At 44.9% G+C, this 57671-nt stretch carries 33 protein-coding genes, 1 tRNA gene and 5 pseudogenes (1 of these 39 cut by a window edge); 16 read left to right on the top strand and 23 right to left on the bottom strand.

Annotated features, from left to right (window positions below):
* Nucleotides 1-568: 568 nt before the first annotated feature.
* Nucleotides 569-1807, bottom strand: coding sequence for a THUMP domain-containing class I SAM-dependent RNA methyltransferase (locus KW136_RS01750; RefSeq protein ID WP_216796719.1), 1239 nt, complete (start codon nucleotides 1805-1807; stop codon nucleotides 569-571).
* Between the two features lie 149 nt (nucleotides 1808-1956).
* Here KW136_RS01750 and yajC point away from each other — a divergent pair, with 149 nt between their 5' ends.
* The 4 genes and pseudogenes from yajC (at nucleotide 1957) to purB (ending at nucleotide 7229) form a co-directional block, all read left to right on the top strand.
* The gene (gene yajC / locus KW136_RS01745; protein WP_216796717.1) at nucleotides 1957-2286 is read left to right on the top strand and encodes a preprotein translocase subunit YajC; all 330 of its coding nucleotides are present in this window, start codon (nucleotides 1957-1959) and stop codon (nucleotides 2284-2286) included.
* 109 nt (nucleotides 2287-2395) lie between these two features.
* Nucleotides 2396-4255 (top strand): annotated as a pseudogene (gene secD / locus KW136_RS01740) (protein translocase subunit SecD); the annotation flags it as partial.
* Between the two features lie 193 nt (nucleotides 4256-4448).
* The gene (gene secF / locus KW136_RS01735; protein ID WP_216796713.1) at nucleotides 4449-5357 is read left to right on the top strand and encodes a protein translocase subunit SecF; all 909 of its coding nucleotides are present in this window, start codon (nucleotides 4449-4451) and stop codon (nucleotides 5355-5357) included.
* 483 nt (nucleotides 5358-5840) lie between these two features.
* Entirely contained in the window at nucleotides 5841-7229 is a 1389-nt protein-coding gene (gene purB, locus KW136_RS01730) for an adenylosuccinate lyase (RefSeq protein WP_216796711.1), read from the top strand.
* A 125-nt stretch (nucleotides 7230-7354) separates the two neighbouring features.
* Here purB and eda read toward each other — a convergent pair whose 3' ends face one another.
* From eda to KW136_RS01690, 8 genes are all read right to left on the bottom strand, one after another.
* Nucleotides 7355-7990, bottom strand: a complete 636-nt coding sequence (eda, locus tag KW136_RS01725; RefSeq protein ID WP_216796709.1) for a bifunctional 4-hydroxy-2-oxoglutarate aldolase/2-dehydro-3-deoxy-phosphogluconate aldolase — start codon at nucleotides 7988-7990, stop codon at nucleotides 7355-7357.
* Nucleotides 7991-8014: 24 nt separating this feature from the next.
* On the bottom strand, nucleotides 8015-9859 hold the full coding sequence (edd, locus tag KW136_RS01720) for a phosphogluconate dehydratase (RefSeq protein WP_216796707.1): 1845 nt from the start codon (nucleotides 9857-9859) through the stop codon (nucleotides 8015-8017).
* Between the two features lie 850 nt (nucleotides 9860-10709).
* Nucleotides 10710-11981 (bottom strand): glutamate-5-semialdehyde dehydrogenase, encoded by a 1272-nt coding sequence (locus KW136_RS01715; protein WP_216796706.1) that lies wholly within the window; start codon nucleotides 11979-11981, stop codon nucleotides 10710-10712.
* A 114-nt stretch (nucleotides 11982-12095) separates the two neighbouring features.
* On the bottom strand, nucleotides 12096-13205 hold the full coding sequence (gene holA, locus KW136_RS01710; RefSeq protein WP_216796705.1) for a DNA polymerase III subunit delta: 1110 nt from the start codon (nucleotides 13203-13205) through the stop codon (nucleotides 12096-12098).
* A gap of 15 nt (nucleotides 13206-13220) precedes the next feature.
* The gene (locus KW136_RS01705; protein WP_246583194.1) at nucleotides 13221-13736 is read right to left on the bottom strand and encodes an LPS-assembly lipoprotein LptE; all 516 of its coding nucleotides are present in this window, start codon (nucleotides 13734-13736) and stop codon (nucleotides 13221-13223) included.
* 44 nt (nucleotides 13737-13780) lie between these two features.
* A complete protein-coding gene (leuS, locus tag KW136_RS01700; RefSeq protein WP_216796704.1) occupies nucleotides 13781-16369 on the bottom strand; it encodes a leucine--tRNA ligase in 2589 nt (862 codons plus the stop codon).
* A gap of 352 nt (nucleotides 16370-16721) precedes the next feature.
* Nucleotides 16722-17519 (bottom strand): 4-hydroxy-tetrahydrodipicolinate reductase, encoded by a 798-nt coding sequence (dapB, locus tag KW136_RS01695; protein ID WP_216796703.1) that lies wholly within the window; start codon nucleotides 17517-17519, stop codon nucleotides 16722-16724.
* Between the two features lie 96 nt (nucleotides 17520-17615).
* A complete protein-coding gene (locus KW136_RS01690; RefSeq protein ID WP_420885625.1) occupies nucleotides 17616-18092 on the bottom strand; it encodes an outer membrane protein assembly factor BamE in 477 nt (158 codons plus the stop codon).
* Between the two features lie 117 nt (nucleotides 18093-18209).
* Here KW136_RS01690 and fur point away from each other — a divergent pair, with 117 nt between their 5' ends.
* Nucleotides 18210-18710 (top strand): ferric iron uptake transcriptional regulator, encoded by a 501-nt coding sequence (gene fur, locus KW136_RS01685; protein ID WP_216796702.1) that lies wholly within the window; start codon nucleotides 18210-18212, stop codon nucleotides 18708-18710.
* A 684-nt stretch (nucleotides 18711-19394) separates the two neighbouring features.
* On the opposite strand, the gene gap is transcribed toward fur, so the two are convergent.
* From gap to KW136_RS01665, 4 genes and pseudogenes are all read right to left on the bottom strand, one after another.
* On the bottom strand, nucleotides 19395-20405 hold the full coding sequence (gap, locus tag KW136_RS01680; protein ID WP_216796700.1) for a type I glyceraldehyde-3-phosphate dehydrogenase: 1011 nt from the start codon (nucleotides 20403-20405) through the stop codon (nucleotides 19395-19397).
* 55 nt (nucleotides 20406-20460) lie between these two features.
* Nucleotides 20461-22542, bottom strand: coding sequence for a transketolase (gene tkt / locus KW136_RS01675; protein WP_216797412.1), 2082 nt, complete (start codon nucleotides 22540-22542; stop codon nucleotides 20461-20463).
* A 620-nt stretch (nucleotides 22543-23162) separates the two neighbouring features.
* Nucleotides 23163-23582 (bottom strand): annotated as a pseudogene (locus KW136_RS01670) (barstar family protein); the annotation flags it as partial.
* A gap of 907 nt (nucleotides 23583-24489) precedes the next feature.
* On the bottom strand, nucleotides 24490-26814 hold the full coding sequence (locus tag KW136_RS01665; protein ID WP_216797410.1) for an NADP-dependent malic enzyme: 2325 nt from the start codon (nucleotides 26812-26814) through the stop codon (nucleotides 24490-24492).
* A 165-nt stretch (nucleotides 26815-26979) separates the two neighbouring features.
* Between KW136_RS01665 and thiL the strand changes: the two genes are divergently transcribed.
* The gene (gene thiL, locus KW136_RS01660) at nucleotides 26980-28005 is read left to right on the top strand and encodes a thiamine-phosphate kinase (protein ID WP_216797409.1); all 1026 of its coding nucleotides are present in this window, start codon (nucleotides 26980-26982) and stop codon (nucleotides 28003-28005) included.
* A complete protein-coding gene (locus KW136_RS01655) occupies nucleotides 27995-28573 on the top strand; it encodes a phosphatidylglycerophosphatase A family protein (RefSeq protein ID WP_216796696.1) in 579 nt (192 codons plus the stop codon). The genes thiL and KW136_RS01655 overlap by 11 nt, the downstream gene beginning before the upstream one ends.
* Nucleotides 28574-28828: 255 nt before the next feature.
* Here the strand turns inward: KW136_RS01655 and pyrF are convergent, their stop codons facing one another.
* Nucleotides 28829-29641: an orotidine-5'-phosphate decarboxylase gene (pyrF, locus tag KW136_RS01650; RefSeq protein WP_420885624.1), complete on the bottom strand. Its 813-nt coding sequence runs from the start codon at nucleotides 29639-29641 to the stop codon at nucleotides 28829-28831.
* Between the two features lie 944 nt (nucleotides 29642-30585).
* Nucleotides 30586-32523 carry a ribonuclease catalytic domain-containing protein gene (locus tag KW136_RS01645; protein WP_216796694.1) on the bottom strand — a complete coding sequence of 646 codons (1938 nt, stop codon included), beginning with the start codon at nucleotides 32521-32523 and terminating at the stop codon, nucleotides 30586-30588.
* A gap of 2562 nt (nucleotides 32524-35085) precedes the next feature.
* Here KW136_RS01645 and accB point away from each other — a divergent pair.
* The 4 genes from accB to KW136_RS01625 all read left to right on the top strand — a co-directional run bounded on the left by accB (nucleotide 35086) and on the right by KW136_RS01625 (nucleotide 39654).
* A complete protein-coding gene (accB, locus tag KW136_RS01640) occupies nucleotides 35086-35553 on the top strand; it encodes an acetyl-CoA carboxylase biotin carboxyl carrier protein (RefSeq protein ID WP_216796692.1) in 468 nt (155 codons plus the stop codon).
* Nucleotides 35554-35568: 15 nt separating this feature from the next.
* Nucleotides 35569-36915 (top strand): acetyl-CoA carboxylase biotin carboxylase subunit, encoded by a 1347-nt coding sequence (accC, locus tag KW136_RS01635; RefSeq protein WP_216796691.1) that lies wholly within the window; start codon nucleotides 35569-35571, stop codon nucleotides 36913-36915.
* A 24-nt stretch (nucleotides 36916-36939) separates the two neighbouring features.
* Nucleotides 36940-37842 (top strand): 50S ribosomal protein L11 methyltransferase, encoded by a 903-nt coding sequence (gene prmA, locus KW136_RS01630; protein ID WP_216796690.1) that lies wholly within the window; start codon nucleotides 36940-36942, stop codon nucleotides 37840-37842.
* A gap of 873 nt (nucleotides 37843-38715) precedes the next feature.
* A complete protein-coding gene (locus tag KW136_RS01625) occupies nucleotides 38716-39654 on the top strand; it encodes a carbohydrate kinase family protein (protein WP_216796688.1) in 939 nt (312 codons plus the stop codon).
* Between the two features lie 1008 nt (nucleotides 39655-40662).
* Here KW136_RS01625 and KW136_RS01620 read toward each other — a convergent pair.
* Together KW136_RS01620 and KW136_RS01615 are read right to left on the bottom strand one after the other, a co-directional pair.
* Complete coding sequence (locus KW136_RS01620; RefSeq protein ID WP_320412901.1) at nucleotides 40663-41826, bottom strand: ribonucleotide-diphosphate reductase subunit beta; 1164 nt, start codon at nucleotides 41824-41826, stop codon at nucleotides 40663-40665.
* A 376-nt stretch (nucleotides 41827-42202) separates the two neighbouring features.
* Nucleotides 42203-45025, bottom strand: a pseudogene (locus tag KW136_RS01615) (ribonucleoside-diphosphate reductase subunit alpha); the annotation flags it as partial.
* Nucleotides 45026-46696: 1671 nt separating this feature from the next.
* On the opposite strand from KW136_RS01615, the gene ffh reads away from it, so the two are divergent.
* Entirely contained in the window at nucleotides 46697-48061 is a 1365-nt protein-coding gene (gene ffh, locus KW136_RS01610; RefSeq protein WP_216796684.1) for a signal recognition particle protein, read from the top strand.
* A 345-nt stretch (nucleotides 48062-48406) separates the two neighbouring features.
* On the opposite strand, the gene KW136_RS01605 is transcribed toward ffh, so the two are convergent.
* Both KW136_RS01605 and KW136_RS01600 read right to left on the bottom strand, forming a co-directional pair.
* The gene (locus tag KW136_RS01605; protein ID WP_216796683.1) at nucleotides 48407-49003 is read right to left on the bottom strand and encodes a MarC family protein; all 597 of its coding nucleotides are present in this window, start codon (nucleotides 49001-49003) and stop codon (nucleotides 48407-48409) included.
* An 11-nt stretch (nucleotides 49004-49014) separates the two neighbouring features.
* Nucleotides 49015-50751: a proline--tRNA ligase gene (locus KW136_RS01600; RefSeq protein ID WP_216797406.1), complete on the bottom strand. Its 1737-nt coding sequence runs from the start codon at nucleotides 50749-50751 to the stop codon at nucleotides 49015-49017.
* A 114-nt stretch (nucleotides 50752-50865) separates the two neighbouring features.
* Between KW136_RS01600 and KW136_RS01595 the strand changes: the two are divergent.
* Nucleotides 50866-51396: pseudogene (locus KW136_RS01595) on the top strand (RNA pyrophosphohydrolase); the annotation flags it as partial.
* 865 nt (nucleotides 51397-52261) lie between these two features.
* Here KW136_RS01595 and proB read toward each other — a convergent pair.
* From proB to rplU, 4 genes are all read right to left on the bottom strand, one after another.
* On the bottom strand, nucleotides 52262-53380 hold the full coding sequence (gene proB / locus KW136_RS01590; protein ID WP_216796679.1) for a glutamate 5-kinase: 1119 nt from the start codon (nucleotides 53378-53380) through the stop codon (nucleotides 52262-52264).
* A gap of 112 nt (nucleotides 53381-53492) precedes the next feature.
* Nucleotides 53493-54554, bottom strand: a complete 1062-nt coding sequence (gene cgtA, locus KW136_RS01585) for an Obg family GTPase CgtA (protein WP_216796677.1) — start codon at nucleotides 54552-54554, stop codon at nucleotides 53493-53495.
* 179 nt (nucleotides 54555-54733) lie between these two features.
* Nucleotides 54734-54994 carry a 50S ribosomal protein L27 gene (rpmA, locus tag KW136_RS01580; RefSeq protein WP_216796675.1) on the bottom strand — a complete coding sequence of 87 codons (261 nt, stop codon included), beginning with the start codon at nucleotides 54992-54994 and terminating at the stop codon, nucleotides 54734-54736.
* 18 nt (nucleotides 54995-55012) lie between these two features.
* Nucleotides 55013-55324 carry a 50S ribosomal protein L21 gene (rplU, locus tag KW136_RS01575; protein WP_216796673.1) on the bottom strand — a complete coding sequence of 104 codons (312 nt, stop codon included), beginning with the start codon at nucleotides 55322-55324 and terminating at the stop codon, nucleotides 55013-55015.
* 330 nt (nucleotides 55325-55654) lie between these two features.
* On the opposite strand from rplU, the pseudogene KW136_RS04230 reads away from it, so the two are divergent.
* The 3 genes and pseudogenes from KW136_RS04230 to KW136_RS01565 form a co-directional block, all read left to right on the top strand.
* A pseudogene (locus KW136_RS04230) lies at nucleotides 55655-56617 on the top strand (polyprenyl synthetase family protein).
* Nucleotides 56618-56640: 23 nt separating this feature from the next.
* Nucleotides 56641-56717, top strand: a tRNA-Pro gene (locus tag KW136_RS01570).
* A 710-nt stretch (nucleotides 56718-57427) separates the two neighbouring features.
* Nucleotides 57428-57671, top strand: the 5' end (the start) of a protein-coding gene (locus KW136_RS01565; protein WP_216796672.1) for an HlyC/CorC family transporter. It continues 1055 nt past the right edge of the window; the window shows 244 of its 1299 coding nt (coding positions 1-244); it begins with the start codon at nucleotides 57428-57430; its stop codon lies off the right edge, out of view.

The following is a 57671-nucleotide window of genomic DNA, read 5'->3' as shown; positions in this document are numbered from 1 at the left end:
CTACGTCAACTTATTATGTAAGGATGTCTTGAGCCATATATATCTTAATATGGTACTTAGAGTCTGGAGTATGCTTCGTTTAAGATCAGAGAAGACATGCTAGTCATATAGAAAAATTCTAGCCTGAGCTGTGCGACATGCATACTCTAATTGTACTTAATTGTAGCTATTATGGCGGTATTCACGAATATAGTTATGTATACGTGATTGGCATGGTACTAATATCTACCCTGATTATTTATCTCTATCCAAATCTCCTAATTAGGGTAGCTTCTCTGGTAGACAGACACCAATCCGTGACTGCGCGAGCTGCGATTCGGGTTTATATTACGCCGTTTCCAAGAACGAAAGCGGACCGCAGTATAAGCAATAGTGATAGGAAATTAATGCAGTGAAGTTATTCAACGTAGATTACGTATGTCTGTCGAAGAATGGAAAGCTGTAATACACACTTCAGCATGCTGTCCAGACATATAAAACCCGGGTAGGCGTGCGCGCATGTGTTGCCAGCACCGTGTATTTCAATCGAGTCAGCTGATCTACATCCATGTAAACGAGCGTTGGCATATCAGGACAGTGCTAAGTTAAAGCAGAATAGCCGACATTCGAGCGCTCCATTATACAGCACTGTCTTCGTCGACTCGCGCAGTCGTATCTGACCTGGCAGCCCTCGATTGGGGCTGAGTGCGAATACTTGCCAGCCAGAAAACCGCTGCTTGAGCACGTCGCCGAAAACACGGAAAAATATGCTGCTCGCATCGTTTGAGTGAACATCTTTAAATGCTGCGATGTTATTCCCGCAGCAGCGAGTTCTCCTGTGGTGTACCGAGAGTCTCTCGCCATAAGGTGGATTTATAACTAGCACGCCTGGATGATTACATGGCGCTACAATATCACGCGCATCGCATCGTTGCAGCGGTATCATTGGCAAGCCTGCTCGCCGTAGGTTTGCCGTAGCCTTGGCTAACATTTTATTGGATATATCACCACCATAGATCAATAAAGTGCTGCTTAGCGCAGAGTAAGAGCTATGCTGAGCATCCAGCGCCTGGGCTTTCATGTGTTTCCATGCGGAAAGATCGTAGTGCAGGAGCTTTTCGAAACCAAAATGTCGGTTGAGACCAGGCGCGATGCCTAGAGCGATCTGGGCGGCCTCGGCAATGAATGTGCCGCTCCCGCACATCGGATCAAATAATGGCTGTCCAGATGTCCAGCCGGACAGCCTAAGAATCCCCGCGGCCAGATTCTCGCGCAATGGCGCGATGCCCTTATCCAGACGCCAGCCGCGCTTAAATAAGGGCCTGCCAGACGTATCCAGGTACAGCGTGCAGGCTGTAGCAGTTATAAATGCCTTAAGACGTACGTCTGGTTCGATCGTATCGATACTGGGTCTTGAGCCGGTGCGCTCGCGAAGCCGGTCGCAGATCGCATCCTTAATGCGAAGCATCGTAAATTCTAGACTGCGAAGAGGAGATTTTATCGCAGTTACATCTACCCGCAACGTTCGACTAGCGTTAAACCATTGTTCCCAGGGCTGTTCGTGTGTTAGCGCGTAAATATCGTGCTCGTCACAGTAGGATTGCGTTACAACTTTCAAGAGGATTCTATTAGCGATCCGAGAGTATAGATTGGCAACAAAAACGGTAGTCCATGTACCGCTAAACGGTACGCCACCAGCCGTCGGCGCTTGCACAGCGAATGCTGGATCGGATGCGAGTATGGATAACTCGCGGAGTTCGGTTGCGAGCGCGCCCTCCAAACCACGTGGGCAGGGAGCAAAGAATTCAAGTCGGGTTAGAAAAGACATAAAGGGAAGCGGAAATATGACAGGCACAAGATTATTATGTGTAGTTATGCGACAGATGAGCCGCCACTGAGCTGGATTGTCTAAGGTAGCAGGGTACAGAATGATAGAATGTAGGGTTATTTATTACTTTCTACTACGGAGAGACCAACGTGTTCATTCTTAATGCGTACGCACAAGGCGTATCCACTATAGATAGTGCTGCTAGTTTTATTCAGACATACGGCTTGTTTATACTCATGATTGCGGTGCTATATTTTTCCATGATCCGCCCTCAGATGAAAAGGCAGAAGGAGCACCGAAAAATGCTAGCTACTATGATCAGGGGAGATGAAGTGCTGACATCCAGCGGTATGATAGGTAAGATTTCTAGGATCGGTGAGGTTTATGTTGGGATAGAGTTGTATGAGGGTGTTGAAGTTACCATCCAAAAGAGCTCGGTCTCTACAATTCTCCCTAAAGGCACGATAAAGTCTCTCTAATCCTGACTTATATCTGGTATCTATGTGTGGCTTAGCGTCTAATAAGTCAATATCGCATTGAAGTAGAGCGACTCTGGAAGCGCCTTACTAGAACTCTTATAGTTATTCCATGAATCGCTATCCCCTTTGGAAATACGTTGTAATGCTGTTAGTACTTGCTATCGGCTTGCTATATACATTGCCAAACTTCTTTGGTGAGGTTCCAGGGGTACAGATATCTAGCGGTAAAGCGACGGTTAAGCTGGATGCATCGGTCTTCAATATTGTTAAGTCGACTCTTAACAAGTATGACGTGCATAAAGATGACATAGTCTTCGACAGCATGAGTCAGAATGCGGCTATCTACGTGCGACTGAAAGATACCGATATGCAATTACGTATAAAAGACGTTCTTCAAAAATCACTAAATACTCGTCCAAAGGATCCTACCTATATCGTTACACTGAACCTACAATCGGCTTCGCCGCACTGGCTATCCGCCCTACACGCTTTACCAATGTATCTAGGCCTAGATCTCCGTGGTGGCGTGCACTTTCTATTGCAGGTAGACTTAGATGGCGTATTGAATAAGAGGCTTGATTCAGATGCAACCGATGGACGTGCACTACTGCTACATAACAAGTTAGTAGGCGATAGCCGTGTAAATCGCGTTGGCAAGACGGTGGTAGTTAACTGTAATAATCAGGATAATGCACGCCGCGCTCGCCAGATACTAGAGGACAATCTTTCTGAGTTAACCTGGCAATTATTTCCAGCGTTACATGGCGATAGGGTAATAGGTACACTTACACCTAGTGTACAAAAAATAGTGTTAGACAGTGTGCTAAAACAAAACATTATAACCCTGAGAAATAGAATTAATGAACTTGGTGTGGCAGAACCAATTGTGCAGCAGCAAGGAACAGACCGCATTGTTGTTGAGCTTCCTGGCATTCAGGATACTGCAAAAGCTAAAGATATCATCGGGCGGACCGCCACGCTTGAGGCGCGCATGGTTGATTACCAAAATCCAGTGCTTAATCCCGAGGATCCGATACCGGCTGGTGATGACCTGTTCACGCAAGGAAATAGCGTGCCGATGTACTTAAAGAAACAGGTGATTTTTACTGGTCATAGAATCACCGATGCGTTAGTTGACTTTGATGAGTATCAACGTCCAGCAGTAAAAATTCACCTTGATTCCAGTGGTGGACGGGTGTTGCGTGACATATCGCGCAACAACATTAATAAGACTATGGCGATCGTATTATTTGAAAAGAACAGGGGTGAGATTTTAACTGCGGCGACAATCCAGTCTGAGCTTGGTGAAAACTTTCGGATTACTGGAGAGCTAACGCTACAGGCAGCAACTGATCTCGCGTTATTGTTGCGAGCTGGTTCGCTAGCCGCTCCGATGGAAATCGTTGAGGAACGTACGCTAGGCCCAAGCGTGGGTCTGGACAACATTAAAAAAGGCTTTAACTCGGTACAGTACGGATTCCTCGCAATCGCGGTGTTTATTATTGCATACTATATGCTGTTCGGACTGATTTCAGTCATTGCATTATCAGTGAACTTGTTTTTACTCGTCGCATCCCTATCAATGATGCACGCAACCCTTACGCTGCCTGGTATTGCTGCGATTGCACTGACATTAGGCATGGCAATTGACTCGAATGTTCTCATTAATGAGCGCGTCCGAGAAGAACTACGTTACGGCGCATCTGCGCAACTAGCTATCCAAAATGGCTTCTTACATGCATGGGTAACGATCCTGGATTCGAGTATCACAATGCTAATCGCTGGTCTGTCATTACTTACGTTCGGCTCGGGGCCAGTACGTGGCTTTGCTGTTGTATACTGTGTCGGAATCCTGACTTCCATGTTTTCTGCGGTATTTTTCGCGCGTGGTCTGGTAAATCTATGGTACGGAAATAAGAAGAGGCTGAAGTCTCTAGCTATTGGGCAAATATGGAGCCCAGAAGACGCGCTAGTCCAGCATACCCCGAATCTACCCAAGAGAGAGCGCTAGTTATCGCGAAAGAATCATCTCGAGTATTAGGGAAAATCGAAGAGGATCTAAACGCTCGACCTAATAATCTACTTTTATCAAAATATGGATCACGATGTAATGTACCGACTAAGCTGAGCTAATCTTACTAAGCGCGCTCAGGGAGAACCTTATGGAATTTTTTCGGATTCGCAAAGATATTCCTTTTATGAAGTGGGCGTTAGTCTTTAATATAATCTCACTCATAACATTCCTTCTAGCTGTATTCTTTTTAATGTATCGCGGTCTATATTTATCTGCTGAATTTACTGGTGGAACCGTGCTAGAAATACATGTGCCACAAGCTGAAAAAATTGATGTAATTCGTAATGCTTTAAATAGGATTCGCTACACAAATGCGCAGGTACAGACCTTTGGCACATCACATGATGTTCTAATCCGGCTTCCATTAAAGGAGGGGCTCTCCTCGGCACAGCAAAGTGACCAGATAATGGCTGCGCTGAAAGCGCTTGATAACCAGATCAAGTTGCAATGTATAGAATTTGTTGGGCCCCAGGTAGGAAAAGAGCTGATGACGGATGGATTACTTGCACTCATTTTTGTAGTTATGGGAATTTTAATCTATCTTGCATGCCGATTTAAGTGGAAACTTGCAATTGCTGGGGTCATTGCAAATGTGCATGACTTAGTGATCATTCTAGGTTTCTTCGCTTTTTTCCGGTGGGAGTTTTCGCTATCAGTATTAGCGGCAGTGCTCGCAGTACTCGGCTATTCGGTTAATGAATCTGTCGTTATTTTTGATCGGATTCGAGAAACATTCCGCCAAGAGCACAATATGACGGTTACTAAGGTCATCAATCGTGCTATTACAAGGACAATATCGCGCACAATTATCACGCATGGCGCAACGCAGATGATGGTGCTAGCAATACTCTTGTTTGGCGGTATTATGCTGCATAATTTTGCATTAGCACTGACCATTGGTATTTTATCTAGTATCTACTCGTCAGTATTCGTCTCAGCTGCTCTAGCGATATGTCTAGGGATTAAGCGCAGAGATTTTATCACAGAAAAAAATTGAAGGAATAACCCAGAATCATCGTAATGCCAGCGCACTGGTGTAGCTAAACCTTTGCTCTTGGAGCGCTGGCATGATAATAATAGTCTTCACCGACTATAGCGTTCTCCCCTAGTAGGTTTTCAAGTTTAGCGCTCCTCGATTCGCATGCTTACCTATCGCGACACTAACTCTACAAGTTCAGAGGGTACGATCCTATTCTATGAGCAACCCCTAAAATTATATAAAGGTACTATATAACGGCAATCGGCTAGTCTTGTCTGAGGCATGCGGCTGAGAAAAGGCGGGTCCCATAGGCGGAGCGTGTTAACGTTCTCACAATAATCTTAGAATGGGTTTTCGGCTATTGCCAAACAAGACACTTTTCTTAAATTAGTATGTTAACTGCTCTGCGCTCTCTCGATTACTCTATTTCTAGGCTCTATAGAATGCATATAAGCGATTGCTGTATCTTGTTGGGCCTGCTGCCATACCTGGGCCTATACTATGTCTGATATTTCTATCGATACGCTTTTTCAACTAACTGTTCTATCACCACTAGATGGCCGCTATGCGACTCAAACTAAACCCCTGCGTTACTGGCTATCTGAAGCCGCCTTTATGCGGCATCGCGTCACTGTTGAGGTTTATTGGCTAATTGCGCTATCACATGCTGGGTTGCCTGGAATCCCAGACTTCTCTATACCATCTGAACAATTTCTACTTCAGCTAGTGGAGAAGTTCTCCCTGCACGATGCCGCTCGTATCAAGGAGATTGAGCGCGTGACGAACCATGACGTGAAAGCGGTTGAGTACTGGCTAAAAGAGTCGATTAAGGGCCAGCCAGAACTAGAGCATACTAATGAGTTTATCCATTTCGCCTGCACATCCGAAGATATTAATAATACAGCATATGCGCTTATGCTTCAGGGTGCGAGAGAACATGTGATACAGCCAGCACTGCGCGCCGTACATCAGCGACTAATCGTACTTGCGCACGTACATGCAAAGCAATCAATGCTTTCACGCACGCACGGACAGCCAGCTAGTCCAACGACACTAGGCAAGGAAATTGCTAACGTAGCTAATCGCATATCGTATGCTATTGATCGAATTTCCTCTGTTTCGTTACTGGGAAAAATGAATGGCGCAGTAGGAAATTTTAATGCTCATTTGTCTGCCTATCCAAATTTCGACTGGGAAGGTTTCGCTCGGGATTTCGTACAGACCCGGCTTGGACTAACATTTAATTCTTATACAACTCAGATTGAACCGCATGACTATATAGCAGAGCTATTTGACGCGCTTGCACGGGCAAACACGATCTTGTTGGATCTAGATCGTGACCTATGGGGCTATATATCTCTAGGATATTTTAGGCAAAAAATAAATTCGGAAGAGATTGGATCGTCGACAATGCCACATAAAGTGAATCCAATTGATTTTGAGAACTCCGAAGGCAACCTTGGGTTAGCTAACGCAATGCTTCGGCATCTGGCAGATAAGCTTCCAGTGTCGCGCTGGCAGCGAGACCTAAGCGACTCAACGGTTCTGCGTAGCATTGGGCTTGTATTTGGCTATTCTCTACTTGCATATGATTCGCTACTCCGAGGACTCAATAAATTAGAAGTGAATCCAAATAGAATTAATGAGGACCTAAATAGCTGCTGGGAGGTACTGGCCGAACCAGTCCAGACAGTCATGCGTCGCTATAAAGTAGAAAACTCATATGAGCAATTAAAAAATCTTACTCGTGGCAAGGGTATTACCCGCGATAGATTAGACGCTTTTATTAGCGCACTAGAAATTCCAATCGAGGCCAAAGTGCAACTGCTATCAATGACACCGGCATCTTATGTTGGTAAAGCAGTTGAGCTCGCACAACGTATCGATTAATATAAGGACGATATCTTACCCGACCTATGCAATAAGTATTTACTCGCTGTATATATATTGAGCTAATGAAAAGATAATATCGCCCGAACGATCTTAGTCGTGTGGTATCTATTCGACTCTAGTAGTTAGGTTTTATGCTGTGCCAGTTGACTTGCCGCACATGCTAAACGTGTTACTTCGCCCCAATTTTGGGCGGTCATTGCTTCCTTTGGTGTAAGCCAAGAGCCGCCAATGCAAGCCACGTTAGGTAACGATAGGAAACTTCCTGCTAACTCTTGCGTGATACCTCCGGTCGGACAAAACCGCAACATCGGGAATGGGTCGCTAAACGCCCGTAACATGTCTAATCCGCCAGCTAGCTGTGCCGGGAAAAATTTTACTATATCATAGCCCAGTGAGAGTGCAATTAGGATATCAGAGGGCGTCATCACGCCGGGAAGCAATGGTAAGCCAATATCCTTTGCAGCCCAATGAAGATCTCGCGTAAGTCCGGGCGAAACGCCGAATGTCGCGCCAGCGCGCTTAGCCTCCTCAACCTGAACAGCGGTAGTCAGCGTGCCGACGCCTACGACTATATCCGAGGAAAACTGCGACGCACACTTAATTGCCTGCAGGCCTGCAGAAGTGCGCAGAGTAATCTCTAAAACTTTTACTCCGCCTTTATATAAGGCATTCACGACTTTCTCACCCTGCTCTACTGATTCAAGTGTTAGAACTGGGATAACTGGCCCAATCTGTACAATTTCGCTTATAGATTTCATCTGTAGTTTTCCGATAGTTCAAAATTAAACGATACCCTCATTCGGTATAGCGCCAAAAACCGATGCCCCAAGCTCAGCCGGAAGCGCTGCTGCACGGAAAACACTGAATAGCTCTCGTCCAAAACCTAGCCCATTCTGGTTGGGATGTATAATAGGCTTTTCGTCTACGCGACACGCCCATTCAGCCTCATTTACGTCTAGTCTCCCAGCCTCTGCATCAAGCGTAATTATATCGCCGCTACGCACTTTACTAATCGGGCCATCTAGAAGTGCTTCAGGCGATAGATGAATAACTGCTGGAACTTTTCCTGAAGCACCAGACATTCTACCGTCGGTTACTAGTGCCACGCTGAAACCTTTATCTTGCAGGACTCCAAGCAGTGGAGTGAGCTGGTGCAGCTCTGGCATGCCATTTGCTCTTGCCCCCTGGAATCGTACTACAACGACGCAGTCGCGCTCTAGATCACCACGATTGAAAGCGGCTTGTACGCCTTCTTGCGAATCAAAGACAATTGCTGGTGCGGTAATATTGCGATGTTTCGGTGCCACCGCAGAAATCTTAATGACACCCCGTCCTAACGGGCCTTGAACCAGTCTCAGCCCGCCATCCAACTGAAATGGTTCTGCAGTACTACGCAAAACAGCCTTGTTATGGCTCTCTCTCGCACCATCGATCCAGAGTAATTGATTATTAACTAATGCTGGTTCATGCGTGTAATGAGAGGATAATCGAGTCCCAGCAACGGTCGTCACATCATCGTTCAGCAAGCCTGCCTCGAGTAGAGTACGTGTTAGGAAAGCCATACCGCCAGCTGCGTGATAGTGATTAATATCCGATTTACCATTTGGGTATATCTTTGCTAGCAGTGGCACTGAACGAGATAGGTCATCAAAGTCGTTCCAGTCGATTACAATACCCGCGGCTCGGGCAATTGCCACTAAGTGTAGAGTATGGTTAGTCGAGCCGCCAGTGGCTAGTAGTGCAACAATACCATTAACAATTGTTTTTTCGTTAATTAATCGACCGATCGGCGTGTAGTTCGAACCTTGCGCCGTGAGCTGTAACACGCGCCGTGCTGCCTCGGCAGTGAGTGCATCACGCAGTGGCGTATATGGATGAACAAATGCAGCACCCGGCAAGTGCAAGCCCATAATTTCCATGAGCAGCTGGTTTGAGTTTGCTGTTCCATAAAATGTACAGGTTCCGTGGCCATGGTACGCACGAGCCTCACTGTCCAGTAATACCTCTCGCCCTATAGCGCCGATAGCGAACTGCTGACGGATCTTAGATTTTTCATCATTAGGTAAGCCACTAGTCATAGGCCCTGCGGGCACAAAGATTGTTGGTAAATGGCCGAATTGCAACGCACCAATTAATAAACCCGGTACGATCTTGTCGCAAATGCCCAAGCACAGTGCCGCATCAAACATATTATGAGTCAATGCAATCGCTGTCGACATTGCAACTATCTCGCGGGAGAAGAGTGACAGCTCCATTCCAGCATTACCCTGCGTGATACCATCGCACATCGCCGGCACTCCACCGGCAAATTGTGCAATACCCCCCGCCTCTCGGGCAGCTTGCTTAATAATGTCGGAAAAGTTCCGGTACGGCGCATGTGCTGAGAGCATCTCATTATAAGCTGACACAATGCCGATATTTGGCTGCTGCGTCGCACGGATCGAAATCTTATCCTGCCCCTCAAATCCGGCAGAGCCATGAGCTAAATTAGCGCAAGATAGTGCACTACGTGCAGGAAACTGTCCTTGCGCATCCTCAATTCGAGTAAGATAAGCATGCCGCGTTACCTTACTGCGCTCGATAATGCGATCGGTCACAGCTACTAGTCGAGGATGTAACGAAGTCATGAAAATCGTTCCTGGAAACGGTTGGCATATACAACTTAGTTATAAAGTTTGAATCGCCGGATAGATTAAAAGCTTAGGTATTATTGACGAGTTTAATGGAAATTAAAACTAGACTCAATCAAAGTTGATTAAAGCTTTCTCGTAGTAATACAGCTCAGGATGGATTACAGTAAAGCTGGTGCTGTCACCGTATAAGTTTGCTTGATAAGATGGATATACTGAGATAATTTTCGAGATCCTCGGGCCTCCTATATAGCCTCTACTAAGGTAAGAAAACGAAATTATAATTTCGTACTTCAGCCGCAGACTCTGCTTTAAAATATTTTAAGACTTTAAATCTAGAAAAAGTTTGTAGCGTACGCATTCTTAGAATAGAAGAGTACACACTTACCCCCATTCCAATATCATTAGGTAGTTATGTAGCTTCTCTATGCGGGACATGATAATAGTAGCGCGTTAATACGCCACCGGTGGCATGCTGGCTGGATAGCCTTGTAAAGCAAGCCTATGACTTCGGATCATATTTCGAATATTGCCGGTCTCACGACCGGTTACAATCAACTTTTCTATAAAACTGCTGAGACAAAACCATATATTCTAGCGCTTATAGTCTTGGCGAGAGTCTTATAACTGCTATCGCGCCTCATCGGTGCAAGATGCTAGTTACTCAGTTAAGTAACGCTAAAAGTCTTTGCGTAAATCTATAATCGCTAGACTTATTCAGAGAACCTGAAGATTATTAAAACGTTTGATCTGGCAGCTTAAAAAGCAAACAGAATAGTCCTAAAAACTATAAAGTTGCTCAATACGATGCATATTATTTAATGTTTAAAGCACGCGTAACGCTTATTTATTGTCGTACTTCCCCGTGGCCCAGAACAATATATTTTAATGAGGTCAGCCCCTCAAGTCCGACCGGACCGCGAGCATGCAATTTGTCATTAGAGATGCCAATTTCAGCACCCAGCCCGTATTCGAAACCATCGGCGATGCGTGTAGATGCATTAACTATTACACTAGATGAATCGACTTCACTTAAGAACTGCATAGCACGAGTATAGTGCTCAGTCACGATAGCGTCTGTATGCGCAGATCCATACGTATTAATGTGCTCGATCGCCGAATCGATGCCGTCCACGATTTTGATCGCAAGCACTGGCGCTAGGTATTCCGTGCGCCAATCAGCCTCAGTCGCATCTATAATCGGCTTAACACCAGCATTAGTAAGAATTGTGCGAGCAGCCGGATCTACCCGTAGTTCAATGGCTTTATCCTGATATAACTTACCCAGTAGCGGTAAGACGGTTGGTGCGATCCCTAATGCGACAAGTAGTGTTTCCATAGTATTACAAGTGCCGTACCGATTCGTCTTTGCGTTATCGCATATTTTTAGCGCTTTATTAATATCAGCACTCTCATCTACATAGATATGGCATACGCCATCTAGATGCTTAATTATCGGTACCCGCGCTTCATTCATCAATTTTTGAATCAAGCGCTTTCCACCGCGCGGTACGATTACGTCAACGTATTCAGTCATCGTAATTAGCTTGCTTACCACTGCCCGATCTGGCGTACAGATCACTTGTACTACATCCCTAGGTAGGCCACTTGTATATAGTACTTTAGATATTAGCGCAGCGAATGCTGTATTAGATTCAATGGCCTCCGAGCCGCCGCGAAGAATCGCTGCATTACCCGATTTTAGACATAGCGCAGCAGCGTCAATCGTAACATTCGGCCGAGACTCATAAATTATGCCAACTACACCCAGCGGCACTCGCATCTGACCAACCTGTATGCCTGTAGGACGCGTCCTCATACCAGTAATTTCGCCAATCGGGTCAGGCAGGGCCGCGACCTGCCGCACGCTTTCGACCATTGTTATTATTACCTGATCCGATAGCGTGAGTCTGTCGATGAAAGCCGCATCGCGCCCATGAGCCCGTGCTCGAGCAACATCACGCGAATTTGCTTGCTGCAGTGAGTCGGCTTCTCTCTGGATTGCTAATGCAATCTGTTCAAGCGTTACGTTCTTAGTAGCCCCCGACACCCGAGCAATCTTCCTTGAAGCTGCACGTGCTCGCCGACCCAAATCGGCCATATAGCAGTTAATATTCATCTTTTGTTTTCGTAATACGCACATGCAGCTGGCATTATTATAGATTCCTATCTATACAAATTTAAACCGTTGTTTATAGATTTGCCGTGCTACGTAGCAACTTAATGACTCAAACTACAGGCGTATTACCTGCATAGCAGTAGTCGTAGCGCCGGGCTGTGTAATCATCATTGCTAGATCGAATAAGCCATCCCACGGATCAGCCGGTGGGAGTAACGTGTAACTAGGTTCGACACCTAGATACACTACGCCTACCCCGCTATATACCCCTTTGATCTGCCGGTCTAGACGCGATGCTAACCACAGTGCCTGTTCAAGTAAAGATTTATTAACACGTTGTAGAGCGGAAGGCATAAGCTGTGCACGTAGCCCACACACGCGATTCTCACGTATTAAGATTGCTAACTCTTTTCCATCAGCCAGTCCTTGCTTAATGCGCATTAGCGCACGGATTTCTTCTGCGATAGCCCAGAGAACCAATACCGAAGCCTCACCTTCGCCGCGTAATCCATCGAACATCCGAGCTAGGCGTTCAATATCACCGGCAAGCATTGCCTCGTTGAGCTTAAACACATTGTAGCGTGCGACGTTAAGCACCGAATCCCGCACTTGTTCGAGTGTCAATTTGCCGGCAGGATACAGTAGACCAAGTTTTTGAATTTCCTGATGAGCAGCCAGTAAGTTACCCTCAACCCGCTCGGTGATAAGGTGCAATGTCTGTCGTCCTTCATCGCCAGGAAGGACGCCTTGTTTCTGCGCCGCAAGCCGTTTATCAATCCAATTCGGTAGCTGCATACGTTTAATCGTGTCGATACGTATCATTACGCCAGTCTGAAGCAATGCAGCAAACCATGCCGTCTTCTGCATTACGACGTCTAGCCGCGGCAATGAAATTAATATGAGCACGTCAGGATTGACCGATGCTGCCAACGCTTTTAATGCCTCACCACCATTTTTGTCTAGCCTCCGAGTTGGAATACGTAATTCAATAACCTGACGCTCATCAAATAAAGACATGGATTGTACTGTGCCAAGAAGTAGGCTCCAATCAAAATTACGATCGACGTAGAACATGTTGCGCTTAGTAAAAACTGACGCCCGCTCTGCGCATCGGATGCGTGCTATAGCTTCCTGCACAAGCAGGGGCTCATCGCCACACACGATGTATAAACAACCTAACGTCTTCGCAAGATGGGACTCTAGAGCGTCTATATGAAGTTGCATCAGCCTATATCCGCCTTACCGTGGTAAGGCATGTGTCGTCCTTACCCGAACCCCATCATTACTTAAGTTCGTCTTATACACTGTGCCTATTCGCCATAATAATTGTCTAAGCGCATCGCTGCTCATATCGCGATACAGTAAATCGCACTCTTGAGACTTAGCTAGGATATACTGATCTGAATAGCTCATTAAGCGATTAAGGTGCAGGGTGCTAGGTGGAAGCAATACTGCGCCATCCGAGTTAAGTAGTTGGTAGGACATTGTATAGTTAAGTTTATACTGATCGACATGCCCGTCTACGTTACGTGAAACCGCGATCGCACTACGTTCCTCTGAAATTGATAAGATTGCATCTGCACTATCTACACCCCTGACAATGCGCGTCTGGCTGCCACTCTCGACCATTCTTTGAATTTTAGTACTAAGCTCTATACCCAGGCCGATAAGCGCAAGCCTCTTGAACGGGAAACTATAGTTACCACGCAGCTGGAAACCACATCCGGACAGCAATAACACTACTGTAGTAAACACGCCTAAGCAGAGCGTGAGTTTTGATTTAGTTATATAACCACTCCTTAAAAGACCACATTTACAAGCCGTCCCGGTACGATCACTACTTTCTTTGGAATTTTACCTTTAGAGAACTTGGTAAGTATTTCATGCTCAAGCGCCGCTTTCTCTATCGACTCGCGTGGCGCATTATGCGCTACCTGTAGCGTGCTACGAGCTTTACCGTTAATCTGCAGAACTAGTGCTACTTCGCTTTGTTCCAGCGCCTGCTGGTTTACTTTCGGCCATACTGCGTCTAGTAGGGTACCAAATTGCGTCGTATAACCAAGTTCACGCCACAATGTGAATGTGATATGTGGTGCCACCGGATACAGTATGCGCAGCAAGATACCATATCCTTCATAGAGGACTGCAGCACTAACTGCTTTAGCTAATTCTAGCGCATTAAGCATTTTCATCGCTGCAGATACAATGGTGTTATATTGAAGCCGCTGATAATCAAAGTCAGCCTGCTTGAGCATTGAGTGAATCTCTCGCCTCAATATCTTGCTCTCGTCTTCTAGAATTGCGGTGTCTAATACAGGACATGTCGAAAACATTGCCTGATTCATATAACCGAATGTCCAAAGTCGTCGTAGAAAACGGCGCGCACCTTCAAGACCAGCACTAGACCATTCAAGCGACTGCTCTGGCGACGCTGCGAATATTGTAAATAATCGCACAGTATCGGCACCATGCAAATTGATTAGATGCTGTGGATCAACGCCATTATTTTTCGACTTCGACATTTTTTCAAGGCCACCTATCTGGACCGCTTGGCCATCGCTATGTAGCGATGCACTAATCGGACGACCTTTGTCGTTATATGACAGCGTTATATTTGAGGAATTGAACCACGTCTTCTTACCGGTCGAATCCTCACGGTAGTACGTCTGATCGAGTACCATACCCTGCGTGACTAAATTAGTTGCCGGCTCAGAAAAATTAGTTAACCCAAGATCTTGCATTACTTTAGCCCAGAAGCGCGAATATAGCAGATGCAAAATCGCGTGCTCAATTCCGCCGATATATTGATCCATGGGCATCCAATAGTCGGTACGGGCATCCACTATTGTTGACGCATTTGAACATGTATAGCGCGAGAAATACCAGGCAGAATCGACAAACGTGTCCATTGTATCAGTCTCACGTTTTGCCTCGGCGCCACAGCGCGGGCATATACAGTACATAAACGCCTCGGACTTAGCTAGCGGATTTCCACTGCCATTTGGAACCAAGTCTTCAGGTAGCAGCACAGGCAGGTCTTGCTCTGGCACTGGCACATCGCCACAGATCGAACAATAGATCATTGGAATGGGCGTACCCCAATAGCGCTGACGCGAAATACCCCAATCATGCAGCCGGTACGTGACCTGCTTTCTGCCAAGCCCCTTAACAGCAAGGTCTGCCTCGATAGCTTCCGCTACTTGATTATCATCTATCCCATCATACCTGTCGCTATGCGCGCAGACACCAATACACCGCTCACTGCAGCAGTCTTTTGACGAATACATTCCCTTATCTCGTGGTGCGTCGATTCGCTTAATGGGAAGGCGGTACTTCGTTGCGAACTCAAAATCACGCTCATCATGCATCGGCACGCCTATTGCCGTTCCTTCGCCATGGTTTATCAGTACATAGTTGCTAATCCAGACTTCAATATCAGCGCCTGTCAGCGGATGTGCAACATAGAAACCGGTGGAAACGCCTTTCCTCTCCATTGCAGACATATCATACTTAGCTGCTCTAGCGTTTTTACACTCGTCAATAAACGCCTGCAATGCGCATTGTTTTTTTGCTAGTCTTGTGGCAAGTGGATGCTCGATAGAAATAGCCACAAAGGTGATGTCTATAATCGTATTTGCACGGGTGGTAAATACCCGCAGAAATTGTTGTCGCCCATCAATTTCATACGGGAAACTAAAATTTATGCCATAGCTTTTGCCAATCCAGTTATGCTGCATCATTTTCACACGCTCGGGCCACCCTAGCGCATCTAGATCCTGAAGCAATAGCTCTGCGTATTCCGTGATTCGTAGGTAGTACATCGGGATTTCACGCTTTTGAACTATCGCCCCGGAACGCCAGCCACGTCCGTCAATGACCTGCTCGTTAGCTAGTACAGTTTGCTCTACTGGATCCCAGTTTACTATTCCTTCCCTTTTATATGCGATACCCTTTGCAAGCATCTTTAAAAATAACCACTGGTTCCATTTATAGTATTCTGGCTTACATGTTGTAATCTCACGTGACCAATCGATTGCTAATCCTATTGCTTGCATCTGTTTCTTCATACAAGCGATATTCTCATATGTCCATTTAGCTGGTGGAACACCATTAGAAATAGCCGCGTTTTCTGCTGGCATTCCAAATGCATCCCACCCCATAGGCATGAGCACGTTATAGCCCCGCATACGCTGGTAACGATACATCACATCATTAATTGTATAGTTACGCACATGTCCCATATGCAGCTTTCCAGACGGGTACGGCAGCATCGAAACACAATAGAATTTCTTTTTATCGGTGCGCTCGAAACTACGATAGACATCATTATCACGCCAGGCTTTCTGCACAGCGGATTCGACATTGGCAGGAACGTATTTATCTTGCATAATAGTCGTGAGTGACAAGCAACCTAACCCCCCTGATGTAAGACGTAGGTTTATATCGGGAGATGTAATAAATTTCTAGTGTGCGAATAGAATAGATAATCTATCCCGTTACGCAAAACCTACTAATTAATAGGAACGCGGGTTTTCCGCACAATCTAGAATAAATTTTCTACAACGTTACAGATGTTGTATGTAAAAAAATTTGAGACAGTTATTGTAATGCGGACTATAAAACTAGCTTAGACCTTACGCGTTACGATATTGTTCACTCAAGATACTCAATAATACTTTGATACCCAATAATACCTTAAGTTAATAAAAAAATAGCTCTGCGCTTTTACTAGCATAAAAGCTAGTGTAAATCTAAAACGTCCCACATATCATACAGCCCCACCGGTCGATCGGATAGGAAACAAGCAGCTCGTACTGCGCCTTGTGCGTATGCGAGCCGACTAGCCGATTTATGAGAAATCTCGATTCGCTCTCCCGTGCCGGCGAACATTACTGTATGATCACCACCGATATCGCCACCTCGGATGACTGAGAACCCAATGGTCGATGGATCGCGCTCACCGACTGTGCCATGACGTCCATACATGGCACAGGTAGCTAAGTTACGACCTAGTGCAGTCGCAAGCACTTCGCCCATTTGCAAAGCTGTACCGGACGGCGCATCAACTTTGTTCCGGTGATGAGCTTCAATAATTTCTACATCATAGCCGGTAGAGAAATAGGAACCGGCTACCTGTAATAACTTTAACGTCACGTTCACACCCACACTCATATTCGGAGCAAATACAACGCCGAGCGTCTGCGCAGCGGCAACGATCTCAGCTTTCTGGGATTCTGTAAAACCCGTTGTTCCTATTACTACGCGAGTGCAGTGCTGACTGGCTACTTTGAGATACTCAAGAGTACCCTCGGGCCGCGTAAAATCAATCAGCACGTCCGCATGCGCAAGTATACGATCCACATCGTCAGTAATCTCGATACCGGTCCGCCGTCCAGTGAGGATGCCAGCATCTTGACCTAGTGATGCTGCACCCGAGCGCTCTAGTGCGCCAGATAATATAACCCCCGATGTATTCATCACTGTTTCAACTAGCATCTGCCCCATGCGTCCTGATGCCCCTGTAATAGCAATTTTCATTATTTAAGTCCATTAAATTCCATGATATTCTAGAACTAGCTAGCCCTAGAGTGCAGTGGCACTACTACACATACGCTAACCTTAACTGACGAGGTCTCAACCTCTACTTTTTTTAGACTTCCTACCGCTGTCATCAATTTCAGCGATTAACTCACGCTCAGATAGTAAATCTTTAGCACCCGTCCAGCTTACTACGCGATTACTAATAAAATTTATGACTAGGTCTCTCTGCTGAACAACAGAAGTCCAGCCGCGCTTAAAATAAAATAAATAGTCCCATCGATTAACATGAAACATATCGGTAAGGAGGGGTGTTCCAACAAGGCTACGCACCTCGTCGCCAGACATACCGACATGGAGCCTTGATGCGGATTCGGCTGATACAAAGTTGCCCTGCACAATCGTAGTTCGGTATGGGGCAATTGAGCATACTACGGACTGAGTAAAGCCATCACATGTCTTGCATGCACCTAGCGAAGTGATGCCCATAAAAATAAGAATACGTACCATTACAGATAAGGCTATCGTACGCATTCGTAATACATAGGAGAATGTTGAACTCTTTTTGTCCATAAAACGCAGCCCAACACTGCTTGATCTATTTTAGCTTAAAGATATACTAGCCTGACCTGAAATACCCCAAAACAGATTACTATTGGGACCTCGTATTATACCCTATGGTGCCTAGAAATGACTGATCCAGCTGACCTCAAGAATATGGGGCTCAAGGCAACCTTGCCACGCTTGAAGATTCTAGAGATTTTCCAACACGGCGCTATACGCCATTTAACCGCAGAAGACATTTATCGCAGCTTACTTAATGAAGATTTGGATATTGGTCTGGCGACTATTTATCGTGTGTTAGCGCAGTTCGAACAGGCCGGCCTGCTTAGACGTAGTAATTTCGAATCTAGCAAAGCAATGTTTGAACTTAATGAAGGTACTCACCATGACCATCTAGTATGCCTAGACTGCGGCCGAGTGGAGGAATTTAACGATCCACAGATAGAATATCGTCAGCAGTTGATTGCTAAAGAACGTGGCTTTAAACTGCAGGAGCACGCACTCGCGATGTACGGTTTCTGCACAAAAGGCTGTAGAAGTAGAAGCCCGTATTCAAGGGATTGCGAAGAAAAGCGTATAAAACCAGGCTACTATACAGCCTTCTTAAGGCGCTCTCAAAAGATATAAAATCCTTTGTGAGACTATATATTAGATATTTGTTGATCAACATAAACTATATAAACTTTATATAGTCCTATTAATTATCAATTAGTATAGTAAAATACTAGTATTTTACTATTAAGTTTTTTAGAAAAGTTCAGCAGATAGTGGTATATAAAATATTAGGTTTAAAAAATGCTCTATTTAAAAAATAATCTTTATACTATAGAGTATTAATTATGCTTAAGCTTAATTAAAGTTATTAAATAGTATTTCCTAAATATAGGATATTATCACTAAATGACTTAGTCACTTTTTAGATTATTACTAACCCCTCTAAGGGGTTAGTATATTAAATATTTATATGCTATTTTAATAAGTTATTTATAATAGACCCGTAAATTGAAGTATAGTTCAATTTACACTGATAAGCTTATAAAGCTGTCAGATGTTCGCTATAATTTCATCGAAATAATTAACGATTTAATTAAAATAGATTAACTGGTAGTTAAGATATATAAAATATTTTATTTTCAAGAGTTTCACTAAAAATAGCTCACCCTAACCAAAGAATTCTTTGAAATATAACCTCGAATACCGACTCTTTTGCTACTCTCCCGTGCCTGTTGTTTTTAAATTTAATAGAGAACTCATTTTATGAGAAAAAGTAAAGAGACTCGGAAAAATAGCTAACTGTACTTTACATGTATATTATTTCGCATGAGCTAGTGCCACTGTCGTATCGAGCATTCGATTAGAGAATCCCCATTCATTATCGTACCAGCTTGAAACCTTTACGAGACGGCCTGATACTTTAGTGAGGGTCGAATCAAATATCGAGGATGCTGAGTTGTTATTAAAGTCAATTGATACTAACGGTTCAGCGTTATAAGAGAGAATGCTATTAAGCGGCCCTTCCGACGCCTCCTTTAGAATCCTATTTACTTCATCTACGCACGTATCGCGCGATGCAATAAACGATAAGTCGACTATCGACACGTTGATTGTTGGTACACGCACAGCGTAGCCATCTAGCTTACCGTTAAGCTCCGGCAGTACTAGTCCGACAGCTGCCGCTGCACCAGTTTTCGTCGGTATCATGCTATGGGTAGCTGAGCGAGCGCGACGCAGATCCTCGTGGTATACGTCAGTTAGCACCTGGTCATTTGTATACGAATGAATCGTTGTCATTAAGCCATTCTCGACTCCAATCTTGTCCTGCAGTGGCTTGATCATTGGAGCAATACAATTCGTTGTGCACGAAGCATTTGAGATGACCGTATCCGTTGCTTTTAGCACCTGATGATTGATACCATAAACGATCGTCGCATCGATATCTTTTCCACCCGGCGCTGAAATGACAACTTTTTTCGCGCCACTTTTTAAGTGCGCGGTGGCTTTCTCTTTCGACGTAAAAAAACCAGTACATTCTAGCACTACATCTACGGCGAGATCGCTCCACGGTAGCTTAGCTATATCGCGATCCATAAGCACACGGATTTTATCATCGTTGACAATCATGTAGTTGCCATCAACTGAGATATTTCCCGTGAATTTACCATGCGCAGTGTCGTACTGTGTTAAATGCGCGTTGGTTTTAACATTGCCGAGATCGTTAATCGCTACGATCTCGATATCATGTTTTTTACCACCCTCATAATGGGCTCGCAATGTATTTCGGCCAATTCGGCCATAACCGTTAATTGCAACACGAATTGTCATATTTGTCTCCTTACAGGTGCGTGTAACACTTACTCTGTACCTTATATTTCATAGATTAATCTAATACTAGCTTTACAGTATTAATAATATTGTCTATCGTAAAGCCAAAATTTTTAAATAGAGCGCTAGCAGGAGCCGATTCGCCGAACGCATTAATCCCAATAATACCACCCTCGATTCCTACGTATTTATGCCAAAACACTGTCACGCCAGCTTCGATCGCTACCCGCGCCACGCCTCGTGGTAGCACGCTCTCGCGCCACTCAGTATCCTGTCGATCAAATACTGTAGCTGATGGCATCGATACAACACGAGCGCTAATACCCAAGCGCGCAAGTGGCTCCACAGCATTCATTGCAAGCCCTACTTCGGAGCCAGTCGAGATTAGAAGCACTTTGCGAGCAAAGATAGCGTTATTCCAGTCGTGTAGTATGTATCCACCTCGGGCGACTGCTGTAATCTGCTGATCGGTCCGCGCGAAAAATTCTAGATTCTGCCGACTGAATATCAACGAGGATGGCCCACAATGCTCGATAGCTTGCGTCCAGGCCACGGCAGTCTCAACCGAGTCAGCTGGGCGCCATACCTCCATATTCGGAATCAGGCGCAGGCTCGATACATGCTCGATAGACTGGTGCGTCGGGCCATCCTCTCCGAGTCCGATTGAATCGTGTGTAAATACAAAAATAGATCGAGTCTTCATCAGTGCAGCCATCCGCAATGCATTACGGCTGTAATCCGAGAAGATTAAGAACGTGCTGCCAAAAGGCAAATAGCCTCCATGTAGCGCAATACCGTTAAGCGCAGCGCTCATGCCAAACTCGCGCACACCATAATTGATATGATTACCCCACTCTAACAGCTTTATGTCTCTTTCGTATCTAGCGCGTACCGACTTGCTAGCTTTCCAGTAGGTTAAAGTCGAACTAGCAAGATCAGCTGAACCGCCGAGTAGCTCCGGCAGATCCGCAGCTAGCAGCTCGATCACCTGCTGCGACGCTTTACGAGTCGCGATTGCCTCAGCACGCTTATTAACGTCAGCGATCAGCCGCTGTACGACATCGGCCCAATGCGCCGGTAGCTGACCGGCGATACGGCGCTTAAACTCGGCTGCTTTCTGCGGATACTTTATGCGATATGCATCGAAATTCTTACGCCAATCACACTCAGCCTGAATGCCCGTTTTCTTCGCACTCCATAATGCATAAACGTCAGGTGGAATTACGAAGGATTCAGGGTCCCAACCGATCTCTAGGCGTGTCGCGGCGATCTCGACCTCACCTAGTGGTGCGCCATGTACGTTGTGGCTGCCAGCTTTGTTTGGCGCTCCTCTACCAATAATAGTTCGGCAGCAAATTAGTGTAGGTTTATTCGATTTTTTTGCGATGCGGATAACTGCATCAACTTCGTCTACATTATGGCCATCGACCGCACGGATTACGTTCCATCCATAAGCTTCGAAACGCTTTGGCGTATCATCGGCAAACCAATGCTTTACATCCCCATCTATCGAAATACCATTATCGTCATACAAAACGATCAGCTTCGATAGACCAAGTGTACCTGCTAGAGAGCAGGCCTCATGCGATACTCCCTCCATCATGCATCCATCTCCGACGAACACATACGTATAATGATCAACAATCTTTGCATCAGGCTGATTGAATTCGGCCGCTAATAATGCCTCCGCCAGCGCCATACCTACTGCATTAGCTAACCCCTGACCTAATGGCCCAGTAGTCGTCTCTACACCCGGTGTAATCCCTACCTCTGGATGTCCCGGCGTCCTCGAATGTAATTGCCGGAAACGCTTTAATTCGTCCATTGGCAAATCATAGCCGCTTAGGTGTAGCAACGCATATAGCAGCATCGACCCATGCCCATTGGATAGAATAAATCGATCTCGGTCCACCCAATACGGGTTAACAGGATTATGTCGCAGATGGCGCTGCCATAGTGCTACAGCGATTTCTGCCATACCCATGGGCATGCCCGGATGGCCAGAATTTGCTTGCTGAATAGCATCCATAGCTAATGCACGGATTGCATTGGCCATTCTGCTAGTCTGTGTAGAGGGCTGGGTTTTCATATCAGGTCCAGACTCAGAAAGAACAAGGCCTCGCGGGGCTGAAGGAATAAAACGGCGGGTACACACCCGCGTGAGAAGCTTCGCAAAACACTGGAGTTTAACAGACAGGCCTATCAGGGATACTGACGACACCCGGACCATATAGACATAAACAATGCGGCACACTGATAGTATCTGCACTCATATAGATACCCACTAACCAAAAAAGCATGAGCTACCACCCTATATGCTTATCCAGCGCATCCTGATATAACGTGCTCCAATTATTCTCTTTGCGGAGACAAATCACAAGACGGCCATAGTGCATATGCAGGGCATGGATAGTACGCATTATTTCGGAGCTTGCTCTATCGATATGCGGGCTACTACCTACGGGTGCCTTTGTATCTTCACAGACAAGACGTTCCAGCAATTCCTAATACATATATTGTAGTAGCATAAAGCATTATTTTAGTGGCCAACATAGACAACTTATAGCGGATAGTTCAGCCGAAAGATGGGCTTGCAAGCGCCCGAGGGGTTTTCTAGTGACCAAGCAACGTAATACTACACTCTATATGGGTCAGTGTAGGCTAATCGTGCTGCGAAATAAGCAGATCAGCATCATCTTCGCTCTTATACTAACTCCACTACTTGATAAGAAAGCGATAAGCTTCAGCTAAATGTAATCAAGTAAACGAATAGAACACACGGAAATTGACTTTCCGTTCCCCCCAAAATTCAGCGGCCTCGCGAAACACATCAAGTAGAGTTTCTCGCGCTTCTTTGTCGAATTTCTGCGTTGCAGGTAAACCTTCGAGCACAATTACGAAACCGGGTTGCACTCCCGCTTGGTGCACGATACTTGTCAGACAGTCATAGAGCCCATCGTAGTTCTTTCTAAACTGCTTTGGGAAAAGAAACGATATTGAAATCGACTCAAGTACCTCCGATTTTGTTTGCGCAGCTGAACAATTTGCATATAGGAAATGGTGGCCCAACCGGGCTGCTTCGTCGACCAACTCCGGTACACGGAACGCACGGATCGATTGCACTATATTCGTGCGTACCGTCTTGAAAAGACTCATATTCCCTCCATTGGACAGAAGAGCGTCGACAACACGGCGCTGCTCACGTTCGGCGTTTTTATGCGCCGCCTAAGCAATCTATAATTGCTCGGCACGAAGACATCCGCTCGAGACCCCATCTTATCGGGAATACATGTTATTGCTTATCACCGCAATCATTCTTAAATTTGTTTAAAAAAATTGTAATGGTCACTAGTAAAATAATATTTACTCGGTATAACGCAGCGCATCTTCAAAGATAATTTTTTTGCTTTGCTACACGCCGAACGGCGTTTTCGTTGCGAACTATAAGTTCAATGGTGTGAACACCGGGAGGTGTTCACACGACTCGAAATTACCGAACCGCTCACCGAGCCTTATGCCTATAAGGAGGTCCGAGGGTGAATAGTATCGCGCCATACGCCATGGAAACCAGATTGGTATCTAGTAAGTAGCGGACATAGTTACTGAAAGTATGTTATAATAACGCCACTTCCCGATTCTGTCTCCTATTTTGGGAAGCATGCACATATACATATATTAAAAATATTAGGTTATCCCGAATCACATTAATAATCAATGGTATTAGAAAATGCCAAGGTGCTTTAGCACTACTAGTATGTGAGCTAGAATTCTATTAGACCAAAATATTTATAACGACATATAAATTTAGGTAATTGGCGCCCTCAATTAGCTGACATCCGGAATATTGCTCGAATAATATCCGGATGCTTAAATGCTAGAAATCAAACATACCAGGGCGCATGTTGTTTTCGATGTCGCGGATAGAACAGACGGCAGATTAAGCTGAAACGATAGAAACGCTTACCCCCTCTAACCTTAGACTAATATACCCCACCTACTAGGTCATACTTTTGATTTATTTAGATTTGGTGCATATATTCCCTGGTATGTTAAGCGCTATGCTGTAATAACAGAATAATTCCCGCTAACTACCGTTTAATATCTTCTCAAACTGCTTAGTAGCTGCGGCTGCATCAGCGACTAGTAGTGCTGTCATATTCACGATACGTCGTACAGTCGCGGACTCGGTTAGTACGTGCACAGGTTTTGCTGCGCCCAGTAAAATAGGTCCGATTGTAATATCGTTTCCTGCCGCGGTTTTAAGCAAGTTATATGAAATATTAGCTGCATCTATGTTAGGCAGTATCAATAGGTTTGCCTCGCCGTTAAGCATTTCCTCCGGCGGCGCGCACTTTCGCTGGCTTGCGTTGAGCGCGACATCACCATGCATTTCTCCGTCGATATGTAATTGTGGTGCATACTTTTTCAGTAACGCAAGTGTGTTGCGCATCTTCCTAGCGCTTGGCGCGTTGCTTGAACCAAAATTAGAATGGGACAATAGGGCAATTTTTGGTTCAATGCCAAAACGACGTACTTCATCAGCGGCCATTAACGTGATCTCAACTAGTTCCTCCGGAGTAGGGTCAACGTTGACGTGGGTATCAACTAAGAAAATCTGTCTACTTGGTAACACTAGGCAATTCATTGCTGCGTAGACTGAGCAGCCTGCTCGCTTGCCAATAACCTGGTCTATAAAATGCAGGTGTCTGTGCGTAGTTGAAATCGTACCGCAGATCATCCCGTCAGCTTCACCCTTAAGCACCAGCATAGAGCCAATTAACGTAGTGCGCCGCCGCATTTCAACCTTCGCAAGCTGCTGCGTAATGCCTTTGCGCGCCATTATATTAAAATATGTCTGCCAGAAATCTTGATAGCGCTTATCATGGTCAGTATTGACAATCGTAAAATCCTCTCCCGCCATGAGGCGTAGCCCGTAGCGCGCGACGCGTTGCTCGATTATAGCTGGTCGCCCGATCAAGATAGGCTTGGCCAGTCGCTCGTCGACTATAATTTGCGCTGCCCGCAGAATTCGCTCCTCCTCCCCCTCAGCGAATACGATGCGCTTCTTATCTGCACTAACCCCCCGCGCGATGTGGAAAACTGGCTTCATCGCCGTGCCGCTGTGATATACAAATTGCTCAAGATGTTGCTTGTAAGCTTCCATATCTTCGATTGGCCGCGTCGCGACATGGCAATCCATTGCGGCCTGCACTACCGCTGGTGCAATTTTTATAATTAGGCGCGGATCGAATGGTTTCGGAATGAGATACTCTCGCCCAAACGTTATACCCTGGATCCCATATGCCGTTGTCACGATGTCGCTTTGCTCTTGGCGTGTTAGTTCGGCAATCGCGTTGACCGCAGCTATTTCCATCTCCTTAGTAATCGTAGTCGCGCCAGAGTCGAGTGCGCCGCGAAAAATAAAAGGAAAACATAGAACATTGTTAACTTGGTTCGGATAATCTGCACGTCCAGTCGCTAGAATTGCGTCTGGACGTACTTGGAGCGCAACCTCCGGCAATATTTCAGGCGTTGGATTAGCTAGCGCTAGAATTAGCGGTCGAGCCGCCATCTTCTTAACCATATCCGGCTTGAGCACGCCGGCAGCAGACAAACCAAGAAATACGTCAGCATCACCAATTATATCGGATAACGTCCGAGCGTCGGTAACCTGCTTGAACAGCGCTTTATCTGCATCCATTAGCTCCGTACGGCCTTCGTATACAACACCTGCTAGATCTGTAACAAATACGTTCTCACGCTTCAGCCCGAGATCAATCAGTAGATTCAGGCATGCTAATGCTGCAGCACCAGCACCAGAAGCAACAACTTTTACTTCGCCGATTAATTTTTCGACGATCTTCAGCCCGTTAGTCACTGCTGCGGCAACTACAATTGCAGTACCATGCTGGTCGTCATGAAATACTGGTATCTTCATCCGCTTGCGACACTCGCGCTCGATTGTAAAGCAATCGGGCGCTTTAATATCCTCCAGATTAATGCCCCCGAAGGTAGGTTCCAAAGAGGTAATGACCTCGATCAGCTTTTGTGGGTCTTTCTCATTTAGTTCAATATCAAACACATCAATGCCCGCAAACTTCTTAAAAAGCACAGCTTTACCTTCCATGACCGGCTTAGCCGCAAGCGGTCCGATATCCCCTAGACCGAGAACGGCTGTACCGTTTGACACTACGCCCACCAAATTGCTGCGCGCAGTGAAACGCGCTGCATTGAGAGGATTGGCGACGATTTCCTCGCACGCAGCCGCGACGCCGGGCGAATAGGCTAGGGCAAGATCGCACTGATTAATAATCTGCTTAGTTGGTACGATGGAGATCTTCCCTGGTGTTGGGAATTCGTGATAATCAAGCGCAGCTTCGCGCAACTTACTATTGATCGATGTCGACATAATGGCCTGCCAGTGCGGATTAGAATGCATGTTTGAGCCGCATTGTAACGTTACTAGCCAACCACAAACGGGTACTTTACAGTAGCCGCAGGGGTGACCGTACTATATGACCACAGCGCACACAACGTAGTGCGTATTCTTGTCATGCAAGCTTCGTCTCGCATCATGCCGACATTTTTATCCGAATTCAGCCTTATTAACCGCTATTCTGCTCAGCGCAAGCAACCACGACACGCAGCCGTGCTGGGAATTGGAGACGATTGCGCTTTACTTGCTGGGCGACCAGATCACGAATTAGCTGTATCTACCGATATGCTGATCGAGGGATGCCACTTTTTCGCTGACGTCCCGCCTGTGACACTGGGGCATAAGGCATTAGCTGTTAACTTATCAGATCTAGCGGCAATGGGCGCTGAACCACGGGCGTTCACACTCGCACTAGCTCTGCCGGACGCCGGCGCGTCACGACAGGACTGGTTGAGCGCATTTGAGCGCGGATTATTCGCGCTAGCGGATTACCATGGCTGCGAGTTAGTTGGCGGCGATACTACTGCGGGACCACTGAATATCTGTATCACCGTATTTGGCGATGTGCCCTGCGGTCAAGCACTGCGCCGCGATGCTGCCCAGCCTGGCGATGATATCTGGGTGTCCGGCGCACTGGGTGATGCGCGCCTAGCACTAGGCGCTCTGCGTGGCGAATGGCCACTCGCTACAGATGAATTACCTGCACTACGTTATGCGTTACAAATGCCTGAGCCGCGTATCGCGCTCGGCATAGCGCTAAGAGGCATCGCGCATGCGGCACTCGATCTGTCTGATGGACTAGCCGGAGATTTAGCGCATATTCTTAAGCGCTCTAACGTAGCAGCGCGCGTAGACGTCGACGCGCTACCCCGCTCGGCCGCTCTACGCGCGCAACCCCTCTCTATTCAATACCGGTGCGCAGTTGAAGGCGGTGATGACTACGAGCTATGTTTTACCGCGCCGCCCAGTCGTCGTGACATGCTGCTTGCGCTTATCCCACGTATCGGCGTGCCGCTTACGCGGATAGGCACAATAGATGCCCCTGCAGATTTAGCTGAGGGCAGCACTAGTATTATTAACACAAACACAGTACATTGGTACGATAGATTCGGCTCTCCGATTAGCACAACCTGGCGTAGCTTTGATCATTTCTATGAAGAATGATTCCTCCCGCTCTGATCCGTATAAAACGCGTGCCGCTTTATTAGTAACTAAGCCTAGCCCCGCCACGAAACCACGATCAAGCGCCACTATACAATTTATGTTATCCCATCCTCTGCACGTGTTATCATTTGGGTTTGGTAGTGGTTTGTCGCCGGTAATCCCAGGAACACTTGGAACTTTGTTCGGCTGGATGTCGTTCACCGTATTAAATACATACTTAAACAGCATGCAATGGTGGGTACTAATTGCATCTAGCTTAGCTGCTGGGTGTGGATTTACCGGCTTCACGGCACGACAGATGAGCGAGAAGGATCCAGGTGCAGTAGTTTGGGATGAAATCGTCGCAATTTGGGTGGTAATGCTGTTTATCACGCCAGCAAACTTTACCTACCAACTCAGCGCGTTTCTAATATTCCGATTTTTCGACATAGCTAAACCACCGCCTATCCGCTATTTCAATAGACGGCTATCAGGGGGATTCGACATTATGCTAGACGATATGATTGCGGCATTACTCACGTTAATTGTTATTATGATGGCATCACTATCTCTGATAGTTAAGCGATAGCCACGTAGCATTTTAATGCTAAATAATGCTAGAAAGTTTTATTTACTGGCTATTAACAACTAATAACTATTTAAATGATACCTAGCGGATAATCACTACTTTGGCTGTTAAATATCGGCATCATGGTTATGATGTCCGTAACTGATACCGAAAATATTGGTGGTCTACTTTTAGCTGGTTAATATACCAACCTACTTTTGAAAGACTAAAGCATTATATAATAAAAATACTGGGTAATCCGTCGGGGGAGCGCTGTTAACGGTAAGTATTAATCGCGTCGCGCGTATCACGCGCAGCGCTAGCCGCAAAGCATGCAAAGTCCTCACCGCTACCCGCATATAAAATCGAGCGTGATGAGTTGATAATCATACCTGTGCCGTTAGCTGTACGACCTGCATTAACTGTTGCCTTAATATCGCCGCCTTGCGCACCAATTCCCGGGATCAGTAAAGGCATAGTAGAAACAAGCCGGCGGACCGCATAGATTTCATTTGTAAAAGTCGCGCCCACTACGAGACCGAGCTGTCCAGTTATATTCCATTCCTCGGCAGCAAGCACCGCTACATGCTGATATAGCGGCCGCCCGCTAATGTTAAGAAATTGTAAATCCGATCCACCTTGATTAGAAGTCCGGCATAAAATAATTACACCCTTGTCCTGATATGTGAGATATGGTTTAATCGAGTCGAATCCTAGATAAGGATTAATCGTTACCGCATCAGCTTGATATCGCTCAAATGCCTCACGTGCATACTGCTCAGCAGTGCTACCGATATCTCCACGCTTAGCGTCTAGTACGACTGGAAGCCCTGGGTAACAGGAGTGAATGTGATCAATTAATGCCTCAAGTTGATCCTCCGCCCGATGTGCGGAGAAATAAGCAATTTGTGGCTTAAATGAGCAGGCATACGGCATAGTAGCATCAACAATATCTCGGCAGAACGTAAAGATAGCATCATCGCGCCCAGCTAGATGTGGTGGAAAGCGCGATGGCTCAGGGTCTAGTCCGATGCATAGTAATGATTGCGTGTTTTTCCAAGCATCCTCAAGGGCAGTAATAAAAGACATGATTAGACTTTTAAAAATAATCGTTAATAACGTAACGAATGGTTAGTTTAGCTCTGCTTATGCATAGGACCCTCTTGGGATTTCTCGCCTGGTTTTATTCCAGGGAACTACAGTGCATAGTATTCATTAAAGTCTCTTCTCCGCGTAGAAAGAGTGTTGTAGCTCGAGCTACTATCCTTCGATAAAAACACGCAATCTCATGGCAATCCGGTCAAGATAATATAGTGCCCATCATCGTTTAGATAATATGTGCGTCGTTGCTTCACTTCTCCTAGTACCCCTCTATATTCACTTACACTCATGTCATATAAATTGAGCTCTTCATAGAGATATGTTGCGCTGTCATCCACATAAAAAAACTCCACCGCCCCCACTCCACCGTAGTTAACTACAGTAATGAGGAAATTCTGACTTTGTCGATCGACACTCCTTTTTAATCTGCGTGATAGCTAACCCTGGGTTTAGTAGATGGGGCGGCTATTATCTCGATACACAAATAAGTCATGCACCACCTGCTAGGTAATTAGCAAGCTCACAGTGAATATACCACTAGGTTTATTATCCCCTTAAACCTGTGTAGCACTTCGTCGGATTATAATTACTAGGAAAATGCGCATCCATAGATGCACGGATAGCACGCTTGAGGTTTTAAGTAACTTTCTTGTAGAGTCAAGGTAGCACTAAATAACGGTTCTCGCTATGACGTATAAACGAAATGTATGTGCCTATATTTATATGTAGAGGCATTGTAAGCGCTAAAGCTCAGTCGAGAACACCACGCCGAATCTCATGCTACAAAAAAGAAATACTACGGGTACTTGTAGTGGTAGAGGTAGCCCTCACTGATAGTGTACGTGCTGCCTGAGACGCCTCAGTCCTAGCTGAGCGCGCCACTTCTCGTTAATCTACCTCACTGCTGGGCACTAGACGTGGAAAGATGGGGTTTATTGAATCACTTTACTATTATTCTCATTGCTACAGGTTACTTGTGCCACGTCTATTACTTTAATAAGTCGGCACAGCGCCTCTACCCGTAATTCGTCAATTGCTATTACCTCGATTAGAACACGTACGCCTCTTGCATGCACACCTAATCCTTGTACATGCAAGAGGAGTGGTACTTCCTCAAGTCGCACAACGCCGTCTTTAACGATAGTGGCCACCACTCGGTTCCGACGCTCTTGCTTTAGCCAGCGCAGACACCAAAAGTGTTCCATACACCGCTGATGATCAGCATAGGCCATATAAATTTCATCAAAATTCCGAGCTATAGCGTATAGCTCCAGATCTTTAGGTTTGAAAGGCGCAGCTAGCTTCGCTGTAATTCCATGTCGGACACACGCTAATAGCTGCCACTGATTAACTAAGTCAACATATCGGCGCAGCGGGGAAGTAGTCCACGCATACTGCATAACGCCAAGCCCTTCATGCGGTGCTGGTGTAGTCTGCATTCGTGTTCTATGCGGGCCGTATGCTCGCTGTGCGCGATAGATACCCGGAACCCCATAATCATGCAAGAACGCACCCCAGTGGCTATTGGCTAAAATTGCAAGTTCTGCGACAATTAGATTAAGTGGCGCATCACGCCGGCGTGGTGTGATGCTAACATGCTCGCCGTAGATGTGGAAGTTATAATCAAGGTTGCTAGGTACCTCTCGCCTAAGACCGTAGCCAATGCGCGCTCGCTGTCGTCGCTCGTAAAGCGACTTAGCAAAAGGCCAAAGCATATCGATCTCATCCTTATAAGGATAGTCCTGAATACCGTCTAGGAGAGTTTGTTCAGTAATAATCTCATCGAGTATGTTATGTCGCAAATTTCTGAGAACGTACACGCGCTCGACCACCGTCTCAGACATTATGATATCCTGTGTAGTCGTATCGATGATTAGGTATAATGACACTACTGGTCTAAATCCACCTTCTTGTAAGGTGAACGTTTTGACGACATCATCTGGTAACATAGTAATCTTCTTACCAGGTGTATAGACGGTTGATAATCGAGCGCGCGCGATTACATCAACAGCATCGCCGCCTTTAATCCCTAATGCTGGAGCCGCTATGTGAATACCAATTCTAGCGCGTTCACCTGATAGGCGTTTCACAGAAAAAGCGTCGTCTATCTCAGTAGTAGTCACGTCGTCGACGGAAAATGCTTGCACGTCAATCGCTTTACTTAGGTTCTCCGGTAACGGACCAACATTCAACGCAGGGAAATCAGTGCCATTCGGGAAATACTCAGATAGGAAACGCGCCTCATGAAACTCGCGCGCCGATGGTATACCACCGATGTCTAACATCAACTGTGCTGCTGACTTACCCAATGCGAGCGCGGCTGATTCTAGTACTTTATATTCAATCGAATTCTTATCTGCACGCGTGAGTAAGCTAAGCACTTTTCCATTAAAAGAAGCAGGTAGTCTACCGGACTTAAGCTCATTTTCGTACTGCTGCTGTATGAGAGCTTGTTGGCGCCTCCGCTCAAGAGCTATAAGCGCCATTTTCAACTGCTCCTCAGGTGCTCGCTGGTACTCTCCACGCCCTCTGCGTCGGAAGTAGATAGGCGAGCTGTGCATGCACAGTATCAGGGCACTTTTTTGCACAGGATCTGGTGTGCCACCGAAATATTCATTAGCCAGGTCGACAAAGAAAAACTTGTCTAGCGGAGAAATTTCCCACAAGAAATCTAGGTCGATTTCCTTTGATGCTGAATTAGCCTGCTGGATTAGATCGGCAGCGCTCGGGCTGTTAAACTCAATAAGCACGTCTTTTCTACGAACTTTAGAGCGACGCCCACTCGGCAACTCAACCTGAAATATATCACCCTGCTGATTTAATACTATGCCAACTTTCAGGCCACCGGATTCTTCAAAAAAAACATTCACTCAGTATTCTCGAAACAAAAAGCTGCATACGCTGCTCTAGGGCTTAGTTCTACGCCTTGACAAGGCCTGATGAGGATGCCCCCTACCAAACTCAAGCACGTTATGCATGCCAGAGATTAAACAATACTGTGCGAACTGCATGATTGCGTCGATTTAAAGTACATGATAACTTATAGAAATATAGCGGATCATAAATAATTAAGCTACCTGTCTCATATTATAACGTCTATTTACTTAGATGCGCTTACGAGTAGTGATGAGCCATCAAATATGGGTGAAGCAGTATCATCAGCCAATCATATTTTTCTAAAATAGGTAACAAAACTTAAGCTAGGTAGCCGTACTATAGTAATCTGCATATAAAAAATACTGCTACACGTGCTTATTCAGGCTATGCAGGAAGTTACTCATTCATACGACGATCTTGTGAAGAGCTGGGCTAAAACTAGATATCAAGCCGTATTAAGAAAGTGTGCGACCTAGCTCCAAACTAGAGCATGTACTTGTTTTAGGATATGCTGAAACTGATACACAATTAATGCTTACTAAGATTTACCGGAAACTGAGCTTCTATTATGTCTAATTCATTGTTTTCGAGTTGTTAATCGAGCATTAAAGGATTAGGACTTACTCAGCTTTATATAACGCTCTATGTTTCGAAGTTTGCCAAGCCACACACTGGCATACCTCTAGCCAGAGGCGGGGATATAAGGCAAGTTGACTGATTACACTTTACTAAAGATATAATAAAACGTTTATCTATCAGAACAAGTTTATTAACTGGGGGCGCGCTAGCCATTCGCCCCCCACTCCGCATCAGCTCGCCTCGCTTTAGAAATCACAGAAAAGATATTGATCTGATCGAATAGTAGAACATTTTTCGAAGAATGCGGTATTGACTATCCACTGCAATCACACATAAACCTATATTAATTAAACTGGTAAAGACGCCTGAGTACTCCCCCCACAATAAGGTATATGACTAATTACAATCCGAGAGGGGACTACGAAAATAATAGTGCTCGAAGAGGGCTTCTATAGCCTGTCGTCCGGCGCGTACTTTTTAGCCACTATAAGTTCGATGGGACCCAAAGCCGAGCATCGCAGCCAGAAATTCTTTGGCCCCTTGGATTAGTCTAATCCTTTACTCTACAACTAGATGCTAATGCTAGCCTGCTAAACTACTTATAAACACGCCGAAAATCATTAAAATATGCACGCCTATCTTAGGGTAATTTAGTGGTGACTAAGTTAAGGAAGAAATGCTTGAATATTTAGAATGTTCTCATAATAGCCATTACACGAAGCCGACCTAAACCAGATGACAATATCATGTGCATCTCGGATATTGACGTAACTTAGACCGTGGTCATCATCATTTGGCTGATACCTATCTGTAGATTCACAAGTCTAAATTTTTTCAAAAATTTGATAAGCGTATAATTCAACCTGTTAAACGCCAATCTACAGATATGACTATTTCTGATACTTAATTCATCACTTAAATGGTGGTTAGGAGAGATTGCGTGCCTATCTGCTTGCCTATCATAGGCGAGGTTAGAGATCTTAGTATGTCATTTTGATAGCGACGCTTAGTAAGCAAATACAAATGTAGCGGCTATCCAAGTATAAGTTAAAAATAGCCTGGTATTTAGGCTTTTGTCTATCTCTCTCTCGGTAGTACTCTACTTACCCTATCTAGAGAGGTACTGGTATCGTAGCAAAGTCGTCTTGGTTAATTTTTATCGTGTCGGGCCATTCTTTGATGCTCGCATAGACTGCTAGTGCTATCCGGTTTTTAGCGCAGTTACGAATATAAACGCGTACTGTGGTGACGCTAGTCTCGGTTTTATAACTAAGCATATTTAGATCCCCTTAAGATAGCACATCCATTATTCGGTCTATGTAGACAGCTTAGGTAAGGATAGATTTAATGCGAGAATTTAAAAAAAGAAGTAGATTACCACTTATTATGACCATCAATAATGTAGGTACGTAAGCTACACTAAACTGTAGTCAGTGTACAGTATGTATAGCCTTATGCTTATAAGCTAATTATTGATAGCGCAATGCACCAGGATTTCTTGGTAAATTATAAAGATCTATTGTAGTTATGAGTCCTTTCTCTTGATTGAGTAAATGCTGTGGTCACTATATTGAAGAACATATCTGATCTTTTCATGTCAAGTAGACTAAAATGCGCCATTTTCTTTATATTATCGGTAAAGTGCGCGAAACTTTGCATAAACAAACTTTTATGGGGTTTTCTTGAGGAGTCACCGGTAGAAAAAATCGGCGCTGTGTGGGTGGTTAATTGCCCCGGAAAAATCACGAAAGCTAGATTATTATGTTGCGCATTAATGCGAGATTTCCAATCAAGCGCCGTATTTCTTAAACTTAATAAAAGCATAAACTGCAAAATAAGCTCATGAATCCATCTGACACGATAGACTTCGCCTTAGACTGGCATATATCGCCCGCATTTATATATTTTTTTCGTATAGAACAACACTTTTGCTATTCTAAATATGGGCAGAATGCCACATAAATTTAGGGACCCCGATGGACCTACGCAAACTTAAAACCTTAATTGACCTAGTATCCGAATCCGGCATTTCAGAGCTTGAAGTTACTGAAGGCGAAGGTAAGGTCCGGATTGTCAAGAATACAGCACCCATCTATTTGTCCCAAGCACAATATACTTCTGCACCGCAGATCATCGGAGCGTCCGGTATTGCAGCTACTGCTACGTCGGTTGAGTCAGATACAGCTTCGAGCACTATTACTCTGCCGAAAGGTTACATGGTTAATTCACCGATGGTCGGCACATTTTACCGAGCACCTTCGCCGGGAAGCGATCCGTTCGTACAAGTAGGTGACTCTATTAAAAAGGGTCAGATAATTTGCATTATTGAAGCTATGAAGCTACTTAATGAGATCGAATCGGATAAGACAGGAACAATCAAGGAAATCCTTGTTGACAATGGCCAGGCTGTCGAATATGGCCAGCCGCTATTTGTAATCGATTAATAGGTTTCTCTGCTAATGTTTGAGAAAATACTCATTGCTAATCGCGGCGAGATTGCATTACGCATTCAGCGCGCATGTCGCGAACTTAGCGTTAAAACGGTTGTTATTTATTCAGAGATCGATAAAGAAGCAAAGTACGTACGTCTTGCTGACGAGGCGGTTTGCATTGGACCAGCCTCATCGAACCTAAGCTATCTAAACATGCCTGCACTTATTAGTGCAGCAGAAGTAACCGATGCTGAAGCGATTCATCCGGGCTATGGTTTTCTATCCGAGAATGCTGACTTTGCTGAGCGAGTCGAGCAGTCCGGCTTCACGTTTATTGGACCACGACCAGAAACTATTAGGCTTATGGGCGATAAGGTTAGCGCCAAACAAACGATGATTAAGGCAGGAGTGCCATGCGTTCCTGGTTCAGAGGGCGTTTTACCAGACGATCCGAAAGAAATCGTTAAGATCGCACGCTCAATTGGTTATCCGGTTATTATTAAAGCGGCTGGCGGTGGTGGGGGGCGCGGTATGAGAGTTGTACATACGGAAGCAGCACTTGTCAACGCTGTCAACATGACGCGTGAAGAAGCTAGTAGGGCCTTCAGCAACCCTCAAGTCTACATGGAAAAATTCCTAGAGAATCCTCGTCATATCGAGATCCAGGTACTAGCCGACTCATTTAAAAACGCAGTCTGGCTTGGCGAGCGCGACTGCTCCATGCAGCGGCGCCATCAAAAGATAATTGAAGAAGCACCGGCGCCCCATATCGCACGCAGGTTAATCGACCGGATCGGCGATCGTTGCGCAGAGGCATGCAAAAAAATGGGCTACCTAGGTGCAGGCACGTTCGAGTTTTTGTATGAGAATAACGAATTTTATTTCATTGAAATGAATACTCGTCTCCAAGTTGAGCACCCAGTGACAGAACTAATTACAGGAGTAGATATTGTTCAGGAGCAAATCTGCATCGCAGCAGGTGAGAAATTATCAATACGACAACGCGATATCGTATTCCGTGGTTATGCAATAGAATGCCGTATTAATGCGGAAGATCCCTTCAAGTTTACACCATCGCCAGGACGAATTACATCATGGCATGCGCCCGGTGGACCTGGTATTCGGGTTGACTCGCATGCGTATAATGGTTATTGTGTACCCCCGAACTATGATTCGATGATTGGAAAAATCATTGCGTACGGTGCAACTCGAGAACAAGCAATCAACCGTATGCGTATTGCGTTATCTGAGGTGGTAGTCGAAGGCATTCAGACGAATATTCCGTTACACCGGGAATTGATTCTAGATGCCAAGTTTGTCCAAGGAGGCACTAGCATTCATTACCTTGAAGCTAAATTAGCTACTAAGCAGTAAGCTGCCTCTAATAGGCGTATAAATATGAACTATCGCGAAATTATCTTAGAAATTGATCGCGATAACACCGAGGCTTTGTCAAACGCATTACTCGAGCTAGGCGTTTTGTCGGTTTGTATTGAAGATGCGGATGCAGAAATGCCGCATGAACAGGCGTTGTTTAGTGAATCGGGATTCGTAACAGATCAGATCGCCTGGATGCGCTCTCGAGTAATTTCAATGCTTAGGCCACAACAAGATCCTGCGGTTTTGTTGGCAGCAGCCGCGAATAAAGCCTCCCTACCCACGTGCCCAGTCTTTACTACTCGCGATCTTCCTGAGCAGGATTGGGTTCGTTTTATGCAATCTTACATAGAGCCGATTCATATCGGTCATCGGATTTGGGTTATGCCATCATGGAATAATACTCAAAAAAAAGACGCTATAGTACTGGAACTTGACCCAGGGCTAGCTTTTGGAACTGGTAGCCATCCGACTACGCGTCTATGCATGGAATGGATCGAGCAGCACGTGCGGGACGGAGATTCTCTGCTAGACTATGGATGTGGTTCTGGCATCCTAGCAATACTTGCATTTAAGTGCGGTGCTTCTCCAGTTGTAGGAATCGATACCGATCCACAGGCTGTTGAGCTGGCTCAGCTCAACAGTGAGCGCAATCATGTCCGGATCTCGTATGGACTTCCATGCGAGTGCCATGAAAACGAATTAGATGTAGTTATCGCTAATATACTGGCCAATCCGCTAAAGCTAATGGCTCCGATGCTAACCTCCAGGGTAAAGCCGGGAGGGAGACTTGTGCTATCCGGCATACTAACTTGCCAAGTAGATTCAGTCGTAGCAGCTTATACGGGCCATATAGAGCTTGCCGTATGGCGAGAATGTAATGGATGGGTTTGTTTAGCCGGCAGACGCCCAACAATTAACTAGCGTAGTATGTAGTCTTATACTATCACAGTAATCTGTTAACCAAAAACTAGACACCAATATCCAGTTTCGTTTCAGTATTGTCTACCGTTGTAGCACCGCTAAATTATAGCGCTAAAGCTTAATATATTATAGCTATAATTAGGCAATCTTTAACGATGAGAGCTAAAAAATTAGGCCCTAATACCTGCGATAGGAGCATACAGCTCTAAATATATAACAGTCCATGCGAGACACCGAGCCTGCTTACCGAGAACAAACCATAGATATTACCTACGTATATATCAGCCCCTAACTTTTAGGGTATGCACCCTAGCGCATCTAGCTTACTTGGACTATTTTATTTATTTTGAATACGGAGCAGTAATATAAACAAGAATAAGCGCTTATTTATATTAAGTTGTTATTATAAAGTATTGATAGTCTAGTAATAGAACTTACCTATTTTAGGGTATGTGATTCATCACTATAACACCACTCGAGTTATACTCGCCTATCTAGCTCTGTAACTATATTATTAGTTAGAGGCAGTGGTATCAAGTCACGATGAGGTGAATAAAATACGCCAGTTCTAAAAAGCTGTTATGGAAATAAAGACTAATTCACAGTTTGTATTAGTGTATTCCACGATTAAACGCATTAAAAGTATGATAAAAGCCTAAAACTCTAAACTTGTAAACTCACTACCTAACCTGGTCATACAAGCTACCTATCCCTTAGAACATCTTAAGTACCTGAATAAACTCTATACCGCCCCTCTATCGCGGCGAGAGCCCTTTAATATCGAAGCTTACAAAAAGCGTATTGTGTCCAGGGAAAGTACGCATCTGAATATCGCCGGATCCGGCACTGAATTAATAATAAGGAATCACTACTGTGGCTACGCTAATTTGTGGTTCTCTTGCGTACGACAATATCATGACGTTCGAAGGACACTTTCGTGAGCATATCTTGCCTGATCAAATTCACATTCTAAATGTAAGCTTTCTCGCTCCCTCTATGCACCGTGAATTTGGCGGCTGCGCTGGAAATATTGCATACGGCCTCAAGTTGCTTGGTAGTGATCCGCTAATCATGGCGACAGTCGGGGCGATCGACGCTCAATGCTACCTAGATCGACTTGACTCACTGAGTATATGCCGTGATTGCGTGCGCGTGCTACCTGATACGTACACAGCACAGGCCATGATAACCACCGACCGGGAAAATAATCAGATTACTGTATTTCATCCTGGGGCTATGCTATTCAGTCACCTGAACCATATCGACGACGCTCAAAATATCACGCTCGGAATTGTCGCGCCGGATAGCGCACAAGGTATGTATGAGCATGCCAAGCAATTTGCGCGAGCGGATATTCCGTTCATGTTTGATCCAAGTCAAGGATTGCCAATTTTAAATGGCGATCAGTTACGCCAAATAATTGAACTCGCAACCTATGTTTCAGTTAATGCTTTTGAAGCAAAACTCTTAAGCAAAAAGACAGGTTGGTCTATAACCAACATCGCACGGCTCGTCGACGCCCTAATTATCACACGCGGCGCACAGGGGGCGACAATTTATCATAGAAACAGCATCGAAGCTATTCCGGTCGTGCCTGCAGAACGGATTGTCGAACCTACTGGTTGTGGTGATGCTTTTAGAAGCGGATTACTCTATGGCATCGAAAAAGGGTTAGACTGGTCTACTACCGGACGCTTAGCAAGCTTGATGGGCTCAATCAAGATTGAGCATCAAGGACCACAAACCTACGTGTTAAATCAAATAGAAATTAGGGACCGGTTCGAAACCGTATTTAACTATCGATTATTCTAATCGCTAGTAGTTTGCTGAAACAGCAAATACAATGCTTATATCTCTGGGCTCTTCTTTGCCCCTTGATTAAACCTACTTTATATCTGCTAGCTCGTTTAATATAATATGTACATTACGGCGCCTGGTGCAGACCACTATATAATAAAATACCGCTAAATGTTAGATGCTTAGTTAGGTTCTTTAACACAGTGTCGGGTAGGTTTATATTAGAAACAATAGATTTTAGCGCTTAATTGGCGTTAGGGATGCAGTAGCAATCAATGATTTTAAAAAAGTCTGTTATCTTTTACAGCCCGTATATTACGATACTGATTAAAAACAGTGATATGGACTTGATTACCTGACCTATACCACATAGTTAATAATTGGTAGTATGCTCTATACGGGCAACTGCGTCCGGTTTCCGCTCGCAGGTAATATCACTTGCGATATGTATAACAGAAACATCTTAGATAGAGCAATATAGGATCTACTATTTTAATAAAATTGATTATGGATGGCTTCCAGTTGGGAATGGCCATGCCGCAGTCGGATTCAACGTAGTTTGAACTGTTGTCGTATTAGGCTGAATAATTGGTGCCCTTTTTTCAGGTGAAGACTTTTTAATCAGAGTTTCTTGGGACAGTATCGGCTTTTTTATAGTGCTCTTTATAGTGCTCTTTTCAGCCGACGCTGATTTTTTTTGAGCTATGACTTTCTTTAAAGCAAACATTTTTTACTTTATATCCAAATAGGAGTTACAACAACTTTTATTGCTCTTTTCTAGGACTACCTTAAACGCGGTAATTGCATGACAGATTATTTGTCATCATGTGCACTTTTTGCATTTCGCTTTCGCATTGAGCATATACCCACTAGGATGTATGGTTATGATCACTATTAGTAATATTTAAGTAGTCTGCGGCACTATACCGGGTTTTAGGAAGTGAGTTTGCCTGTTGTATCAAAAAGTTTGTATAGTGTTGTTCCTGCTATCTCTCACTGTATTCTAGATTATTTACTAGCATATTATTCCCAGCTTAGGGCGCCACCCGTTTGGTACTCGAACACTCGTGTCTCAAAAAAGTTTCGCTCTTTCTTTAAATCAATCATCTCGCTCATCCATGGAAAAGGATTTTCTTCACTTGGGAACAAGTGTTCTAAACCAATCTGCTGACACCGGCGATTACAGATAAAGCGTAAATAACTTTTAGACATCTCAGCGTTTAATCCTAGCACGCCGCGCGGCATCGTGTCCTCTGCATATTGACACTCGAGCTTGACTGCATGCTTGAATAAGCTACGAATCTCTTCGCAAAATTTTAAAGTCCATAAATTTGGATTCTCAAGTTTGATTTGGTTAATTAAATCGATACCAAAGTTGCAATGCATTGACTCATCACGAAGGATATACTGATACTGCTCAGCAGCACCAGTCATTTTATTCTGTCGACCTAACCCCAGTATTTGCGTGAACCCGACGTAAAAGAATAGACCCTCCATAAGGCATGCGAAAACGATTAACGACTTTAGCAGCTCTTGGTCTGCTGCGAGCGTTCCAGTCTTGAATGATGGGTCGGTTAGTGTATAAATAAATGGAATTAGAAATTCGTCCTTCGCATAGATCGATGGCACTTCACGGTACGCATTAAAGATTTCGCCCTCATCTAAGCCAAGTGACTCGACGATGTATTGGTACGCGTGCGTATGGATAGCCTCCTCGAATGCCTGTCGTAGCAGGAACTGTCGGCATTCTGGGGCGGTAATATGACGATATGTGCCAAGCACGATATTATTAGCCGCAAGTGAATCAGCTGTAACGAAAAAACCTAAATTGCGCTTAACAATGCGACGCTCATCGTCGGTTAAACCGCCCGGATCCTTCCAAAGCGCAATGTCTCGGGACATATCAATTTCCTGCGGCATCCAGTGGTTTGCACAGCCAGCAAGGTACTTTTCCCACGCCCATTTATACTTGAATGGCACGAGTTGATTAACATCTGTCTTACCATTAATAATTCGCTTGTCAGTTACGTTCACGCGCGCTCTAGGTAGGGGCGTTGAAGACGATACGTTAGGTTTCTGGCCCAGTGTAATAGTAGCATCGCTCCTCAAGAGATCCTCTGCTTGAGATGGCGTACTAGAAGCTTGCGCTTTGTACCTGGTAGACGTTTCTACAGCTCCGGCAGCCATTGTTTTTCTCGCTGTAGGTTGCATAACATCATTCGTGAAAATTTTCGCAGCAATTGGATTATTCCAGTGGGGCATAGGTTTTACTATTAATTTTGATCGGGTTATACCAACTTTGAACTTTCAATAAAAGGTCTACTGACAAAAACGCTTTTTTATTATCTTCCATGAAGACCTTCATGCAATACTTAATCTTTAAGGCTTTAGCATCTCTCTCTCTTTTACTCCGGTCAGTGCAGCGCAGTACACCCCCTGTGTTGCATGCCTATTCACCGAGCGTTCTATATACACACCGTGTGCATATGAAGTAATCTTTAGGCGCTTTACTATAGGCCGTATTAGTATCAGCAACACGCTTATGAATACTGCTAATATATTATTATTGGCAGGACTCGCACTCATCAAACCCTATATCGCCAGGACTCAGAATACAGACCTGAGCCGCGATCTCATCATGTGATCTCGAATCGATAGGCATACACATATCGGTATAACGCGCCGACGCACTAGATCGAACTGCATTAAGTGCGCCGTGTGTAACCGTCGATTTCTCGACGTGCGTCGCAGCGAGTGTGCGCAAGTAGTACGTCGTTTTTAGACCACGTAGCCAGGCTAGCTTATAGATTTCCTCTAGCTTTTTACCTGAAGCACTAGCCATATAGATATTTAAAGATTGCGCTTGATCGATCCACTTCTGCCGGCGCGCTGCTGCTTCGACGAGCCACTTAGGGTCTACTTCAAATGCGGTTGCATATGTCTCACGAAGATCTATAGGAATACGATCGATACGCGCCAGAGATCCATCGAAATACTTCAAATCAGCTACCATTACCTCATCCCAAAGCCCGCGCGATTTTAGGTCCCGCACTAAGTATCCATTAATGACCGTGAATTCGCCTGACAAGTTCGATTTTACATATAGGTTCTGGAATGTTGGCTCGATACACGCAGACACGCCAACAATATTAGAGATTGTCGCAGTCGGCGCGATTGCAACACAGTTCGAGTTTCGAATACCATGTATGGTAATGCGCTCGCGTAGCGCGTTCCAGTCCATCGTCTCAGACGAGTCTACCTCGACATAGCCGCCACGCGAATTAGCGAGTAGTTGTAGTGTGTCCTGCGGGAGAATTCCGCGATCCCATAGCGAGCCTCGGTAAGACGAGTAGCGTCCGCGCTCGCTTGCTAATTCAACAGACGCCCAATATGCGTAGTAGCAGACGGCCTCCATTGAGCGATCTGCGAATTCTACCGCCCTCTGCGACGCATAGGGCGTACGTAGCAGGTGCAAACAGTCCTGGAATCCCATGATGCCTATCCCGACTGGCCGATGTCTCAAATTCGAATTTCGCGCCTTATCAACCGCGTAATAATTAATATCGATAACATTATCAAGCATGCGCATTGCAACGCTGATCGTACGTTTGAGCTTATCATGGTCTAGTATATAGCTGCCGTCTAGGCTCTGCTTCATATGTGCTACTAGATTGACCGAGCCGAGATTGCAGACAGCAATCTCGCTATCGCTTGTATTTAACGTGATTTCAGTACAGAGGTTCGAGGAATGAACGATGCCTACATGCTGTTGTGGTGAGCATACATTACATGGATCCTTAAATGTAATCCATGGGTGACCGGTCTCAAATAACATCCCAAGCATCTTACGCCATAGCTGTACGGCCGGGATCCTCTTAAATAACTTTAGTTCGCCGCACAAGGCTCTTTCTTCATATGCGATATATGCCCTCTCAAACTCAATACCGAATTTATCATGAAGATCTGAGCAGGTTGACGGCGAAAATAGTGTCCAGTCGCCCCCCTCAATTACCCTCCTCATAAATAAATCTGGGATCCAGTTTGCGGTGTTCATATCGTGCGTACGTCGGCGATCGTCTCCGGTATTCTTGCGTAGTTCTAGAAACTCTTCAATATCCAGATGCCAAGTTTCAAGATATACGCATACTGCGCCCTTACGCTTGCCACCTTGATTAACAGCAACTGCCGTATCGTTAACAACCTTCAGAAATGGAACTACGCCTTGTGACTTTCCGTTAGTGCCCTTAATAGGGGAGCCAAGCGCACGCACGCGAGTCCAGTCGTTTCCAAGCCCGCCAGCAAACTTAGATAGGAGTGCGTTTTCTTTTAGTGCTTCGTATATACCATCTAGATCATCTGAAACGGTTGTTAAGTAACATGACGACATTTGTGAGCGGCGCGTACCAGAATTAAATAGCGTTGGGGTCGAGCTCATGAAATCAAATGTCGATAGTACGTTATAGAACGAGATCGCCCTTGCCTCGCGGTCGGTCTCGTTTAGCGCCAGACCCATAGCTACCCGCATGAAAAACGCCTGCGGCATTTCAATGCGCTCCCCATCTACGTGCAAGAAATAACGGTCATACAGCGTCTGTAGACCGAGATAGCTAAATTTTAGATCACGTGACGCATCTAATGCATTAGCTAGCTGTTTGAGATCGAACTGCAGTAACTGCTCGTCGAGTAACTCGGCCTTGACCCCTCGCCTCAAGAACTGCGAGAAGTATTCCGCATACCGCCCCTCCATCTCAGATTGCAAAACCTCTTCGCCAAGAACCTCGCGACGGATCATATGCAACAGTAGCCTAGCAGCAACCTGACTATAGGCCGGCTCTTTCTCAATCATTGTACGCGCGGCAAGGATTGCTGAGTTATAAACTCTCGTCAATGGGACGCCGTCATAAAGATTTTTAATCGTTTCAGCAATAACCGACTCCGCACTAACCACATCGCCGAATCCGTCACAGGCCGCGGTGATCACATGACATAAGACAGTAAGATCTAATGGACGCATAACACCGTTATCGATAACGCTTAACCCTCCTTGCACCGGTTTCTGTTCCACTTTATACGTACGCTCTGCAGCGCGTTTCTCTCGATATAGCACGTAGGCGCGAGCAACATTGTGCTCGCCAGCGCGCATCAACGCGAGTTCGACCTGGTCTTGAATATCCTCTATATGGAACGTGCCGCCATTCGGCCGGCTGCGAATAAGTGCGCATATAAGCCTATTCGTTAGCGTCTCAATTAATTCTCGCACACGTGTCGACGTGGCACCTTGGTCGCCATTAACAGCAATAAAAGCCTTGCTTACTGCGATCGTGATCTTAGATGGCTCGAACGACATTACGCTCCCGTTTCGGCGAATAACTTTATAGTTAGTAAACTTCGTCTGAGGTGGTAATGAGCTCGACTCATATAAAATGGTGTCGCTATACGGCAAGCCAGCTGCGGCATCAGGATGATGGGACATAGCGTTCTCGTTGTATGGGCAAAACTCCTAATCTTATCTTGTGCGGTGGAATCTGTATGCCTAGAACGAATAAGGCGTGGCCCGGCGTATTGCCACAGTACCACCCTATAAAACGATATTAGAGGAAAGTAATGCGCTGGAATTACCGTAGATACAGCATTACAAAATACACAATATCTAGTGTATTAGATACAAATACACACTAACTATAGTGTAAATCTATACTAGATTCCACGAATAAATTTTCGGGTGCTAACCGAAAATTTAAGAATTCCTAATATGATTGCAAGTATATTCTACGCACAAGTTTAGAGACGCTATATGCCTAAGTATCGCAGCATGGACCCTACGCGAAATATATTCACAAACATCGCTAATAGCGCTGTTTACATATATAACTGATGCTCTAGTTGAGTAGATCTAGGTAATACCCACATAACCGGCTAGTGATGATTAGATAGCCATCATATGGCACTACACAGAATCGCGTTAGTGTATATTGTATTTGAGTTGTTTCGACAATTGCTTATTTAGGCTTTCTAGTGTGATACCAAAAAAGCTCATAACAACACTCTGTGGATAACGAAACTGAGCACCTAGCATAGCGTGCTCATACGTAAGCCTACATATGTAGCGAAATGAAGTTATTTAAGGAAAATACCTGATTAATTTCTGTAGGATGAGAACCAGGATCTCTACCTACCTTCATTCTATAAAAACAGAATAGCGAGATAAAAATCTAAATAGGATATGAATCATAATAAACCTCCCAAATATAAAGAGGGCTGTATAGATTAGATACAGCATATGACTATGCTACATTATAACGATAGTTTATGCATGTAGCATGTAGCCTTCGGTATAAAGTAACGTCGCGCTATATAAGCGCATAGCGCTGGCGTAAACGATGTAATCACTTTATGCCGTGCTGCTTGACTATGCTAACTATATCGGCGATAGCTTAGCAGTAATATCTAGAATATAAGTCAAATGACGATAAAACATTGAATCCACTCGATAAGTAGTCGCATATGAGTACCTGACCCGAGGCGTATGGAAATGCCACAAAATGCATATGAGCAGCACTTAAACATCAGCACTAGGCTTGCAGAAATGCAGCAATCGCTAGTAATCTATATACGCCGGCCGCTCTTAGATAGAGCAGCCGGCGTATAGGTATCCTGCGCCACCGAATAAAAGCTGTATTAGCATAGCAACGTAAGCAATTACGCATGGATAGTAATTTCAAACCTATCGAGCTGGAAAAGTAAATTTTAGGGATATAAACACCCTAGACGAATCACGGTATTAACGACAATGTATATACAAAGCGAACTACCTCCTATCAGCTAGGAAAATTGGCATATGCAGACGCGCCCATAGTGTTTATTAGATGGGTAATGTCAACACTGCGATATTAAAAGGATGGTAAGCGCGTACAGTACAATGCGTACTGTCATTTAGTTTACAGCAGAACTCTGCTGTTGATTCAAATCTTGTTTCCCTTGTAGATTTTAATACATAAGGACCAAAATATCCGTTTGGTCTCTAATCGCCCCCCCCGGCAAACTACACATAATTTTTATGCTCGACAACCTTACACAGCGTATGGCACGCGTCATGAAGACGCTGCGTGGCGAAGCCCGGCTCACCGAGCCTAACATACAAGAAATGCTACGCACGGTGCGCCTGGCACTGCTTGAAGCAGATGTTGCCCTGCCGGTAATACAAGAATTTATTACAAAGATCCGTGAAAAAGCACTTGGTGAGGAGGTAATTAGCAGTTTTACGCCCGGACAGATGCTGGTGAGTATTGTGCAACGCGAACTAACCATGCTAATTGGTGGTTGCTACGATAGCAAGGCGGCTGAGCTGAACCTAGCGGTCACGCCGCCGGCTGTGATCTTGATTGTAGGTCTTCAGGGCGCTGGAAAGACTACTACAGTTGGAAAGTTAGCCAAACTTTTACGTGAGAAACAAAAGAAGAAAGTCTTAACTATGTCGTGCGACGTATACAGGCCAGCGGCAATTTCGCAGCTGAAGATCGTCACTGAGCAGGTCGGTGCAGATTTCTTCCCATCCCAACAAAATCAAAAACCATTAGATATTGCGCAAGATGCATTAGACTGGGCCAAGCGACACTACTATGACATACTAATTGTAGATACAGCAGGTCAGCTCGGCATCGATGACAAATTAATGCAAGAAATTGCTCAGTTATACGCTAAGCTTAAGCCAGCAGAAGCATTATTTGTTATAGATGCAATGCTTGGACAAGATGCGATTAATACTGCGAAGGTATTCAATGATGCACTACAGCTCACTGGTATTGTACTAACTAAGCTAGATGGCGACTCTCGCGGCGGTGCGGCGCTGTCGGTCCGGTACGTAACCGGACAGCCAATTAAGTTTATTGGTGTTGGTGAAAAGCTTAACGACCTAGAGATATTCTACCCTGAAAGAATGGCTAATAGGATCTTAGGCATGGGAGATATTCTGGGGCTAGTCGAAGGAGCGCAGTTTACTGTAGATGCGCAAGCTGCTAAAACACTCGCTAAGAAAGTAAAAAAAGGAGGTGTTTTCGACTTGAATGATTTCCGAGCCCAGCTGTCACAAATGAAAAAAATAGGCGGCTTCTCGACGCTAATAAAAAAGCTACCAGCGCAATTTCAGCAGTCTGCTAGTAATAGCGACATGTCTCAAGTTGAGAAACATATACGCCGTATGGAAGGTATCATCACTTCAATGACGCCCGCCGAACGCGCAAAACCCGAATTAATAAAAGCTAGCAGAAAACGCCGAATTTCTACTGGTGCCGGCGTGCAAATACAAGAGGTAAACCGGATGCTCAGCCAGTTTGAACAGATGCGCAGTATGATGAAGAAGCTACAGGGTGGTAGCTTATCTAAGACAATAAGAAATATGACAGGAATAATGCCGGCTAGATAGTACTTACTATACATTAATCTGCCGACACCTGTTCTATCACAAGCTTTCATGTTTCTGAAATACATATTCCCCATTATAATTGCCGGGGTCTAAAGGAATTGACAAACTCTCACGGTATTTAAAGATTAAAAATCGCTATGGCTCTGTAGTTGTACAGATATTGACCATAGTAAGGTTTTTTATGTTTTACTACTGTATTAAGATTACAGCCTTACAGGCAATAATGTTACCAGCATATAGAATATGTTGAATTAAGTAAAAGCTATATTCAGTTGCCGCTTAATATACACTAGTTAAATGATGACAACTAAATCCTATGCTGTTAGCCGTCGGGGCAGCTTAGCCTTAAAGCTGTCGCATAAAGATCCGAATACCTTCTAGAATCATCTCTACGGAAATTCCAACCAATACGAGTCCCATTAACCGCTCGAACGCAGTAACAGTTGGCGCACCGAGCCATCTCTGAATCTTATCAGCTAGAAGTAGCACAATTGCGCATACGGCCATCGTTACGGTAAGCGCACTAATCCATTCAAGCATTTTCCCGGGTGCTTGCGACGTTAGTAACATAACAGTTGCAATAGCCGAGGGCCCAGCTAGTGCTGGAATTGCAAGCGGTACAATCAGTGGCTCTCCCAGAGGTTCACTGCCTAGTGGACCTTCTGCGTGCGGAAAGATCATCCGAAGTGCAATCAGAAATAATACGATCCCACCGGCTAGCCTCAGTGAAAGATCTGTAAGGTGCATCATACTCAGGAATGTATGGCCTGCGATCATAAATACGAGCAGAATAATAAACGCAATCGCCACTTCACGTAAGATTACCTTTGGGCGCCGTTCTAGTGCAACATTTCTCAGTACATTAATAAAGAGTGGAATATTACCTAATGGATCTGTAATCAGGATTAGCAGGACTGTCACAGATAGAAATGTGTATTGCATGGCGTGTTCCGTCAGTGTACTAGTGCCGAACACACCCGCTCGACTACCCAGGGTGCTGCCTGTTTAAGTGGTAATAGCGTTGGCTCCGCATCGCGTCGACCCTGGTATTCTATTTTCTTATCCCTGAGACTGCGCTCGCCGATTACAAGCCGGTGAGGTATGCCAATTAATTCCCAGTCTACAAACATCACGCCTGGACGCTCACCACGATTATCTAGGATCACTTCAATGCCCGAGTCGAGTAGTTCGTTATAGAGCTGGTTCGCCTGCTTTCGCACTGCGTCGTTACGTTTATAATCTATAGGGCATAGAACTAGATGAAATGGCGCAATAGCTTCAGGCCAAATAATGCCGCGCTCATCAAAGTTTTGCTCAATCGCGGCACTCAGAATCCGAGTGATACCGATTCCATAGGAACCCATTGTCATTGGTGTCGGCTTACCATTTTCATCTAAGAATATGGCGCCCATAGATTTTGAGTATTTAGTGCCAAGCTGAAAGACATGTCCGACCTCTATGCCACGGCATAGATTTAGTTCGCCATAGCCATCTGGTGATGGGTCACCTTTTCTTACATTTCTTAAGTCTGCTACTTTTGGTAGAGGCAAGTCTCGCCCCCAGTTCACTCCTGTTATGTGGCAATTCATCTCGTTCGAGCCGATTACAAAGTCGCTCATGTTTGCTACGGTTCGATCGGCTACTACTTTTACCGGCTTTCGTGTGTTTAGCGGCCCCAAATAGCCAGGCGGTACGCCGAACCAATTAAAGATCTCTTTCTCGGTAGCGAAGCGATAATCGGCTAGACCCGGTATCTTTTTAGTCTTAGTTTTGTTGAGTTCATGGTTGCCTTGCAAGAGTAGTAACCAAATTGTTGGGTCGGCACCCTCATTATCTACAGCCAGTACGATCGACTTGATTATTCTCTCCAATGTAATACCAAGGTAATCAGCTACCTCCTCGCATTTTACTTTGCCTGGTGTAGATTTCTTAGTTAGCGGCTCACTCGGAGCCGCTCGCGACTCGATTAACGATACAGCTTCAGCTGCCTCGATATTGGCAGCATAGTCCGAGCTAGGGCAATATGCAATAACATCCTCGCCAGTTGCAGCGATTACATGGAATTCGTGGGATTGAGTGCCTCCGATCGAGCCGTTGTCAGCCGCTACCACACGGAACTCCAGCCTAAGATGGGTGAAGATTCTCATGTACGCGTCGTACATCTTCTGATAAGAGAGCTGCAATCCCGCATGGTCTCGGTCAAATGAGTACGCGTCCTTCATGATAAACTCCCGCCCCCGAATTACTCCGAACCTAGGGCGAATTTCATCTCGGAACTTAGTTTGTACCTGATAAAAATTTATAGGTAACTGGCGGTAGCTTTTAATCTCCCTTCGAGCGAGATCAGTAACTACCTCTTCATGTGTCGGTCCAACAACGAAGTTTCGGTCATATCGATCTTTTACACGCAGCAGTTCGGGTCCATATTGCTCCAAGCGTCCAGATTCGTGCCATAGCTCAGCCGGCTGCACTGCGGGCATCAACAGCTCAATCGCTCCCGTGCGGTTCATCTCTTCACGAATAATAGCCTCTACCTTGCGAATTGAACGCAACCCAATTGGCATATAGTTGTAGATACCGCCAGCAATGCGGCGAATCATCCCCGCCCTAACCATCAGTTGATGACTGATAATCTCGGCATCGGCCGGCGCTTCCTTCAACGTGCTGATGAAAAAACGCGAAGCTTTCATTCTTGATGGGTTTCCAAAACGAAGGCTCAAGCACACCCATTTTTATGTTGGGTCGCACAGCGCCTATGAACTGTTTATAATTAGAACAATTTTAAAGGATTTTAAGGTGATTGTATGCTGGATTGTGAAGGCTTTCGCCCGAACGTCGGCATCCTCCTCTTGAACACAAGTAATAAGGTGTTTTGGGGCAAACGACTACATGAACATTCCTGGCAATTTCCTCAAGGAGGTATTAAGTACGGCGAAACACCACTAAAAGCAATGTTTAGGGAGTTATACGAAGAAACTGGTTTAAGACCTGAGCATGTTAAAGTTATGGGTCGAACCCGAAATTGGTTACGTTACGAAGTGCCAGACAAATATATTAGACGAGAGGTCCGCGGGCATTATCGTGGACAAAAGCAGCTGTGGTTTTTATTGCGAATGAGCGGGCGAGACTGCGATATCCACCTACGCGCAACCACTCATCCGGAGTTCGACGCATGGCGCTGGAGTAATTACTGGGTACCGTTAGATACGGTAATCGAATTCAAAAGAGATGTATATCAGATGGCTTTAACTGAGCTTTCTAGCTGCCTACAAAGAAAGCCTATACGCTACGGGGCTATGCCTCACATTATGAAGGACACCATTTACAGTCGAATATAAGATTAATAATAATACTAATTCAGAGGGCACGTTTAAACTCCGGGCCTGATCTAGAACGAGAGACTACCATAGTACTGCGTATCTCTATCATAGATCCTATCAAGGTCAAGCCAAAATTATAACTGCTATGAGTTTACTAAATCAGTACAGTACGACTATTGATACTATTGGTCGTAGTGAGGAGACTCAATTGTAGAAAATGACTAAGTAAAATTATGCCTTGCTCTTAAGCATAAAACCTAAGTCTGAGTATTCCTATTGAAATGCTATCACCCATTTTCTATCTATCACACCGAAATGCTGCATAGGCGTGTGCTTATCTCGCTGGAATAAAGAGTTAAAATCAAGCAAGACTTTATCTACTCACCACTTGAACTATATTAAACACTAGATTCAGCTAAGACTGGTGAAGGTTTATGCATATTAGCGCATTACGCCTTCTAGGCCACTTAGAGGCTCTTTCGAAATAATTAAGAGAGCTGTATAGGTACCGAGGGATAGCGCGCTGTACGCTTATGATTATACGCCTGTAGTGTATTACATATAATAATTATCCTGGTACTTCAGAGTCTATTAAATAGTTAATATGCAGCTGATAATAATAGGAAGATACTAAGGGGAGGATGCCTTAGTTGACCTACACGTAACGTATCGGAAGAGTTAGTTGAGAGCGCGTATCTTTTCTAGCGGCAATTTGCTTTCGCCCCCCCTTATATGTGCGGGAATAAATTCCAAAAAATATCTGTTACAAGTAAATTGCCACGTCACACGATTAATAGCAAACTGCTAAGGCAGTTCAGTCCTGTTATATGTATTATATTGTTCTACAATAGGCGGCTTCGTGCACTGTACCTAAATTAGACTAGAATATTACAAGGTTATTTCGATGGATGACTTCTGGCTCAAGCATATAACCAAGAATCAAGTTAATTTCTACGCTGGGATGACGGCTAATCATTTTCGTTTCGACGCTACTGTAGTTTGTCAATCCACGAGCTACCTCGTGGCCCGTTTCGTTTAAGCATGCAATTACTTCGCCCCGGGTAAAAATTCCTTGTACATCGACAATACCAACTGGTAACAGGCTTGTTCCACCAAAAGTTAACTTTTCGATCGCACCGGAATCAATGACTATATAACCGCGCACTTGTAGATGGTTTGCAATCCATTGCTTGCGCGAAGTAATGCGAGTAGTCTGTGCAGCAAGTTGGGTACCAATGAGCTCTGCCGCAGCTAGCCGGACTAGTACATTAGGTTCCCTACCACTCGCGATTATCGTGTCTGCTCCACTATATGCTGCGCGCTTAGCAGCCCGTATTTTAGTTAGCATTCCCCCCCGACCAATTCCTGTACTAGTGTTACCCGCTATTATTTCTAATGCCGGATCACCAGCATTAGCCTTTTTGACTAGCGTCGCAGAAGGATCCTTACGCGGATCGGCTGTGTATAAACCATGTTGGTCAGTCAGAATAACTAGCACATCTCCCTCAATTAAATTCGTAACTAATGCAGCTAATGTGTCATTATCTCCAAATTTAATTTCATCGGTGATAACCGTATCATTCTCATTAACAATTGGCACTACGCCAAGCTTAAGTAATGTGAGTAGCGTTGAACTCGCATTGAGGTACCGCTCTCGATCAATAAGGTCTGCGTGTGTAAGCAGGATCTGCGCCGTTCGGATTGAATATTTGGAAAAGTGACTTTCATAGACTTGTGCCAGCCCCATTTGGCCGACCGCTGCTGCAGCCTGTTGTTTGGCAATCTTATAGGGACGACGGCTCCAGCCTAGTCGTTGCATGCCTTCCGCGATTGCTCCAGAACTTACTAATACCACTTCTTTTCCCTGTTGACGCAACGTAGCTATTTGAGAAGCCCAGCACCTAATCGCGTTATGATCCAGCCCGCGTCCATTATTAGTTACTAAGCTTGAGCCTACTTTTACAATTAGCCGTCTTGCATTAGCAATGCTTGAATGCATCGTTCCGTTATCCTTACTCTCCCGTTTCGGAGCATGTTGTATATATTTTAATAGTCGCTATATCAACGGCGCGTAGTATGTCTTTGCCACGGGTCTGTGCGCTATCCTATAGTCATGCATTATGCAATACCACTTTCTCAGTACGCTGCTCACACACGGCTAGACTGCTCTCCCTTAAGTGGTCGTAGACTGCATAACACAAATTTTTACAGCCTGCGCCAGTAAGTGACGAGATCTGAAATACTGGCCCCTTCCAACCAAAGCGTTTAATAAAATTAGCTGCGAGAAACTCGCGCTCTTGCTTTCTAGCCATGTCGATTTTGTTTAAAACTAGCCACCGTGGTTTGTGGTAAAGTGTTTCGTCATACTTGCGCAGCTCGTTGACAATCGCGCTTGCCTCTAGGATCGGATCAATATCATTGTTAAATGGCATAAGATCAACTAGATGTAATAAGATTCTTGTACGTTGTAAATGCCGTAGAAACTGGTGCCCTAACCCAGCGCCTTCAGCAGCGCCCCGGATTAACCCGGGGGTATCAGCAACTATGAAGCTTTTTTCCGGTCCAATCCGGACTACTCCAAGATTCGGACTAAGCGTTGTAAACGGATAACTAGCGATCTTAGGTTTTGCGCTTGACACAGTTGCGATAAAGGTCGATTTGCCGGCATTAGGCATCCCTAGAAGGCCGACATCAGCTAGTATTCTTAGCTCAAGCTTTAGCAGGCCACGCTCGCCCGGCTTGCCGTCTGTTTTTTGACGTGGGGCACGGTTAGTGCTTGATTTAAATCGCAGGTTGCCAAGCCCTCCTGAACCGCCCTTAGCTAATAGTACATGTTGGTTATGCTGAGCTAGGTCAGCAATGAGCCGACCGGTATTTCCGTCCGTGATTATAGTACCTACCGGCATCCGTAACGTGATCCCCCTCCCTTTTTTCCCGTAGCAGTCCGAGCCCCTCCCGTGCTCACCATTGCATGCCTGATGCTTTTTTAAGTACCGATAGTCAATTAGCGTATTGATGTTGCAATCGGCGATTGCGTACACACTGCCGCCGCACCCGCCATCACCTCCATCTGGGCCGCCGAATGGAATAAATTTCTCTCGACGCATCGATGCGCTGCCATTTCCGCCATCACCAGCAGCAATTTCTATTCTTGCTTCGTCAATAAAATGCACCCCATTTTCCCTTGTATGTTGCTGTTAGCGCGCTAACTGAGTTATTCTCATAAGGTTTTGTTGGTACAAATACCCCACTATTAATAAAAGGCCTCGAAATTTCGAGGCCTTTTATTAATAGTGGGGTATAGCAAGAGACTAATTTATGAGTCTGTTTTCCGCCTGCTAAGCCTCGAGATTTAAGTAGTCGGGCTTACACCAACAACATGTTTCTTCGCTAGGCCTTTGATCGCAAAGAAGACATATCCATCTATTAGAGCGAATAAAGTATGGTCTTTGCCAATCCCAACGTTGACGCCGGCATGCATCCGAGTACCGCGTTGACGAACGATGATTCCACCAGAATTAATTGCCTGTCCTCCGAACACCTTGACACCGAGCCGCTTACTGTCGGAATCTCGGCCATTCCGAGAAGAGCCACCCGCTTTTTTATGCGCCATTTATAGCCCCACTGCTTATTACGATTTAATTTCGTCGATATGTAATTCGGTATAATTCTGACGGTGACCGCTATGCTTCTGATAATGCTTTCTACGACGCATTTTAAAAATGATAACTTTTGCATGCCGTCCATGCGCTACTATAGTAGCTTTAACAGAAGCCCCATTAACCAAGGGAATACCGAACCTCATAGATTCGCCTTTACCCACTGCAAGCACTTGGTCTAGAGTAATCTCAGTGCCGACTTCGGCTGGTATCTGTTCTATTTTTAATTTTTCTCCGGTAGCAACTTTATATTGCTTGCCACCAGTTTTTACGACCGCGTACATTCTGTACCTCGCTTACAAAGCAATTTAAATTTGAACCATATCTATTTTAATACGCGTTTTTTCACTTTTTTATTCCGCAAGCACTACTTTTTCGTAAATACTAGCGTACTTATGCACAGGAACGATTAATTGTATAGAGATTTCTAAGGCAGGTCAAAATTCTGATGAGATCTAGATATACTAGATAGGTCATGATGTTTAAGTTTTGATTAATAAACTAGTTGTAAGGCATGAGCCGTTGCCCCTAGATCTTATAATTCATCTATTTTTTCTGCCCACTCCTTTTCTAGCGACGTTGTTGATAGCCACTACTCTCTATCCACTGCGGCTATGCTCAGTCTGATTGTCGATGATATACAACAAGTCAATCATGTAATCCGTACTTATCTTACATCTAACGTTGCTCTCATCAATTAAATCGCCGAATACATTATTAGTGCTAGTGTCAAACGCCTACGCCCGTTCTACCATTACTTATTGCAAACTCACTAGGAGACTGCAGCGGCTACTGGCATGAGCTGGCTGCGGTCATTGAGTTTGACCTATACAGCAACATTACTCTATGACACATATAGTCGACGAATCGTCATTAAGACGGGGTAGAAAACCGCGAATGCATTATTCGGAACGCTGTTAGCGTACGCGTCGGAGAGTTCTTATATTCTATTCACCTGCATTTCAAACCCAGATGAGAGTCGCATGCAATAACTTACGAGTAATGCAGATTCCATCTGGAACTACCAACGTGATAACAGAAGGCGAAGTACTTTAGTTACTAATATGCATTTCAGATGTAGACAGTAAGAGCGCTACACGCATAGTATGTCTACTATAAGATAGGCTAAGCTGCTCTAGGTAGCAGCTTAGCCTGGAGAGCTGTTATTGCTGGCGTAATACCGGCATAGAAACTGACGCCACCGAGTTTAGCCGAACGATTTATACTAGCCTGCTAGGTTATAGATAACTAGCCTGACACGCCCCTCCGAGTCAATGGGTCAGAATACTGGTGATGACTTATAAGAAGGAAAACCAACACTACCGCTGATCTAATTAAACACGGAACAGATAGATAAGCAAGCGTAATTAACTCGGGAAGAAATCCAGCGCGGCAGCATCAACCAGTTCGAAACTATTGTTACTGCTGTCACTTAGTCTGGCGAATCTTACTACACTTTATGCTGCCCTAAAGTAGAAGCACAGGCAGTAGCATGAGTTATTTTTGCATTTCCAGATTCCAAATTTAAAGAATCACTGCTAGGATTATGTAATTACTCAGCGTCTCGCCAGTCCTAAAAAAATACTAAACTAATTTAATTCGGGGTGTAGCTTAGTCTGGTAGAGCGCTACGTTCGGGACGTAGAGGCCAGAGGTTCAAATCCTCTCACCCCGACCAAATTTACACTAAGATTATTAATGCACCGAACACTTGGACCTAATATCTTGTATGTTGAGCCCAAATAGCTTTTGGGTCTTGTCGCAATATATCTTCTCAATCTGACTAGGTGGTTATTTTTGCTATTTTTATTGCATTAGCATTCATATCTGCCAGCGCTATAACTAGAAACATAGAATGTTTTATAAACTTTATGTCATCACACCGGGACATCAAAAAATCAATTTTTATTTAAACAAAGAATATAAAATATCCCATCTAATCTTTAGATCGACCGATGACTAACAATACTTGTTAAGTGGTGGTGGTGGGCAATATTCATCTACCAATCAATTTTAGGCTTTTTATTGTTCTTATAAGCCAGAAAGTGACAGAGCGGATGACAATAATCTTAAGAGCTAGGCGCCAGCACTATTTCTATGCTTAAAAAATAATGTAATAGTGTTAGGCATATAGATAATATGCGGGGCGCTATCTGCATGTAAATTCTGGTCACGCTGTAGTATGTGCCATCTCAGTCTTATAGGTCGCTCTCTTACTTTATATGCCGAAGGCTGAGGAAGCTATCACAATCCTTAATAAATCTGAGGACAAAACGCGAGAATACTTACAGTAATAGTCTCCCTCGGTAAGCTACTAGACCGAGGTCTTTGACGACACCCTGATATAGTTGATTTTATTGTTTATTAGTCGGCATCCGGCTTTTTAGTGTGGAAATTCTTCCTCTTTGGGCGCAAATCGGCGCCGTAGTTATACTGTTGCTTATATCTGGCTTTTTTTCTATCTCAGAGACTGCAATGATGTCGTTGAATCGTCATCAACTCAAAGAGTTAGCGGTTAAGGAGGTGATGGGTGCGAAAACAACGCAGCGTTTGCTTGCTCATACCGACCAGTTGTTATGTGTGATCTTAATCGGTAATAATCTGATAAACGTCATTATCCCAGTTCTCACTA

It is taken from the genome of Candidatus Vallotiella hemipterorum (assembly GCF_910593725.1).
GTDB classification, from domain to species: domain Bacteria; phylum Pseudomonadota; class Gammaproteobacteria; order Burkholderiales; family Burkholderiaceae; genus Mycetohabitans; species Mycetohabitans hemipterorum.
Note: the sequence above shows the minus strand (reverse complement) of the source record. Positions and strands in the feature narration are given on the sequence as shown.

What these genes read in the sequence shown, in the direction of transcription:
- KW136_RS01690 (WP_420885625.1), bottom strand. Translation starts at nt 18,092, where the DNA reads ATGGACAAAAAGAGTTCAACATTCTCCTATGTATTACGAATGCGTACG.
- dapB (WP_216796703.1), bottom strand. Translation starts at nt 17,519, where the DNA reads ATGAAAATTGCTATTACAGGGGCATCAGGACGCATGGGGCAGATGCTA.
- holA (WP_216796705.1), bottom strand. Translation starts at nt 13,205, where the DNA reads ATGCAACTTCATATAGACGCTCTAGAGTCCCATCTTGCGAAGACGTTA.
- secF (WP_216796713.1), top strand. Translation starts at nt 4,449, where the DNA reads ATGGAATTTTTTCGGATTCGCAAAGATATTCCTTTTATGAAGTGGGCG.
- fur (WP_216796702.1), top strand. Translation starts at nt 18,210, where the DNA reads ATGACTGATCCAGCTGACCTCAAGAATATGGGGCTCAAGGCAACCTTG.
- purB (WP_216796711.1), top strand. Translation starts at nt 5,841, where the DNA reads ATGTCTGATATTTCTATCGATACGCTTTTTCAACTAACTGTTCTATCA.
- KW136_RS01620 (WP_320412901.1), bottom strand. Translation starts at nt 41,826, where the DNA reads ATGGCTGCCGGAGCTGTAGAAACGTCTACCAGGTACAAAGCGCAAGCT.
- ffh (WP_216796684.1), top strand. Translation starts at nt 46,697, where the DNA reads ATGCTCGACAACCTTACACAGCGTATGGCACGCGTCATGAAGACGCTG.
- leuS (WP_216796704.1), bottom strand. Translation starts at nt 16,369, where the DNA reads ATGCAAGATAAATACGTTCCTGCCAATGTCGAATCCGCTGTGCAGAAA.
- thiL (WP_216797409.1), top strand. Translation starts at nt 26,980, where the DNA reads ATGCCGACATTTTTATCCGAATTCAGCCTTATTAACCGCTATTCTGCT.
- gap (WP_216796700.1), bottom strand. Translation starts at nt 20,405, where the DNA reads ATGACAATTCGTGTTGCAATTAACGGTTATGGCCGAATTGGCCGAAAT.
- rplU (WP_216796673.1), bottom strand. Translation starts at nt 55,324, where the DNA reads ATGTACGCGGTCGTAAAAACTGGTGGCAAGCAATATAAAGTTGCTACC.
- KW136_RS01600 (WP_216797406.1), bottom strand. Translation starts at nt 50,751, where the DNA reads ATGAAAGCTTCGCGTTTTTTCATCAGCACGTTGAAGGAAGCGCCGGCC.
- accB (WP_216796692.1), top strand. Translation starts at nt 35,086, where the DNA reads ATGGACCTACGCAAACTTAAAACCTTAATTGACCTAGTATCCGAATCC.
- KW136_RS01605 (WP_216796683.1), bottom strand. Translation starts at nt 49,003, where the DNA reads ATGCAATACACATTTCTATCTGTGACAGTCCTGCTAATCCTGATTACA.
- rpmA (WP_216796675.1), bottom strand. Translation starts at nt 54,994, where the DNA reads ATGGCGCATAAAAAAGCGGGTGGCTCTTCTCGGAATGGCCGAGATTCC.
- prmA (WP_216796690.1), top strand. Translation starts at nt 36,940, where the DNA reads ATGAACTATCGCGAAATTATCTTAGAAATTGATCGCGATAACACCGAG.
- accC (WP_216796691.1), top strand. Translation starts at nt 35,569, where the DNA reads ATGTTTGAGAAAATACTCATTGCTAATCGCGGCGAGATTGCATTACGC.
- KW136_RS01665 (WP_216797410.1), bottom strand. Translation starts at nt 26,814, where the DNA reads ATGTCGACATCGATCAATAGTAAGTTGCGCGAAGCTGCGCTTGATTAT.
- KW136_RS01655 (WP_216796696.1), top strand. Translation starts at nt 27,995, where the DNA reads ATGAAGAATGATTCCTCCCGCTCTGATCCGTATAAAACGCGTGCCGCT.
- KW136_RS01750 (WP_216796719.1), bottom strand. Translation starts at nt 1,807, where the DNA reads ATGTCTTTTCTAACCCGACTTGAATTCTTTGCTCCCTGCCCACGTGGT.
- edd (WP_216796707.1), bottom strand. Translation starts at nt 9,859, where the DNA reads ATGACTTCGTTACATCCTCGACTAGTAGCTGTGACCGATCGCATTATC.
- pyrF (WP_420885624.1), bottom strand. Translation starts at nt 29,641, where the DNA reads ATGTCTTTTATTACTGCCCTTGAGGATGCTTGGAAAAACACGCAATCA.
- KW136_RS01715 (WP_216796706.1), bottom strand. Translation starts at nt 11,981, where the DNA reads ATGAATATTAACTGCTATATGGCCGATTTGGGTCGGCGAGCACGTGCA.
- proB (WP_216796679.1), bottom strand. Translation starts at nt 53,380, where the DNA reads ATGCATTCAAGCATTGCTAATGCAAGACGGCTAATTGTAAAAGTAGGC.
- eda (WP_216796709.1), bottom strand. Translation starts at nt 7,990, where the DNA reads ATGAAATCTATAAGCGAAATTGTACAGATTGGGCCAGTTATCCCAGTT.